At 71.8% G+C, this 55,815-nt stretch carries 57 protein-coding genes, 1 tRNA gene and 1 pseudogene (2 of these 59 running past the window's edge); 28 read left to right on the plus strand and 31 right to left on the minus strand.

Translation table 11 applies throughout. The annotated features are described in order from the left end of the window. The 4 genes from sepH to ACFOX0_RS17380 all read left to right on the plus strand — a co-directional run. Positions 1-542, plus strand: partial view of a septation protein SepH gene (gene sepH, locus ACFOX0_RS17365; protein ID WP_377546936.1) — the 3' portion only. The gene continues 529 nt to the left of window position 1, outside the view; the window shows 542 of its 1,071 coding nt (coding positions 530-1,071); its start codon lies beyond the left edge, outside the window; the stop codon is at positions 540-542. Between the two features lie 810 nt (positions 543-1,352). Then, positions 1,353-1,607, plus strand: coding sequence for a hypothetical protein (locus ACFOX0_RS17370; RefSeq protein WP_377546938.1), 255 nt, complete (start codon positions 1,353-1,355; stop codon positions 1,605-1,607). Positions 1,608-2,047: 440 nt separating this feature from the next. Next, the gene (locus ACFOX0_RS17375) at positions 2,048-3,034 is read left to right on the plus strand and encodes an aldo/keto reductase (RefSeq protein ID WP_377546940.1); all 987 of its coding nucleotides are present in this window, start codon (positions 2,048-2,050) and stop codon (positions 3,032-3,034) included. Between the two features lie 146 nt (positions 3,035-3,180). Further along, entirely contained in the window at positions 3,181-4,296 is a 1,116-nt protein-coding gene (locus tag ACFOX0_RS17380; protein ID WP_377546943.1) for a lytic polysaccharide monooxygenase auxiliary activity family 9 protein, read from the plus strand. Positions 4,297-4,689: 393 nt separating this feature from the next. On the opposite strand, the gene ACFOX0_RS17385 is transcribed toward ACFOX0_RS17380, so the two are convergent. Then, entirely contained in the window at positions 4,690-4,914 is a 225-nt protein-coding gene (locus tag ACFOX0_RS17385; RefSeq protein ID WP_377546945.1) for a winged helix-turn-helix domain-containing protein, read from the minus strand. Positions 4,915-5,024: 110 nt separating this feature from the next. On the opposite strand from ACFOX0_RS17385, the gene ACFOX0_RS17390 reads away from it, so the two are divergent. After that, entirely contained in the window at positions 5,025-5,219 is a 195-nt protein-coding gene (locus tag ACFOX0_RS17390; protein ID WP_377546948.1) for a hypothetical protein, read from the plus strand. Positions 5,220-5,269: 50 nt separating this feature from the next. Here ACFOX0_RS17390 and thpR read toward each other — a convergent pair whose 3' ends face one another. Further along, on the minus strand, positions 5,270-5,845 hold the full coding sequence (gene thpR, locus ACFOX0_RS17395; protein ID WP_377546950.1) for an RNA 2',3'-cyclic phosphodiesterase: 576 nt from the start codon (positions 5,843-5,845) through the stop codon (positions 5,270-5,272). A gap of 262 nt (positions 5,846-6,107) precedes the next feature. On the opposite strand from thpR, the gene ACFOX0_RS17400 reads away from it, so the two are divergent. Together ACFOX0_RS17400 and ACFOX0_RS17405 are read left to right on the plus strand one after the other, a co-directional pair. Continuing rightward, the gene (locus tag ACFOX0_RS17400) at positions 6,108-6,467 is read left to right on the plus strand and encodes a hypothetical protein (protein WP_377546953.1); all 360 of its coding nucleotides are present in this window, start codon (positions 6,108-6,110) and stop codon (positions 6,465-6,467) included. A gap of 6 nt (positions 6,468-6,473) precedes the next feature. Beyond that, on the plus strand, positions 6,474-7,094 hold the full coding sequence (locus ACFOX0_RS17405) for a hypothetical protein (protein WP_377546955.1): 621 nt from the start codon (positions 6,474-6,476) through the stop codon (positions 7,092-7,094). A 2-nt stretch (positions 7,095-7,096) separates the two neighbouring features. On the opposite strand, the gene ACFOX0_RS17410 is transcribed toward ACFOX0_RS17405, so the two are convergent. The 8 genes from ACFOX0_RS17410 to ACFOX0_RS17445 form a co-directional block, all read right to left on the minus strand. Further along, positions 7,097-8,251, minus strand: coding sequence for a hypothetical protein (locus ACFOX0_RS17410; protein ID WP_377546957.1), 1,155 nt, complete (start codon positions 8,249-8,251; stop codon positions 7,097-7,099). After that, positions 8,248-9,342: an ImmA/IrrE family metallo-endopeptidase gene (locus ACFOX0_RS17415; RefSeq protein WP_377546959.1), complete on the minus strand. Its 1,095-nt coding sequence runs from the start codon at positions 9,340-9,342 to the stop codon at positions 8,248-8,250. The genes ACFOX0_RS17410 and ACFOX0_RS17415 overlap by 4 nt, the downstream gene beginning before the upstream one ends. Before the next feature lie 386 nt (positions 9,343-9,728). Further along, positions 9,729-9,802, minus strand: a tRNA-Pro gene (locus tag ACFOX0_RS17420). A 53-nt stretch (positions 9,803-9,855) separates the two neighbouring features. Then, positions 9,856-10,356 (minus strand): hypothetical protein, encoded by a 501-nt coding sequence (locus ACFOX0_RS17425; protein WP_377547375.1) that lies wholly within the window; start codon positions 10,354-10,356, stop codon positions 9,856-9,858. A gap of 78 nt (positions 10,357-10,434) precedes the next feature. After that, positions 10,435-11,190, minus strand: coding sequence for a maleylpyruvate isomerase family mycothiol-dependent enzyme (locus ACFOX0_RS17430; protein WP_377546961.1), 756 nt, complete (start codon positions 11,188-11,190; stop codon positions 10,435-10,437). Between the two features lie 190 nt (positions 11,191-11,380). Further along, positions 11,381-12,673: an MFS transporter gene (locus tag ACFOX0_RS17435; protein WP_377546964.1), complete on the minus strand. Its 1,293-nt coding sequence runs from the start codon at positions 12,671-12,673 to the stop codon at positions 11,381-11,383. An 88-nt stretch (positions 12,674-12,761) separates the two neighbouring features. Then, positions 12,762-13,211 (minus strand): MarR family transcriptional regulator, encoded by a 450-nt coding sequence (locus ACFOX0_RS17440; protein WP_377546966.1) that lies wholly within the window; start codon positions 13,209-13,211, stop codon positions 12,762-12,764. Positions 13,212-13,300: 89 nt separating this feature from the next. Then, positions 13,301-14,779, minus strand: a complete 1,479-nt coding sequence (locus ACFOX0_RS17445) for an NCS2 family permease (protein ID WP_377546968.1) — start codon at positions 14,777-14,779, stop codon at positions 13,301-13,303. A gap of 137 nt (positions 14,780-14,916) precedes the next feature. Here ACFOX0_RS17445 and ACFOX0_RS17450 point away from each other — a divergent pair, with 137 nt between their 5' ends. Then, complete coding sequence (locus ACFOX0_RS17450; RefSeq protein WP_377547377.1) at positions 14,917-15,117, plus strand: DUF2530 domain-containing protein; 201 nt, start codon at positions 14,917-14,919, stop codon at positions 15,115-15,117. 47 nt (positions 15,118-15,164) lie between these two features. Here the strand turns inward: ACFOX0_RS17450 and ACFOX0_RS17455 are convergent, their stop codons facing one another. Then, positions 15,165-16,004: a DUF3027 domain-containing protein gene (locus ACFOX0_RS17455; RefSeq protein WP_377547379.1), complete on the minus strand. Its 840-nt coding sequence runs from the start codon at positions 16,002-16,004 to the stop codon at positions 15,165-15,167. Positions 16,005-16,091: 87 nt separating this feature from the next. Between ACFOX0_RS17455 and ACFOX0_RS17460 the strand changes: the two genes are divergently transcribed. Genes ACFOX0_RS17460 through ACFOX0_RS17470 form a run of 3 tightly spaced genes read left to right on the plus strand, consistent with a single transcriptional unit; the run spans position 16,092 to position 19,229 of the window. After that, the gene (locus ACFOX0_RS17460; protein WP_377546970.1) at positions 16,092-17,732 is read left to right on the plus strand and encodes an MFS transporter; all 1,641 of its coding nucleotides are present in this window, start codon (positions 16,092-16,094) and stop codon (positions 17,730-17,732) included. Further along, on the plus strand, positions 17,729-18,370 hold the full coding sequence (locus ACFOX0_RS17465) for a futalosine hydrolase (RefSeq protein WP_377546972.1): 642 nt from the start codon (positions 17,729-17,731) through the stop codon (positions 18,368-18,370). Before ACFOX0_RS17460 ends, ACFOX0_RS17465 begins: the two co-directional genes overlap by 4 nt. A gap of 28 nt (positions 18,371-18,398) precedes the next feature. Further along, complete coding sequence (locus ACFOX0_RS17470; RefSeq protein ID WP_377546974.1) at positions 18,399-19,229, plus strand: 1,4-dihydroxy-6-naphthoate synthase; 831 nt, start codon at positions 18,399-18,401, stop codon at positions 19,227-19,229. Here the strand turns inward: ACFOX0_RS17470 and ACFOX0_RS17475 are convergent. Both ACFOX0_RS17475 and ACFOX0_RS17480 read right to left on the minus strand, forming a co-directional pair. Next, positions 19,190-19,576 (minus strand): cold-shock protein, encoded by a 387-nt coding sequence (locus ACFOX0_RS17475; RefSeq protein WP_377546977.1) that lies wholly within the window; start codon positions 19,574-19,576, stop codon positions 19,190-19,192. The genes ACFOX0_RS17470 and ACFOX0_RS17475 overlap by 40 nt on opposite strands. 47 nt (positions 19,577-19,623) lie before the next feature. Further along, entirely contained in the window at positions 19,624-20,259 is a 636-nt protein-coding gene (locus tag ACFOX0_RS17480) for an HAD family hydrolase (protein WP_377546979.1), read from the minus strand. A gap of 145 nt (positions 20,260-20,404) precedes the next feature. Between ACFOX0_RS17480 and ACFOX0_RS17485 the strand changes: the two genes are divergently transcribed. Beyond that, positions 20,405-22,921 carry a helicase-associated domain-containing protein gene (locus tag ACFOX0_RS17485; RefSeq protein WP_377546981.1) on the plus strand — a complete coding sequence of 839 codons (2,517 nt, stop codon included), beginning with the start codon at positions 20,405-20,407 and terminating at the stop codon, positions 22,919-22,921. A gap of 14 nt (positions 22,922-22,935) precedes the next feature. Here the strand turns inward: ACFOX0_RS17485 and ACFOX0_RS17490 are convergent, their stop codons facing one another. Continuing rightward, entirely contained in the window at positions 22,936-23,151 is a 216-nt protein-coding gene (locus ACFOX0_RS17490; RefSeq protein WP_377546984.1) for a hypothetical protein, read from the minus strand. 72 nt (positions 23,152-23,223) lie between these two features. Then, complete coding sequence (locus ACFOX0_RS17495) at positions 23,224-24,099, minus strand: L,D-transpeptidase family protein (RefSeq protein ID WP_377546986.1); 876 nt, start codon at positions 24,097-24,099, stop codon at positions 23,224-23,226. 155 nt (positions 24,100-24,254) lie between these two features. Between ACFOX0_RS17495 and ACFOX0_RS17500 the strand changes: the two genes are divergently transcribed. Next, complete coding sequence (locus ACFOX0_RS17500; RefSeq protein WP_377546989.1) at positions 24,255-25,964, plus strand: DNA repair helicase XPB; 1,710 nt, start codon at positions 24,255-24,257, stop codon at positions 25,962-25,964. Positions 25,965-25,984: 20 nt separating this feature from the next. After that, a complete protein-coding gene (locus ACFOX0_RS17505; protein WP_377546992.1) occupies positions 25,985-26,731 on the plus strand; it encodes a PIG-L deacetylase family protein in 747 nt (248 codons plus the stop codon). Here ACFOX0_RS17505 and ACFOX0_RS17510 read toward each other — a convergent pair. The 3 genes from ACFOX0_RS17510 to ligD (ACFOX0_RS17520) all read right to left on the minus strand — a co-directional run bounded on the left by ACFOX0_RS17510 (position 26,724) and on the right by ligD (ACFOX0_RS17520) (position 29,431). Continuing rightward, positions 26,724-27,263: a helix-turn-helix domain-containing protein gene (locus ACFOX0_RS17510; protein WP_377546995.1), complete on the minus strand. Its 540-nt coding sequence runs from the start codon at positions 27,261-27,263 to the stop codon at positions 26,724-26,726. The genes ACFOX0_RS17505 and ACFOX0_RS17510 overlap by 8 nt on opposite strands. 325 nt (positions 27,264-27,588) lie before the next feature. Next, the gene (gene ligD, locus ACFOX0_RS17515; protein WP_377546997.1) at positions 27,589-28,497 is read right to left on the minus strand and encodes a non-homologous end-joining DNA ligase; all 909 of its coding nucleotides are present in this window, start codon (positions 28,495-28,497) and stop codon (positions 27,589-27,591) included. After that, positions 28,490-29,431, minus strand: coding sequence for a non-homologous end-joining DNA ligase (gene ligD / locus ACFOX0_RS17520; protein ID WP_377546999.1), 942 nt, complete (start codon positions 29,429-29,431; stop codon positions 28,490-28,492). Before ligD (ACFOX0_RS17520) ends, ligD (ACFOX0_RS17515) begins: the two co-directional genes overlap by 8 nt. A 113-nt stretch (positions 29,432-29,544) precedes the next feature. Between ligD (ACFOX0_RS17520) and ku the strand changes: the two genes are divergently transcribed. Both ku and ACFOX0_RS17530 read left to right on the plus strand, forming a co-directional pair. Then, the gene (ku, locus tag ACFOX0_RS17525; RefSeq protein ID WP_377547001.1) at positions 29,545-30,543 is read left to right on the plus strand and encodes a non-homologous end joining protein Ku; all 999 of its coding nucleotides are present in this window, start codon (positions 29,545-29,547) and stop codon (positions 30,541-30,543) included. A 55-nt stretch (positions 30,544-30,598) separates the two neighbouring features. Then, on the plus strand, positions 30,599-31,279 hold the full coding sequence (locus ACFOX0_RS17530; RefSeq protein ID WP_377547003.1) for an FKBP-type peptidyl-prolyl cis-trans isomerase: 681 nt from the start codon (positions 30,599-30,601) through the stop codon (positions 31,277-31,279). A 45-nt stretch (positions 31,280-31,324) separates the two neighbouring features. On the opposite strand, the gene ACFOX0_RS17535 is transcribed toward ACFOX0_RS17530, so the two are convergent. After that, positions 31,325-31,573: an SCO4848 family membrane protein gene (locus ACFOX0_RS17535; protein WP_377547005.1), complete on the minus strand. Its 249-nt coding sequence runs from the start codon at positions 31,571-31,573 to the stop codon at positions 31,325-31,327. A gap of 253 nt (positions 31,574-31,826) precedes the next feature. On the opposite strand from ACFOX0_RS17535, the gene ACFOX0_RS17540 reads away from it, so the two are divergent. Genes ACFOX0_RS17540 through ACFOX0_RS17550 form a run of 3 tightly spaced genes read left to right on the plus strand, consistent with a single transcriptional unit; the run spans position 31,827 to position 33,931 of the window. Beyond that, positions 31,827-32,375, plus strand: coding sequence for an SRPBCC domain-containing protein (locus ACFOX0_RS17540; protein ID WP_377547008.1), 549 nt, complete (start codon positions 31,827-31,829; stop codon positions 32,373-32,375). A 59-nt stretch (positions 32,376-32,434) separates the two neighbouring features. Further along, on the plus strand, positions 32,435-33,088 hold the full coding sequence (locus tag ACFOX0_RS17545) for an HAD family hydrolase (protein ID WP_377547010.1): 654 nt from the start codon (positions 32,435-32,437) through the stop codon (positions 33,086-33,088). A 51-nt stretch (positions 33,089-33,139) separates the two neighbouring features. After that, complete coding sequence (locus tag ACFOX0_RS17550) at positions 33,140-33,931, plus strand: isocitrate lyase/PEP mutase family protein (RefSeq protein WP_377547013.1); 792 nt, start codon at positions 33,140-33,142, stop codon at positions 33,929-33,931. 84 nt (positions 33,932-34,015) lie between these two features. Here the strand turns inward: ACFOX0_RS17550 and ACFOX0_RS17555 are convergent, their stop codons facing one another. Next, positions 34,016-35,278, minus strand: coding sequence for an acyltransferase family protein (locus tag ACFOX0_RS17555; protein WP_377547015.1), 1,263 nt, complete (start codon positions 35,276-35,278; stop codon positions 34,016-34,018). Positions 35,279-35,501: 223 nt separating this feature from the next. Between ACFOX0_RS17555 and ACFOX0_RS17560 the strand changes: the two genes are divergently transcribed. From ACFOX0_RS17560 to ACFOX0_RS17570, 3 genes and pseudogenes are all read left to right on the plus strand, one after another. Then, positions 35,502-35,861 carry a hypothetical protein gene (locus ACFOX0_RS17560; RefSeq protein WP_377547018.1) on the plus strand — a complete coding sequence of 120 codons (360 nt, stop codon included), beginning with the start codon at positions 35,502-35,504 and terminating at the stop codon, positions 35,859-35,861. Between the two features lie 175 nt (positions 35,862-36,036). Beyond that, a pseudogene (locus tag ACFOX0_RS17565) lies at positions 36,037-36,432 on the plus strand (T3SS (YopN, CesT) and YbjN peptide-binding chaperone 1); the annotation flags it as partial. A gap of 556 nt (positions 36,433-36,988) precedes the next feature. Next, positions 36,989-38,014, plus strand: coding sequence for an NADPH:quinone reductase (locus tag ACFOX0_RS17570; RefSeq protein ID WP_377547382.1), 1,026 nt, complete (start codon positions 36,989-36,991; stop codon positions 38,012-38,014). 77 nt (positions 38,015-38,091) lie between these two features. Here ACFOX0_RS17570 and ACFOX0_RS17575 read toward each other — a convergent pair whose 3' ends face one another. After that, positions 38,092-38,577 carry a hypothetical protein gene (locus ACFOX0_RS17575; protein ID WP_377547020.1) on the minus strand — a complete coding sequence of 162 codons (486 nt, stop codon included), beginning with the start codon at positions 38,575-38,577 and terminating at the stop codon, positions 38,092-38,094. Between the two features lie 83 nt (positions 38,578-38,660). Next, the gene (locus ACFOX0_RS17580; RefSeq protein ID WP_377547023.1) at positions 38,661-40,304 is read right to left on the minus strand and encodes a fatty acid--CoA ligase; all 1,644 of its coding nucleotides are present in this window, start codon (positions 40,302-40,304) and stop codon (positions 38,661-38,663) included. A gap of 52 nt (positions 40,305-40,356) precedes the next feature. Here ACFOX0_RS17580 and ACFOX0_RS17585 point away from each other — a divergent pair, with 52 nt between their 5' ends. Then, complete coding sequence (locus ACFOX0_RS17585) at positions 40,357-40,848, plus strand: NUDIX domain-containing protein (RefSeq protein ID WP_377547025.1); 492 nt, start codon at positions 40,357-40,359, stop codon at positions 40,846-40,848. Positions 40,849-40,930: 82 nt separating this feature from the next. Here ACFOX0_RS17585 and ACFOX0_RS17590 read toward each other — a convergent pair whose 3' ends face one another. The 3 genes from ACFOX0_RS17590 to ACFOX0_RS17600 form a co-directional block, all read right to left on the minus strand. Continuing rightward, complete coding sequence (locus ACFOX0_RS17590) at positions 40,931-42,382, minus strand: S1 family peptidase (protein ID WP_377547027.1); 1,452 nt, start codon at positions 42,380-42,382, stop codon at positions 40,931-40,933. Between the two features lie 312 nt (positions 42,383-42,694). After that, positions 42,695-44,338 carry an MDR family MFS transporter gene (locus ACFOX0_RS17595; protein ID WP_377547029.1) on the minus strand — a complete coding sequence of 548 codons (1,644 nt, stop codon included), beginning with the start codon at positions 44,336-44,338 and terminating at the stop codon, positions 42,695-42,697. A gap of 125 nt (positions 44,339-44,463) precedes the next feature. Next, positions 44,464-45,012 carry a type 1 glutamine amidotransferase domain-containing protein gene (locus tag ACFOX0_RS17600; protein ID WP_377547032.1) on the minus strand — a complete coding sequence of 183 codons (549 nt, stop codon included), beginning with the start codon at positions 45,010-45,012 and terminating at the stop codon, positions 44,464-44,466. 170 nt (positions 45,013-45,182) lie between these two features. Here ACFOX0_RS17600 and rfaE2 point away from each other — a divergent pair, with 170 nt between their 5' ends. Then, the gene (gene rfaE2, locus ACFOX0_RS17605) at positions 45,183-46,985 is read left to right on the plus strand and encodes a D-glycero-beta-D-manno-heptose 1-phosphate adenylyltransferase (RefSeq protein WP_377547035.1); all 1,803 of its coding nucleotides are present in this window, start codon (positions 45,183-45,185) and stop codon (positions 46,983-46,985) included. After that, positions 46,982-47,887 carry a glycosyltransferase gene (locus tag ACFOX0_RS17610; RefSeq protein WP_377547038.1) on the plus strand — a complete coding sequence of 302 codons (906 nt, stop codon included), beginning with the start codon at positions 46,982-46,984 and terminating at the stop codon, positions 47,885-47,887. The genes rfaE2 and ACFOX0_RS17610 overlap by 4 nt, the downstream gene beginning before the upstream one ends. A gap of 43 nt (positions 47,888-47,930) precedes the next feature. Here the strand turns inward: ACFOX0_RS17610 and ACFOX0_RS17615 are convergent, their stop codons facing one another. From ACFOX0_RS17615 to ACFOX0_RS17625, 3 genes are read right to left on the minus strand one after another with little or no spacing between them, the layout of a single operon-like run. Beyond that, complete coding sequence (locus tag ACFOX0_RS17615) at positions 47,931-49,043, minus strand: glycosyltransferase family 9 protein (RefSeq protein WP_377547040.1); 1,113 nt, start codon at positions 49,041-49,043, stop codon at positions 47,931-47,933. A 29-nt stretch (positions 49,044-49,072) separates the two neighbouring features. Further along, a complete protein-coding gene (locus ACFOX0_RS17620; RefSeq protein ID WP_377547043.1) occupies positions 49,073-49,561 on the minus strand; it encodes an Hsp20/alpha crystallin family protein in 489 nt (162 codons plus the stop codon). After that, complete coding sequence (locus ACFOX0_RS17625) at positions 49,558-50,079, minus strand: DUF2231 domain-containing protein (protein ID WP_377547046.1); 522 nt, start codon at positions 50,077-50,079, stop codon at positions 49,558-49,560. The genes ACFOX0_RS17620 and ACFOX0_RS17625 overlap by 4 nt, the downstream gene beginning before the upstream one ends. Positions 50,080-50,277: 198 nt before the next feature. Between ACFOX0_RS17625 and ACFOX0_RS17630 the strand changes: the two genes are divergently transcribed. After that, positions 50,278-50,445 (plus strand): hypothetical protein, encoded by a 168-nt coding sequence (locus tag ACFOX0_RS17630; protein WP_377547049.1) that lies wholly within the window; start codon positions 50,278-50,280, stop codon positions 50,443-50,445. A 105-nt stretch (positions 50,446-50,550) separates the two neighbouring features. On the opposite strand, the gene ACFOX0_RS17635 is transcribed toward ACFOX0_RS17630, so the two are convergent. Beyond that, positions 50,551-50,952: a RidA family protein gene (locus ACFOX0_RS17635; RefSeq protein WP_449288860.1), complete on the minus strand. Its 402-nt coding sequence runs from the start codon at positions 50,950-50,952 to the stop codon at positions 50,551-50,553. 110 nt (positions 50,953-51,062) lie between these two features. Between ACFOX0_RS17635 and ACFOX0_RS17640 the strand changes: the two genes are divergently transcribed. Beyond that, positions 51,063-52,034, plus strand: a complete 972-nt coding sequence (locus ACFOX0_RS17640) for a helix-turn-helix transcriptional regulator (protein ID WP_377547052.1) — start codon at positions 51,063-51,065, stop codon at positions 52,032-52,034. Between the two features lie 62 nt (positions 52,035-52,096). Here ACFOX0_RS17640 and ACFOX0_RS17645 read toward each other — a convergent pair whose 3' ends face one another. Together ACFOX0_RS17645 and ACFOX0_RS17650 are read right to left on the minus strand one after the other, a co-directional pair. Then, complete coding sequence (locus tag ACFOX0_RS17645; protein ID WP_377547387.1) at positions 52,097-52,201, minus strand: TraR/DksA family transcriptional regulator; 105 nt, start codon at positions 52,199-52,201, stop codon at positions 52,097-52,099. A 158-nt stretch (positions 52,202-52,359) separates the two neighbouring features. Further along, positions 52,360-53,286 carry a class I SAM-dependent methyltransferase gene (locus ACFOX0_RS17650; RefSeq protein ID WP_377547055.1) on the minus strand — a complete coding sequence of 309 codons (927 nt, stop codon included), beginning with the start codon at positions 53,284-53,286 and terminating at the stop codon, positions 52,360-52,362. 181 nt (positions 53,287-53,467) lie between these two features. On the opposite strand from ACFOX0_RS17650, the gene ACFOX0_RS17655 reads away from it, so the two are divergent. Next, positions 53,468-55,815, plus strand: the 5' portion of a protein-coding gene (locus ACFOX0_RS17655; RefSeq protein WP_377547057.1) for a glycoside hydrolase family 65 protein. 85 nt of this gene lie beyond the right edge of the window; only the first 2,348 of its 2,433 coding nucleotides appear in the window; its start codon is at positions 53,468-53,470; its stop codon lies beyond the right edge, outside the window.

Genomic DNA, 55,815 nt, shown 5'->3' on the forward strand with positions numbered 1-55,815 from the left:
CCGTCTCCCCGCACGACGACATGGCGCAGTACCTCTGCGCCGAGCGGCCCACGCCGATCCTCGGGCAGGAGCCGCCGCCGGAGCGCAGCGGGCACGCGCTGCCCGGTCCGTCCCGCGGTGAACCCGGCCGCGGTGGACACGGCCTGCCCGCGGCGGTCGGCGAGGCCGGGCGCACCGGTCGGGACCCGATCCGGGCCGGCCGGGACGCGCTGCTCGCCTCGCTGGACCGTCCGCTCGGCTCGAACGCCGGCCGCGGCCTCGACCCGGCGGCGATGGGTCCGTCGGAGACGCCCCGGCAGCGGCCGGTCGGCGGCGGCGCCGCGGCACTGCTCGGCGGCGGCCAGGGTTCCGCCTTCGACGACGACGCCGACGCACCCAAGGAGGTCCCGGCGGTGCCGTCGCTGGCGGTGCTGCGACCCCGGCGTACGGCCGGGCCGGCCGCCGGCGAGCCGACGGACGCCACCGGCAAGCCCCGCAAGCGGCTGCCGAGCTGGGACGACGTGCTGTTCGGCAGCGGACCGGCGGCCCGCGAGTCGTCCTGACGCCGCTGCGGCGTTCGCGGTGGCCTGCCGCGTGATGTCCGCGGTGGTTTACTGCGCGGCGTTCGCGGTGGGGGTTGGCCGTTGCGCTGATCTCGCTGCTCATCCCGGGGTACGCCGGCGGCGGACTTTGGTCACGATGGGCCAGGTACTCGACCGGCCGGTCGGCGCGCTCGTCGTAGACTTCGAGCACCACGATGTGGCGGCCGGCGCGGGGCTTGTGGTCGTCGCCGCGGCGGGTGATCGGCAGTTCCAGCCACAGCCGCGTCTGGACAGGTGCCCCAACCGGGGTGGCTGAGTAGGGCGCCGAGCAGTGAATGCCCTCGATGGCACAGATAGCGGCCCGGGTGCACCAGTCGGGGTGCTCCGGCTGGCTCGCCGTCTCGAACTCGTACGACTGACCGCACGTGCGGGCACCGATGGGTGGGTGGGGCATGTGCAGTGGCGTGAGGTTCGCCCGGATGATGGCAGCCGCCACGTCGACCAGGTGCTCCCGGCAGGCGTAGCCGTGGCCGGCCAGCGAGTGGTAGGCGTCAACCTCGGAGTGCTCGTAGATCTCGAAGTACTGATCGGCGGGACGGCCACAGCCCGGCAGCGTGGCGGGAACGATAATGGTCATGGGCCGCCTCCCTGGGGCGATCAAGGCCCTCGGTGAGCGCTACCACGCAAACCGGCGGCCGCCTTGCGCAGTGCCAACCACTCTAGCTTCAGTAGGCATCAAATATAAGAGTTAGTAGGCACTTTCTGTAATTCGAAAGTGGCCACTCTGAATAGGTATCAGTTTGCATCAATCGGGCATGACACCATGGCCACATGCTCGATGACCTTGAGGCCGCAACGCGCGCCTACCACGACGCGCAGGCTGCGGTCGTCGAGGCTGAGCGAGCGCTGGCGAAAACCAAGGCCAACGTGCCGACGGCACGTGATCGGTTACGTGACGCCATCGTGCGGGCCGCCAAGGCCGGCGTGCGACAGACCGAGATCGTCCGCGTGACCGGCTACACCCGCGAATCCGTGCGCCGGATCTGCCGGGCCGCTGGCGTCGAGCCGCCCAGCACCGACGAATAAGGCCCTCACACCATCCCGCCAGGGACAACGCGAAGGCCCGATGATTCGCTGGATCCGGATCTGGGCGACTTGGACGCGTACCTGTCCATCGCTCATGAGTTCGGTGCACGCACCGTCCTGGACGTCGGTTGCGGCACCGGGACCTTCGCATGCCTGCTCGCGACTCGCGGTCGGGAGGCGGCTCGGCGGTCGGGCCAACGAAGCGGGGGTCGGACGGGGCCAGGCTGGGCCGGGTGGAGGCTGGGCAACATCACTGAAGGTGATGTCGGCCGAGACCGCCACCCTTTTTGGGCCTACATCGAATTCGTAGTAGCTACTACGAATTCGATGTAGGCCCAAAAGTATGTGGCCGTGCCGAGGGTCGTGAAGCCTGGCGGTGGCGGCGTCGGGGCGAGCGGGGATTGTGGGCACTCGAAGTCGGGGCGTGGCACGGTGTGGTGATGGATTACATCAACCTGGGGCGTACCGGGCTGTCGGTGAGCCGGCTCTGTCTGGGCACGATGAACTTCGGACCGTTCACCAGCGAGCCGGACAGCTTCACGATCATGGACCGGGCGCTGGAACACGGCATCAACTTCTTCGACACGGCGAACATCTACGGGCGGAAGATCGCCGTGGGCGCCACCGAGGAGATCATCGGCCGGTGGTTCGCGCAGGGTGACGGGCGGCGGGACAAGGTGGTGCTGGCCACCAAGGTCTACGGCCCGATGGGCGACTGGCCGAACGAGCGTGGCCTGTCGGCCCGGCACATCATCCGGTCCTGTGAGGACTCGCTGCGCCGGCTGCGGACCGACACCATCGACCTGTTCCAGATGCACCACGTCTCCCGGGCCACGCCCTGGGAGGAGATCTGGCAGGCCATGGAGACCCTGGTCGCCCAGGGCAAGGTCGTCTACGTCGGGTCGTCCAACTTCGCCGGCTGGCACCTCGCCGCCGCCCAGGAGTCGGCCCACCGACGCAACTTCCTCGGCCTGGTCTCCGAGCAGTGTCACTACAACCTGCTGACCCGACACGTCGAACTCGAACTGCTGCCGGCCGCCCAGCACTACGGCATCGGCGTCATCCCCTGGTCGCCGCTGCGCGGCGGACTGCTCGGCGGGGTGCTTCGCAAGCAGGCCGAGGGGACCGCAGCCCGGACCAATATGGACCACATGACCGGCGAGCTGGCCGAGCGTCGCGGCGCGATCGAGGCGTACGAGAAGTTGTGCGCCGACCTCGGCCACGATCCGGCGGATGTGGCGCTGGGGTGGTTGCTGTCCCGGCCCGGCGTGACCGCGCCGATCATCGGACCGCGTACGGTCGAGCAGCTCGACGCGTCGCTGGGTGGGCTGACGGTCGAGCTGACCGAGGACGTGCTGGCCCGGCTGGACGAGCTGTTCCCCCCGGTCGGCAAGGGCGGCCCCGGTCCGGAGGCCTGGGCCTGGTGACCGGGTCACCCATTAATTGAGGTTCGCGAATAAATGTGGCACCCTGGCCGGTGTAGCCGTCGCGAGGAGCCACGCAGTCGGCCGGGGTGTGGGCAACGCTCCGGCGGTCCGGGCGCACCACCCGTTCTCTCATCCCGGAGGGCTCCATGTCCGTGGCACTTCGTGCCCGTGCCGTACCCCGCGTCGCCTGGTTGGCCGCGCTGGGTGCGGCGCTCGTCGTACTCTTCGCCGCCGTGCTGGCCACGGTGGCACCGCCGTCGGCGTCCGCGCACGGCTCGGTGGTCGACCCCGCGACCCGCAACTACGGTTGCTGGCAGCGTTGGGGCAGCGACTTCCAGAACCCGGCGATGGCCACCCAGGACCCGATGTGCTGGCAGGCCTGGCAGGCCGACCCGCAGGCCATGTGGAACTGGAACGGTCTCTACCGCAACGGCGTCGGTGGCAACCCGCAGGCCGTCATCCCGGACGGTCAGCTCTGCAGCGGCGGCCACACCGAGGGCGGACGCTACAACGCGCTGGACGCGGTGGGCGCCTGGAAGACCACCCCGATCGCCAACAACTTCCAGGTCAAGCTCTACGACCAGGCCAGCCACGGCGCCGACTGGATCAAGGTGTACGTCACGAAGCAGGGCTTCAACTCGACGACCCAGCCGCTGGGCTGGGGCAACCTGGAACTGGTCGGCCAGATCGGCAACAAGCCGGCCTCGCAGTGGACGCCCGAGTCGGGCGGGGTCTCGACCCTGATCCCGGGTTCGGCGCCGGGCCGGACCGGCCGGCACATCGTGTTTACCATCTGGCAGGCCAGCCACCAGGACCAGTCGTACTACCTGTGCAGCGACGTCGAGTTCGGCGGTGGCGGGACGCCGACCACGCCGCCGACCACCACCCCGCCGACCACGCGTCCGCCGACCACCCCGCCGGTCACCACCCCGCCCACCACGCCGCCGATCTCGCCCGGCGCCGGGTGCTCCGCGACGTACAAGGTCACCGGGTCGTGGTCCGGTGGTTTCCAGGGTGAGGTCCAGGTGACCGCCAGCGGCGCGGCCATCAAGGGCTGGACGGTTCGGTGGACGCTGGCCTCCGGCCAGACGATCAGCCAGTCCTGGGGCGCCACGCTGACCACGAGCGGTTCCTCGGTGAGCGCGACGAACGTGAGCTACAACGGCGCGCTCAGCCCCGGCGGCAGCACCACGTTCGGCTTCCTGGGCTCGTCCAGCGGCAGCAACCCCGTACCGGCGGTGACCTGCACCGCGACCACCTGAGCGGGACGTCCTTCAGCTCGCCCTCCGGCCGGTCCGGCCGGGAGCCGGTGACGACCCGCTCCCGGTGACCGGCACCGGCGGCCGGGTCCACACCTCGTGGACCCGGCCGCCGGCTTTGGCGGTCCCGGCCCGCGGCCCGCGGGCGGCGGGCGATGGGCGGCGGGCGGCGGGCGGCGGGCGGCGGGCGGCGGGCGGCGGTGCCACATTCGGGCCCACATCAAAAATCGTGTAACTACATCATCTTTCGTGTGGAGCTGATTTCGGAGGCGCACTCCACAGGGGCGAGCGCGACGGCGGGCGGTCGGTGGCGGTGGCAGTGGCGGCCGGCCTTCGCGAACCGGCCGTGCCGACCTCCGCCGGACCGGACCCGGACAGTGCTCACCGGGCAGAGGACTACTCCGCGACGTAGACGCCCGACCCCGGTACGCCCACCACGGTGCCGCGCGCTTTGAGCGCGTCCATGGCGCGGGCGACCGTCCGGCGGGCCGACCCGTACTCCTCGGCCAGCCGGTCATATGTAGGCAGACGCGAGCCACGCGGGAATTCCCCGGCGGCGATGCGCCGGGTCAGGTCGTCCTCGATCTCTCGGGCCGTGTGCGGGATGACCACGGGGCTCATGGTCCTGCCTACCCAGACAGAGACCACTTGCACCTCTGGCACTGCTTGCCTTATTGACACTACTGGCACTAGATTGCGAAGGGTTAGGCGCGTCCGTTTCTCGTACGGAGGTGGCGCTGGTGCTGTCGGAGGAAAAGCCGATGCTCGTACCCGTCAGTGTCGACGGATGGCGGTGGCCGATCCGGTCCGACCGGATCGAGTGCGGCGAATGCGGCGACCGTCTGGAAGCCGAGCGGCTCACGGCGATCTCCGAGCTGGCCGAGGTGCTGGCGGCGCACACATCTCGCTGTCGCGTCTTCTCCTGAGACGACCGAACCGCCGAGCAATCCTGCTGCGACGACGGAACGACCCGGGGTCACAGCCCCCAGTCGGCTTCCCGGCGGTAGCGGGGGCGACGGTCGGTGTGACTGCTCATCAGCGCCATCCGGTTCAGCGTCCAGGGCGGTCCGGCGTACCGGTCGAGGGTGGCTCGGTCGGCGGCGAGCGCGCCGGGTGCCGGCTCGGCACGGACCCGGGCCAGGGTCAGGTGCGGCCGGAACGGCCGCGGGTCGCAGGGCAGCCCCGCGGCTGCCAGCTCCCGGCGGACGGTGTCGGCGAGCCGCCGCAGGGCGGCCGCGTCGCCGGTCACGCCGCACCAGAGCACAGTTGACCGGGCCCCGACGAACGTTCCCTCGCCGCCGAGACGCAACCGCGCCGGCTCCGCGCCGCAGTCGGCAGGCCGCCAGGTCCGCGCGGCGGTGTCCAGCGCCATCTGTACGTCCGGCAGCCGGCCGTCCTCGACGTCGCCGAGAAACGCCAGCGTGACGTGCATGTCGTCGGGCACCGCCAGCCGTACGTCCGCGCCGGGCACCGCCACCCGCAGGTCGGCGAGTCGGCGGGCGAGGTGATCGATCGCCCCGACCGGCGGGTAGACGGCCACGAATAGGCGCAATTCCGATCCTCCGCTCACGGTCCTCGACCATCGCGACCTGACCTGTCATCGACTGTCAGGGAGCTTAAGGAAACAACGGCCAGGCTGGGACCAGTGACGTCAGGCAGAGTGCGGGCGGCCATCCGTAGTTCTCCTCGCAACCGGTTTCGGAACGAAGACGGGTACATGCGGGCATTTGGGGTGCGCCCGCCGTCACCTGGCCCCGGTGCCGCTTGGCTTACTTGCTCTGGATTATTTAATGCATAATCTATACGGTGATCCTATGCGGCAGCTCAGGCCACGCAACGAGCGTTGGTTGTCGGCGTGCCTGTTCGGGCATCAGCACAAGCTTGAACTGCTTGAGGCCCTGGCCAGCTCGCCGGACGGGCGGATCAACCTCACCGAGGTCGCGAGGGATCGCGGGGTCACGCCAGCGGTGTACTACGCGCCGGTCCGCGACCTGATGGGTCTTGAGTTAGTTGACCGGGTCGAGAGGGTTCCCGGGGACCGCCGGCAGTGGTACCAACGGGGCGGCAGCGATCAGGTATGGGCCGCGATCGGTTCACTCGTTCATAGTTTGCGGGAGTTTGCCCCGGCAACATCACAATCGGGGAGCCCAGCGGCTTCCATGTCAACGACGTGAGGCAGGGTGGAGATCATGATCGGCACAGCGGAGGCTCTGGCAGATGCAGTCAAGGCTGCTTCAATCGGGGAGCCGAGGCCAGACCTTTGCCGTAAGTTCGTGCCGATCCTCCGGACGCACGCCCTGCTCGTGTATCGCCTTGACCAGCAGGAAGTCGACAGGCGAGCGGCGCACCAGTTGGGCGCCATCTCGTCGCCCGATGTGCTGGATCTGTTGCTGGACCTGCCGCTGCGCATGCCGGTGCCGATTAACTCCTTGACCCGCTGGGAACGGTCAGCCCTACGGTGTGCGCCACGGGGAACGGTCTCGACCATCGACGGGGCAGTTACGCGAGAGGCCATGCCTCCGGTGTCGGTGGATCTTGCCTTTGTCCCCGCTCGCACGTGGCGGGGTGGGTTAGAGATCGCTGGCAGGTTCGCACCGTTTTGTGCTCGCGTCATGGTGTTGCACCGGCGACCCAGAGAGCTTGACGAAGTGCGTTTACAGGCCCGCTTTTACGGCATCGGTGTCGTGGTGGTGGATCAAGCTGGGACAGAGGTTCTCGTGGAGCCGGCGCCGTTCCGCCGCCAGCGGTTCACCGCTGCCGGGTGGCAGTTCCTAGAGAGGGCTTACCAGCAGGTGATCTGACTTCACTCACCGTTGGCGGAAACCTCGGACGCCAGCGGCAACTCGGCCATCTTGGTGAGGGGCTTCGACGGCGTGAAAGCCCCCGGTTGCTCGATGCGGCGGCTCTCGTCTTTCTGCGCTTTGACCGCGGCCTTGCAGTATCCCTTCCACCAGATCTGACGGTCAGCGGCAGTCGCGTGGTCGAAGAGATCATCGAGCATGGTGGTCCACGCGACAGCGTTGTGGGCCTGAGCGGCAACTCGCACCTCACCACGCCGGCTGTTGAACGAATCCAAGCCACGATCCCCGCACGCCGCGCAGCGGCAACGGGGAGCCCTGGAGTTCGCGTACTTCTCGGCGATGTACTCGCCCACGCTGTACCGCAACATGTTCGGGATGAACACGGACGGGGTGTGGTTGTAAGGTCGCCTCGCTTCCGGGTCCTCGGACGGCGGAACGACATGCCGAAGGGAACCACCCGCGCCGATCACCGCGAAGGCGGCCCCGTGCGCCATGCAGTCGAACGCGGTGGGTTGGTCTCCCAGCCACAACCCGAGATTCGGCACCTCACCCATAACGGTCCGAAGGTTCTCGGTCGCCTTCGCGAAGCTCGCCATTGGGTTGCCCTGTCCGCCGAGCGCGATGGCCTTGACGCCCTGGATTCGCCGCAACCCGGCGGTGAGCTTGCCGAGGAATTCGGGACGCAGCCAGGCGGCATCCACCGGCACCGGGATGATCACATCATTGCGTTCGATCGCCTGCGCGGCCTTCACCAGGCCATTGAAGGCGCTCATGTCCCCTGCGTGGACGAATCGCGACGGTACGACGGGAACGGTGGCGCCTCGGGTAAGTTGATCCTGCAGCACGGTGTCGAGGTCGCCGCCGAACAGGCGGTCGGTCGGCAGATCGAACGGTTCCTCTTCAGTCGCCGCCTGAGTGCGGTAGGCGCCCGGGTCGGCGAGCAACAACCCTTCGTACCCACCCTTGCGAACCTCAGCGGCGACCTCGCCAGCCTTGGGGCCACAGATCCCGTACCCGCTGCGAGACGGGTGCAGGTACGGGGGAGCGGTCCCGCCGTAGCGCGGCGTCGCAAACAACAGGACGCGACCGTAGATGGCTTGGGCGGCAGTATTCGTCTGGATACGCGTTGGGGAGGACCAGACGGGATGTTCGGTCATCGGTTCACCTCAAGATATGTACCGGCGTCGCTCGCCTGGTACAGGGCCTCGAACTCGCTCGGTAACAGTCCGACGAGATCCGCGATCTTCTCGACGCTGTGGCCGTTGTCCTTCCGGAGGCGGGCGACGAGGTTGGACACCATGCGCGGGTACTCCCGTTCGACATCCCCTGGTTCCTGTGTGCGGTACCCGAGCGCGGACATCTCCACCATGACGTTGCGGTACTGCCACTCGGTGATCACACCCAGCGCGGTGGCGCGACGCGCGATGGCCGCCATCGAGACACCCCACCGGTTCTTCAACTCGACCAACCGGTTTAGGTCCAAGCGGCCCTTCAACTCAGCCCGTACGTTGACCGCCGGAAGCAGGAACTCGCTCGCGAACTCGTCGGCCTGGCGCTCCTGGAGAGTCGTAGCGCCCGGCTGGTCGTGTAGGAACACGTGACCCAACTCGTGAGCCAAGCTCCACCTGAATCGGTCAGCGGGCGCCTGCGCGTTGAACAGGAACAGCGGCGCCTCGGAGTCGGTCCACTGGGTCACCGCGTCCAACTCACGGGTCCCGAGATCACGAACAAGCACCAGCCCGCCCGCGTCCTCGATCAAGTCAACGAGCCGGGCCAGCGGTCCACCTGGGATTCCCCACTCCTTGCGGACCGTGATCGCCGCATCGGCCGGGGTGTTGAAGTCGTCCAGCTCGACGCGCCGGAACCGGTGCTGGTGACTCTTATCCGTCTCGCGCAACAGCGCGCGGACCTGCATACGCGACAAGGCAAGCTCCGCGTGAACGCGCCTCAGTGTCGGGGCACCGAGCGAGGCGCGCTTCCGGTGGTGAACCAGACCAACCCCCACACCATGCACATCGGGGTCTGCGCACAAGACGCCAACCGGATACCGGACCGCCTGTGCGTACAGCTCCAGCCGCTGACCAGTCACCGCCAGTCGACCAGCCTCAGCCTTGCTGACGTACCCCTGCGACACCGGCATCCCGTCGGCCATGCCTGCCATCCGGCCCGCAACATCGGCCTGTGTCATGCCGCGCGACTCCCGGGTCAGCACGAGCATGGTCGGATGAGCAACTGCCTCCCCGTCCATCCGCCACCTCCTCCAGCCTCCCGACCCTGGAGGCACGTTAGCACGCCACGCTTCGGCGGCGCAGCTCGGAACCAGAACCTAGACCACAAATTTTGTCCTGGAGATATTCCGGCTAGCTCGTGGGGTATGGAGTCGGCTGCTCGACCCCCTTGAATCGGTTGGACCGCAAATTGCGGCCAGCTTTGACACGCCGTGTGACCGACTGTCCGATGGAGACGCACCTGGCCAAGTCTCGACGCTGGCTATCGGACAGGCATCATGGAGGGTGCAGGCGCAATCCGACAACGTCAGACTGCGTCCGCTGGGATCGCGTTCAGTGCAGGTCGTAAGATGCTTCAACTGATAGTTGTCGATCAACTACGCTACGCGTTTGCAGTTCTGTGAGGTGCCCCGGCAGGATTCGAACCTGCGATACACGGTTCCCGACCCATTGCCGGCCACTCCCAACTCTGACCGGGCCTTTCGAATGTCCGCAGCGTCCCGGGGTACTGCGCGGCTACGCGTCGGGGACGGTCACCGTTGCCGGTGCCGGCGCCCGGTGGTGGCGGCCGGCAGGGACAGTCCGGCGGCCTGCAACTGACCCTCGATGCGGACCCGCTCGATGTCCCGGTCGACCCCGTCCAGATCGGTCAGGTGTTCCGCGATGCCGAGACAACGGCAGGCCCGCCGGAGCCGATCGTCGTACGCCTCGCGGACCGCACTCTGCCAGACGGCGGACCGGCTCACCACTCCGAGCCGCTGGCCGCCCAGCCGGCGCAGGTCGGCGGCGAGTTGTTCGATCGACGGGCCGGCCAGCCGGTCGAACTCGGTGAGGTCGACGGCGGCGGCCGGTGGGTCGAGCGCCAGCGCCCGGTTGAGGCGCGCGATCGTCCGCCGTCGCCGCCACCGGTCCCGCCAGTCGCCCCAGGCACAGGCGAACCGGTCGATCAGTTCGTCGGCGCAGAGGACGGCGGCCACGACGGCGGGAAGGCACGCCATCCCGAGGAGTGCCAGCACAAGCGCGACGCCGTGCATGCCCGCCACGTCTTCTGACGCTAGGCCGACCGACCGGGTCGCGCCACCGCTTTGGGCCACGACCCCGACGGTGCGGAGTTACTCGGTGGCCAGCTTGAGCGCCGCGCGGAACCGGTCCACCGCGCCGGGATCACCGGCCAGCCGTGGGGCCGGGGCACCGGGCCGGCCCCACAGCCACCGCAGCAGGTCCGGTGCCGGGCCGCTGACCGTGGCGTCCGGCTCGCCGCTCCCGCCAGTCCCGACCGGCTCGACCGTCACACCGTCCTCGTCGAACCGCGCCAGCCACGCCCGCCCCGGCACCTCGATCAGCACCCGCTGTCCCGGATCGGGCACCAGGTGCCGGAACTCCTCCGGCCACGTCCGGGCGAGATGGTGCAGCATCACGATCAGCACCTCGTCCATCCCGTCCGCGGCCAGGTCGTCCGGCACGCTCACCGGCTCGGCGCCGGCCGCGAGTTCGGCGTCGATGCGGTGCACGACGGTTTCCTGGGCCATCCGCCGGACCCAGAAGCCGACCCGCTGCTCCGGCGGGTACCAGGTCGGCGACGGCGTGTCGTCGTCCCGCGTGTCGAACTCGGTGACCAGAGCGCGGTAGGCCCGGTCGAACAGCGCCAGCGGCTCCTCGGCGGTCAGGTCCGGCGGCCAGTCCCGCGGCTCGACGCCCGACCGCATGCACTCCGTCTTGTGCAGGTAGACCTGGGCGACGTGCCGGACCAGGTCGGTCATGGTCCAGCCCGGACAGCTCGGCACCTCGGCGGCCAGGTCGGTCGCCGCCACCGTCCGGAGCCGGGCGGCGTCGGCGGCCAGGCACTCCAGATAACGTTTCCGATCCATGCCGGCAGTCTGGCCGGTGGGTCCGACAGCCTCCACCGGGTTTTGCCGCCGACCGCCCGGCTGGGGACCGGGCGGGCGGCGGGGCCGGTGTCCGGACGCCGATCGCCGCGCGGAGCGGGCGCCGTACGGCCGGACGGTTTGTCCCGGGCGGACCCGCCGGTGACCGGCGGGCGCGATCCCGGTCGACGGATCAGAGTTCGGCGGACGGGGACGGGACCACGTAGAAGCGGGGCAGCGGGAGCATCCGGATCCGCAGCCGGGCGCCGCTGCGGCGTAGCTGCCAGATCAGCGCCGCGGTCGCGGCGGCCAGCGAGATCAGTCCGCCGCCCCAGATGCTGGTGCTGGCGCCGAAGTGTTCGGCGACCCAGCCGATGACCGGGGCGCCGACCGGGTTGGTGCCGAGGAAGATCAGCACCCAGAGCGCCATCACCCGGCCCCGGAAGGCCGCGTCCACGCCGAGCTGCACCCGCTGGTTGGCCGCCTGCGCGAAGAACACCATGAAGAAACCGGTCGGCAGCAGCAGGACCGCCACCAGCCAGTACGACGACGCGAACCCGACCAGGGTGCCGAACACCGCGCAGCCGAACGAGGCACCGATCACCACCCAGACCGACGGTCGGCTGCGCCGCCCGCTACCGGCGAACGCCCCGCCCAGCGCGCCCACCGCCAACATCGTGGTGAACAGGCCGAAGGTCGCCGCGCCGGTGTGGAACACGGTCTTGGCCAGCGCCGCGAGGGTGAGCTGGAAGTTGAACAGGGTCATCGCGACCACCGACATCAGCGCCATCGGCAGCATCAGGTCCGACCGCCGGGCGACGTACCGCAGCCCGTCGATCACCCGGGCCGAGCCGCGGTCCTCGCGGGACGGCAGGCCGTCCCGGTGCAGTTCGGCGGCGCGCATCCGGATCACGCAGATCACCGGCGCGATCGAGCTGACCGCGGTGATCATGAAGACCGGGCCCACGCCCAGCAGGGCGATGGCCACACCGGCTATCGCCGGGCCGATGATCCGGGCGGAGTTGAAGGTGGCCGCGTTCAGCGACAGCGCGTTGGGCAGCAGCGACATCCCGACCAGTTCGGAGACGAACGCCTGGCGGACCGGCGTCTCCACCGCGTTACCGACGCCGAGCAGCGCGGCGAACACGAAGACGTGCCACAGCTGGACCAGGCCGGTGAGGACCAGCAGGCTCATCGCCGTGGCCAGCACGGTCCAGTAGGCGTTGGCGATGAACAGCAGGACCCGTTTGTCGTACCGGTCGGCCAGCCGGCCGGAGAACAGGGTGAGCAGCAGCACCGGGGTGAACTGCAGGGCGGTGACCACGCCGAGGGCCGTCGCCGAGTTGTGCGACAGCCCGAGGACCAGCCAATCCTGGGCGATGAACATCATCCAGACGCCGATCAGTTTGATCAGCTGGCCGATCGTGAAGAGTCGGTAGTTGCGAACGTGCAGGGATTGGAACGTGGTGGTCAGCTTGGCCCGCACTCGGGGTGCGCCTCCTCGGGTCGTACGCGTCATCCGTCGGTGCCGCAACGAGCGGCGGGCGACGGAGCGGACCCGATGCCGGCGCCGGTCAGGCGCGCGCCACCTGTTGCAGGATCTGCGCGGCGCGCACCAGCGTGTCGCGTTCCTCCTGGGTCAGCTCGGCCAGCCGGTCGGCCAGCCACTCGTTGCGGGCCCGCTCGAACCGGGCGAGCACCGCACGACCGGCCTCGGTCGCCGAGAGGATGACCTGCCGGCCGTCGGTCGGGTGGGGGGCACGCTGCACGAGGCCGCGATCCTCCAGCTTCGCAACGATCTTGGTCATCGTCGGCGGCCGGACCCGCTCGATGTCGGCCAGCTCCCGCGGGCTCAGCGCTCCGGCCAGCTCCAGGCTGGTCAGGGCGGAGAGCTGGGTAGCCGTGAGGTCACCGACCGGACGGGTCTGCCGGACCCGTCGGTTGAGCCGGGTGATCGCGTCGCGCAGTTGTGTCGCCAACTGCACCGGCGCCACGAGCTTCGCCATCACCGTCCGCTCCGTCACGGTCGTTAGCCTAACTAATAAGCCAGGCTAACGACCACTGATATGACCACCGTCACCACCGAGCCGGAAAACAGACTCCCAGCTCAGACCTACCCGACCAGGTCGCCGACCGGGCCCCGCAGGAAGTACAGGACGAACAGCACAGCCACCCCGTACAGCATGGGGTGGATCTCCCGCGCCTTGCCCCGGGCGAGCTTGAGCACCACGTACGTGATGATGCCGGCGCCGATCCCGTTGGAGATCGAGTACGTGAACGGCATCAGCACGATGGTCAGGAACGCCGGGATGCCGATCTCGTAGTCCGACCAGTCGATCGACCGGACCGCGGTCATCATCAGGAACCCGACCACCACCAGCGCGGTCGACGCCGCCTCGAACGGCACCACGTCCACCAGCGGCGTGAAGAACATGGCCAACAGGAACAGCGCCCCGGTGACCAGGTTCGCCACCCCGGTACGGGCACCCTCCGCCACCCCGGAGGCGCTCTCGATGTACGAGGTGTTGCTGGACACGCTGGCCGCCCCACCGGCCGCCGCGGCCACCGAGTCGACCAGCAGGATCTGCTGGGTACGCGGCGGCATGCCCTCGGCGTCCAGCAGGCCACCCTCCTGGCCGATCGCCACCATGGTGCCCATGGTGTCGAAGAAGTCCGTGATCAACAGCGAGAAGACCAACATCAGGACGATCAGCCAGCCGGCCCGGCTCCACGAGTTCAGCACGTTGAAGTGCCCCAGCAGGGACAGGTCCGGCAGGTCGACCACCCGGTCCGGCAGCGCCGGCACGTTCAGCGCCCAGCCGTTCGGCGCCGGCTTGCCGTCGACGAACGACGGGCCGACATGGGCCACCGCCTCGACGATCACGGCCAGCACGGTGGAACCGAGGATGCCGATCAGGATCGCCCCGCGTACCCGGCGCACCACCAGCACCAGGGTCACCAGCAGCCCGACCACGAACACCAGGGCCGGCCAGGACACCAGCTTGCCGCCGACGCCCAACCCGACCGGCACCGTCGTGTTGGCCGCGTCCGGGATCCGCCGGACGAACCCGGCGTCGACCAGGCCGATCAGCGTCAGGAACAGCCCGATGCCGACCCCGATGGCGTTCTTGAGCTGCGTCGGCACCGACCGGAACACCGCCGTACGCAGGCCGGTGAGCACCAGGAGGAAGATCAGCACGCCCTCGATGACCACCAGGCCCATCGCGTCGGCCCAGGTCATCTGCGGCGCGATCTCGTAGGCCACCAGCGCGTTGACGCCCAGCCCGGCGGCCAGCGCGATCGGGAACCGGGCCCACACGCCCATCAGGATGGTCATCGCACCGGCGACCAGGGCGGTGGCCGCGGCGATCGCCGGGATCGCCAGCTTCCGGCCGTCCCCGTCGGCCGCGTTGCCGAGGATCAGCGGGTTGAGGACCACGATGTAGGCCATCGTGAAGAAGGTCGCCAGCCCGCCCCGGACCTCGCGGCCGAGCGTCGAACCCCGGGCGGAGACCTCGAAGAACCGGTCGAAGCCGCTGGTCGGCCGCGGCGGCGTTGTCGTCGGAACGGTCTCTGTCGGAACGTTGTCCATCGGATCCTCGCGGGCTGAGCGTCGGTTGACAGGCGCATCGTTCCAGATCAGGCGACGGCGAGAAAACTTCGTCCCGTATTCTCTCGGACGTGCCGCAGGAGCAGACGCCGAAGCCAGCAGGTTCGCTGGACCCGCCGATGGTGCCGTTCGCCGTCGCCGGAATGGCGATCTGGGCCGCCGCCGGCCTGATCCTGCTGGTCTTCTTCCAGGACTGGCTGACCGCGCACGGGCACCGCGACTGGTTGTGGATCTGCCTGGCCGGCTTCCTGGTCGGACTGCCCGGCCTGGCCGTGATGATCCGGCACGACGCCAACAGGCGCCGCCGCGCCGACGACTGAGGACCGCTGCGCCGCGCGCGACGGAGGAGGGCCGGCCCGCCAGCCGCTCAGCCGTGGCCGTACGGCTCGGCCGGCTCGCCGGCCGCCACCGAACCGGCCGCCCGGCTCACCGGCACCGACTCCACCGCGCCGTCGTCGTAGACGGTGGGCATCTCGTCGACCGGGGTCTCGGCCGAGTCGACGAGCGTCTCCGAGTGCGCTCCGCAGCCGTGGTCGGCGCTGACCGCCCGACCGTCGTCCGGTGCGAAGTAGTTGCCGCAAACCCCGAACGACTGGCGCAGCGCGCCGGCGAGCGGCAGGTAGAACCCGCAGGTGCCGCAGCGGGCGGCGGGCGGGGCGGCGGCCGAGATCGGGGCGGCCGGACCGTGATCTCCGTCATACCACCGCTGGGCGGTGTCCTGCCGACCCTCGCGGGACATCACCCGGGTCCGGCCCAGGCCGATTTCCCAGGCGGTCTCCTCGACGGCCGGGTCGTCCGAGAGCAGGTAGCCGGGGACCAGCCGCTCGTCGTCGGCCGGGGTCGGCAGGAGATCGCCCACCCCGAGGTCACCGGGTTGCAGCCGCTCCTGCCAGGGCAGCCAACTGGGGGCGAGCATCGCGTCCGGGCCGGGCAGCAGGACGGTCTCGCAGATCGTGACGTGCCGGCTGCGCGGCGCCCGGGTGACCGTCACCGCCCAGCGCCAGCCCCGGTAACCGGCGAGCCGGCACTCGAAGAAGTGGCTGACCAGCCGGTCGCCCTCGGCGACCGCCGCCAGGTGGTCACCGACGTCCGCCGGGTCGATCTCGTCCAGGCCGGCTCTGGCCACCTCGACGGCGCTGGCGCAAACCTGGTCGAGACGGGCGGCGCGGGTGCTGGCGGTCCTGGTCACGTGCTCATTCTTACCTATCCGACCGGTCCGGCCGCAGGCACTCCCCACCGACCGGCTCCGGCCGACCCCGGACAGACGTCGTCGGGATGGGCGAGGATAGGCCACATGCCGCTGTTCACCCGATCGGACCGTCGCCGACGCCGCTCGCTCCTCGGCCGCGTCGTCGGTACGGGGATCCGGGGGATCCGGCTGCTCGGCCACGGCGGTCGGCTGCTGAGCCGGGGGGCGGGCCGGGTCCGGGCCCGGGGGGCCGGTGGCGAGGCCGGCATGGTCCGGCTGTTCGACCTGCACGCCGCCTCCTGCGCCGGCGACACGTTGATCGCGATCGGCCTGGCCGGGACCATCTTCTTCAACGTGCCGCTCGGCGAGGCGCGCAGCAAGGTGGCGCTCTACCTGCTGGTCACGATGGTGCCGTTCGCGTTGCTCGCCCCGGTGGTCGGGCCGCTGCTGGACCACTTCCGGCACGGCCGGCGGTACGCGATGGCGGTCACCATGCTCGGTCGGGCCTTCCTGGCCTGGCTGATCTCGGACTACATCCACGGCTTCGGCCTCTACCCGGCCGCGTTCGGGGTCCTCGCGCTGTCCCGCGCGTACGGCGTGGCCCGGTCGGCGGCGGTGCCCCGGCTGCTGCCCGAGGGCCTGGGCCTGTCCCAGATCGGCGCCCGGGCCAGCGTCTACGGCACGGTGGCGGGCGCGCTGGTCGCCCCGATCGGCCTCGCCGCGTTCTGGTTCGGCCCGCAGTGGCCGCTGCGGGTCGCCTCGGTGATCTTCCTGGTCGGGATGGTGATCGCGTTGCGGCTGCCGCCGCGGGCGGACTCCAGCCCACCGGAGACGGTCCCCCGGCCGTTCGGCGTGATCGGCTTCCGGCGGGCCGGCGGTGAACGCGCGTTGCGCGGCCCGCTGGTGCTCGCCGCCCTGGCCGGCAGCGCCGTACTGCGCGCCGTCTACGGCTTCCTGCTGCTCTTCCTCGCCTTCGCGATCAAGGGCGGCGACCTGACCACCGAGCTGCTCGGCCGACAACTCAGCGCCGAGGCGGCGCTCGGACTGGTCGGCGGTGCGCTGGCGGTGGGCACCTTCCTGGCCACCGCGCTGGGCACCCGGCTGCGGATCCACAACCCGCCGCTGCTGCTGGTCACCGGCATGCTCGTCGTGGCCGGCACCGCCGTCGCCGGCACCGTGCTGTTCGCGCTGCCACTGATCGCCCTGCTCTGCCTGGTCACCGCCGTGGTCAGCGGGATCGTCAAGCTCGCCCTGGACGCCGCGATCCAGGAACGGGTCGCCGAGCGGCTGCGCTCCAGCGCCTTCGCCCACTCCGAGACGGCGCTGATGCTGGCGTTCGTGGCCGGCGGCGCGGCCGGACTGATCCCGCTCGCCGGCCGGCTGGGGATCGGCGCCGCCGCCGGGCTGACCACGCTGGCCACCGGCTGGGCGCTCTGGTCGGTCCGCCGGCTGCGCGGCGAGAAACTGCACGGCCGGGCCGCCGAGGAGGCCGGGGAGCCGACCGGGTCGCCGAGCCCCGCCGGGCCGACGGGCCCCGCCACGACGGTGGTACGGCCGGCCGGTCCGGCGCCCAGCCAGGTCGGTCCGACGCCGGCCGAGCCGACCGGCGACCGGGACACCGCCGGCGCCGACGAGCCGACGGTCGCCCCGCCGGGCTACCACATCTACCGGCCGTCGTCGGCGGTGTCCGGACCCGGCTCCGGGGACGACGGGGCCCGGCACGAGTCCCGCGGGCCGACCGGGTGACCGCCGCCGAACTGCTGATCGCCGTCGCGGTCCCGGCCGAGGCCGAGGCGGTACGCGCCGGACTCGCCCCCGGTGCGCCGGTGCGGGTCGAGCCGGTCGGCGTGGGTCCGGCCGCGGCGGCCGCCGGCACGGCCCGGTTGCTCGTCCTCGCCGAGGCGGCCGGCCGGGCGTACCGGGGGGTGATCAGCGCCGGGATCGGCGGTGGCTTCCCCGACCGGGCGGCGATCGGGACGTTGGTGCTGGCCAGCCGCAGCGTCGCGGCGGACCTCGGCGCCGAGTCGCCGGACGGCTTCCGCACCCTCGACGAGCTGGGCTTCGGCCAGGTCGCCCGGCCCGCGGACCCGGAGCTGCTGCGGCGGCTCCGGACCGCGCTGCCCGGCGCCACCGTCGGCACCGTGCTCACCCTCAGCACCGTGACCGGCAGCGCGGCGACCCTCGGCGCGCTGACCACCCGCTACCCGGACGCCGCCGCCGAGGGCATGGAGGGGTACGGGGTGGCCGTCGCCGCCCACCAGGCGGGCCTGCCGTTCGCCGAACTGCGGGCGATCTCCAACCCGGTCGGCCCCCGGGACCGGGACGCCTGGCGGATCGCCGACGCCCTGGCCGCCCTCACCGCCGCGGCGACCGCCCTGAGCTGAGCCGCCGCGGCCGGACTACCGTGGACGGGTGGCCCTCTCCCTGGCGATCTCCCCCTGCCCCAACGACACCTTCGTCTTCCACGCGCTGGTGCACGGCCTGGTGCCGGACGCCCCGCCGGTGGAGGTGCGCTACGCCGACGTCGACGTCACCAACACCGCCGCCGAGCGCGGCGCGTACGACCTGGTGAAGGTGAGTTACGCCGCGCTGCCCTGGCTGCTGGCCGACTACCACCTGCTGCCCTGCGGCGGGGCGTTGGGGCGCGGCTGCGGCCCGCTGGTGCTCACCACGGGGGACCGGACCGACCTGACCGGCGCCACGGTCGCGGTGCCCGGCGACCGGACCACGGCGTACCTGCTGTTCCGGCTCTGGTCGGCGGACCGGCCACCGGCCCGGATCGAGGTGGTGCCGTTCCACGAGATCATGCCCGGCGTCGCCGCCGGCCGGTACGATGCCGGCCTGGTCATCCACGAGGCCCGGTTCACCTACCCCCGGCACGGCCTGACCGCTTTGGTCGACCTCGGCCAGTGGTGGGAGGACGACACCGGCCTGCCCATCCCGCTCGGCGCGATCCTGGCCCGCAAGGGCACGGTCGACCCGGTCGCCGCCGCCGGCTGGGTACGCGAGTCGGTCCGCCGGGCCTGGGCCGACCCGGCCGCCACCCGTGACTACGTGCTCGCGCACGCCCAGGAGATGGAGCCGGACGTGGTGGACCGGCACATCGCGCTCTACGTGAACGAGTTCACCGAGGAGCTGGGCGAGGCCGGCCACGCCGCGGTCGACGCGCTGTTGCGGCGGGCCGCGGCGGCCGGCCTCGTGCCTCAGACCTCCAGCTCGCGGGCCACCGCGTGGACCAGCTGAGCCACCTGCTGCGCGGTCCGGCGGTCCGGGAACCGGCCCTGGCTGAGGCTCGGCTGGACCTTGGCCTCCAGCACCTTGATCATATCTTCCACCATGCCGTGCAGTTCCTCGGCCGGCCGGCGGCGCAGCTCCGCCATGGACGGCGGGGCGTCCAGCAACTTCACGCCGAGCGCCTGGGCGCCCCGGCGGCTGTCCACGACCCCGAACTCGATCCGCTGACCACCCTTGAGGTCGGTGACGCCAGCCGGCAACGCGCCCTTCGGCAGGAACACGTCGCCACCCTCGTCACTGGTGACAAAGCCGTATCCCTTGGCCGCGTCGTACCACTTCACTCGACCCGTCGGCACCTGTTGACCTCTGCTTCGCTCGAATTGCTGGGCTGACCCGGACACGGTCAGCTGGACGTGCTGTCCTCCAAGGCTAACCGGACCGACCGGTCGAGCGCCGCCGGGAATCCGGTCAGATCCGTCAACACCACCGCCGCCCCGGCGGCCCGCAGCTCGTCCGCCGAACACGGACCGGTGATCACGCCGAATCCGGGCACCCCGGCGGCCCGGGCCGCCGCCATGTCCGCGACGTGGTCACCCACGTAGAGCCCCACCCCGTGCGCGACCAGCGCGGTCGCCTTCTCCTCGGCGAACAGGTCGCCGGCCAGTTCGTCCACGGCCAGGCCGAGATGCTCCAGGTGCAGCCGGGCCAGCCGGCCGAGCTTGGATGTGACAACGACCACTCGACCGCCGCCGGCCCGGACCGCGTCGAGGGCGGCGGCCGCGCCGGGCAGCGCCACCGAGGGCCCGATCGCGTACGACGGGTAGAGCCCCCGGTACGTCTCGACCGCCTCCTCGACCGCCTCGGGCGGAAACCAGCGGCCCAGTTCCTGACGCAGCGGCGGACCGAGCCGGCTCACGGCGGCGTCCGCGTCGACGTACACGCCGGTCCGGGCGGTCAGCTCCCGGTAGGCGGCCGCGATGCCGGGGCGGGAGTCGATCAGGGTCATGTCGAGGTCGAATCCGACTGTCAGCGGGGGCACGCCGCCCATCGTCGCACGGCCGTACCGGGTCGTCCGGTGGCGTCCCGGCGCCCGGGGCGCCAGTCGCCGGCCGCGTCCCAGCGGCCGGTCCGGGCGGCCGGCTGACGCGCCGCGACGGCGTCCGGCCCAGTAGCGTGGAGAGACGATGAGCTCCTCACTCGCCGATCACCTGCGGGCGCTGCCGGACGACGCGCTGGCCGCGCTGTTGCAGCTGCGCCCCGATCTCGTGGTGCCGGTGCCGGCCGACCTGTCCGCGCTCGCCGTCCGGGCCCAGTCCCGGGTGTCGGTCGCCCGGGCGCTGGACGGACTGGACCAGTTCACCCTCCAGGTGCTCGACGGTGCCCGACTGACCCGGGCCGACGACGACGGGCTGACCTCCGCCGACGCCGTACTGGCGCTGGCCACCTCCGGTGCCGCCGGCGGGCCGGACCGGACCGCCGTCCGGGCGGCGTTGGACCGGCTGCGCGCGCTGTTCCTGCTGTACGGCCCGGAGCACGCCCTGCGGGTGGTGCCGACGGTGGACGAGGTCTGCTCGCCGTACCCGGCGGGGCTGGGCCGGCCGGCCGCGGAACTCGACCCGGCCGCCGGTGAGCTGGTCGCCGATCCGGCCCGGCTGCGGCGGACCCTGCTCGCCGCCGCGCCACCGGCCCGGGCGGTGCTGGACCGGCTCGCCGCGGGACCGCCGGTGGGCACCCTGCCAGCCGGCGCGCTGCGATCCGCCGCGCCGTCCGCCGCCGGCCCCGGGACCGGTTCACCGACGGACGGCGCGGCGCCGGACGGCGCGGCGATCTCTCCGGTGCGGTGGCTGGTGGACAACGCCCTGTTGGTGCCGATCCCCGACCCGGGTTCCTCGCCCGGGGACACGGCCGTCGAGCTGCCCCGCGAGATCGCCCTGCTGCTGCGCCGGGACACCGGCCCGCTCGGCCCGGTCCGGCCCACCCCGCCGGGCCTTGCCGCCGCCGAGCGCGATCCGAAGGCCGTCGACTCGGCGGGCGCCGGGCAGGCGATGGAGGTGGTCCGGCACGCCGAGGACCTGTTGGAGAGCCTCGGCGCCGAGCCGGCGCCGGTGCTGCGGTCCGGCGGCGTCGGCGTCCGCGACCTGCGCCGGTTGGCCCGGGCGACCGGACTGGACGAGTCGACGGCCGCGCTGCTGCTGGAGGTCGGCTACGCGGCCGGGCTGGCCGGCGAGGTCGACCTGCCCGGCGCCGCCACCACCCGCGCCGGCGCCGATCAGCAGGTGCTGCCCACCGCCGGGTACGAGGCGTGGCGCGGTGGTTCGCTGGCCCAACGCTGGGAGCACCTCGCCCGGGCCTGGCTGACCATGACCCGCCAGGCCGGACTGATCGGCCGGCGCGACGACCGGGACCGGCCGATCGCGCCGCTGTCCAACGAGGCGGAACGCGCGGCGGCGCCGTCCGCGCGCCGGGCCGTCCTCGGCGTCCTCGCCGACCTCGCCCCGGGTGCCGCGCCCAGCCCCGACGAACTGATCGAACTGGTCGCCTGGCACGCACCCCGGCGCAGCCGGGGCCGGGAGGCGGCGCACCGGGACGTGCTGACCGAGGCGGCCCGGTTGGGCGTCACCGGACTCGGCGCGCTCACCTCGTACGGCCGGTTGCTGCTGACCGACGCCGCCGCGGCCGAGGCCCGGTTCGCGGCGAGCACGGAGGACCCGCTCGGCCTGCGCCCGGACGCGGGCGACCTGCCCGGCGAGGCCTCGGCCACGGTACGGGCCCTGGACGCACTGCTGCCGTCCCCGGTCGACCACTTCCTGGTGCAGGCCGACCTGACCGTGGTGGTGCCCGGACCGCCCGAGCCGACGCTGGCCGCCGAGCTGGAGGTGGTGGCCGAGCACGAGTCGGCCGGCGGCGCCAGCGTGTACCGGGTCACCGGCGGCAGCCTGCGCCGCGCCCTGGACGTCGGGTACGCGGCCGACGACCTGCACGGGCTGTTCGCCCGGCGGTCCCGTACCCCGATCCCGCAGTCGCTGAGCTACCTGATCGACGACGTGGCGCGCAAGCACGGCGGGCTGCGGACCGGTTCGGCCGGGGCGTACCTGCGCAGCGACGACGAGGCGCTGCTCACCGAGGTGCTCGCCGACCGCCGGTTGTCCGCGCTGTCGCTGCGCCGGCTGGCGCCCACCGTGCTGGTCACGCCGTACCAGATGGGTCGGTTGCTGCCGGCGCTGCGCGAGGCCGGTCACGCCCCGGTGCCGGAGGACGCCAGCGGCGCCGCGGTGCTCAGCCGGCCGAAGACGCGCCGCGCCCCGGCCCGGGTCTCGGTGGCAAACCGGATCACCGACCCGCTGGCCGCGCCGCGGCTGAGCCAGCCCCGGCTGCTCGGCGTCGTGGAGCAGATCCGGCGCGGCGACGCGGCGGCCCGGGCCGCCCGTCGGGCCCCGGCCACGGTACGGGCCAACGGTCGCACCGACGGCCCGGATGTGCCCGGGCACGGGCACACCCAGGCGCTCGCCGTGCTGCAACAGGCGGTCCGCGACCGGGCCAAGGTCTGGGTCGGGTACGTCGACGCGCACGGCGCGACCGCGTCCCGGCTGGTCCGCCCGGTGTCGATGGGCGCTGGTTACCTGCGCGCCGAGGACGAGCGCACCGAGATGCTGCACACCTTCGCCCTGCACCGCATCACCGCCGCCGTCCTCGACGGGTAGCCGCGCGGACGGGGTCAGCGGCGGCTGCGGCGCAGCGTGCCGATGATCGAGACGACGAGCAGCAGGGCGAAGCCGGCGCCCAGCGCCTCGCCGACGGAGTCGACGAAACCCTGCTGGAGCACCAGCCAGCCCCAGAAGAACCAGCCGAGCAGGCTGACGGCCAGCAGCCCGTACCAGAAGACTGTGACGCGGGACACCTCGGCGGGCGGTTCGGGCGGGGGCTGTACCACCTCTCTACATTGGCACCCGGGCAGCGGAACCGACAGGTGACACGACCCGGGGACGGGTCGGGGTTCTCCCTGTCAGGTGCCCGGGCGGCGGCCGAACACGTGTACCCGGGTGCCGATCGCGCCGAGACTCCAGAACCGCCGGGCGTCGGCCGGCAGCAGGTTGACGCAGCCGTGTGAGCCGATCGACTTGTCGTGCAGGTACGTGGTGGTCTCGTGGAAGCCCATCCCCTGGGTGAAGTGCTGCCAGTACGGCAACCAGACCTCGTACGGGTTGGACCATTCCTTCACGTTGCGGGCGTTGACCGAGTACCAGCCGGTCGCGGTGGCGTAGCCGGCCATCCCGGTCCGGGTGACGGTGGGCGCCTGCAGCACCGTCCCGCCGCGCATCGCCCAGACCGTCTGCAGGGTCAGGTTCACGCAGAACGTGACGCCGCTGCCGGCCCCGCAACTGGCCGTATCGGTGCTGGCCAGCCGGCGGGCCACGTCGGCGGTGGTCGGCCCGGCCCGGCCGTCGGCCGGCCGGATGCCGTACCGCAGTTGGAACTTCTTGATCGCGGCGCAGTCGGCGGCCGACTGCCGGCCGTCGACGGTGACCGCGCCGAACCCGCCCAACCTGGCCAGCCAGGTCTCCACGTCGCGCTGCCGGTCGCCCAGTGGGCAGCCGGCCGGTGGCTTGGCGGTGCGGGTCGGTGTGGCCGTCGCCTTCGGTGCCGGCGTGCTCGGCCGCGGCCGAGCCGGTGCCGGTGCCGTGCTGCTCGGGGCCGGTCCGGACGCCTGGCCCGGTCCGGCCGGCGCGCTCGCCCCCGTTGCTCCACCCGCCGCACCGGCCAGGTCGGGCCGGGTCGGGCCCACCTGCTCCGGTCGCGGGTCGAACGCGCACGCGCCGGCCCCGAACAGCGTGACCGCTGCCACGATCACCAGGCGCGTCACCAGGCGCGGACGGATCATCGTTCCTCCCGAGGGCAGCTGTCGAAGGCTAGACGCACGAGAGTGCCAGGTTGGTTGCAGCAGACGAAGAATTTCTCCGGCCAGTTTTCCGGCGTGCAACACTGGATGGTCGCCCGGAGAACGTCCGGGCGGCGGATGGAAGGTGAGGTGCCGGCGTGAGCGGTGGTCCACTGATCGTGCAGTCGGACAAGACCCTCCTCCTGGAGGTCGACCACCCGGACGCCCAGGCCTGCCGAATGGCGATCGCCCCGTTCGCCGAGCTGGAACGCTCACCGGAGCACGTGCACACCTACCGGCTGACCCCGCTCGGCCTGTGGAACGCCCGGGCCGCCGGACACGACGCCGAGGGGGTGGTCGACGCGCTGCTGAAGTACTCCCGCTACCCGGTGCCGCACGCCCTGCTGGTGGACGTCGCCGAGACCATGGACCGGTACGGCCGGCTGCAACTGGCCAACGACCCGGTGCACGGGCTGGTGCTGCGGGGCCTGGACCGGCTGGTGCTGATCGAGGTCGCCAAGAGCAAGAAGCTCGCCGGCATGCTCGGCGCGAAGATCGACGACGACACGATCCTGGTGCACCCGTCCGAGCGGGGACGGCTCAAGCAGGCCCTGCTCAAGCTGGGCTGGCCGGCCGAGGACCTGGCCGGCTACGTCGACGGCGAGGCGCACCCGATCGAGCTGGCGCAGGACGGCAAGGACGTGCCCGCCGACAAGACGCACCCGGCCCGCCACCAGCCGGCCTGGACGCTGCGGTCGTACCAGCGGGAGGCGGTGGAGCACTTCTGGGCCGGCGGGTCGGGCGTGGTGGTGCTGCCCTGCGGTGCCGGCAAGACGCTGGTCGGCGCGGCGGCGATGGCCGAGGCGAAGGCGACCACGCTGATCCTGGTCACCAACACGGTGGCCGGCCGGCAGTGGAAGCGCGAGCTGATCGCGCGCACCTCGCTGACCGAGGAGGAGATCGGCGAGTACAGCGGCGAGCGCAAGGAGATCCGGCCGGTCACCATCGCCACGTACCAGGTGCTCACCTCGCGCCGCAAGGGCGCGTTCACCCACCTGGACCTGTTCGGTGCCCGGGACTGGGGGCTGGTCATCTACGACGAGGTGCACCTGCTGCCGGCGCCGATCTTCCGGTTCACCGCGGACCTGCAGGCCCGCCGCCGGCTCGGCCTGACCGCGACCCTGGTCCGCGAGGACGGCCGGGAGGGCGACGTGTTCAGCCTGATCGGCCCCAAGCGGTACGACGCGCCGTGGAAGGACATCGAGGCGCAGGGCTGGATCGCCCCGGCGGACTGCACCGAGGTACGGGTCACCCTCACCGACGCCGAGCGGATGGCGTACGCGACCGCGGAGGCCGAGGAACGCTACCGGATGGCGGCGACCGCCCGGACCAAGCTGCCGGTGGTGAAGGCGCTGGTCGACCGGCACGCCGACGACCAGGTGCTGGTGATCGGCGGTTACATCGACCAGTTGCACCAACTCGGCGAGTTCCTGGGCGCGCCGATCGTGCAGGGTTCGACGACGAACAAGGAGCGGGAGCGACTGTTCGACGCGTTCCGCAACGGTGAGCTGTCCACCCTGGTCATCTCCAAGGTGGGCAACTTCTCCATCGACCTGCCCGAGGCGGCGGTGGCGATCCAGGTGTCCGGCACGTTCGGCTCCCGGCAGGAGGAGGCGCAACGCCTCGGCCGGGTGCTGCGGCCGAAGGCCGACGGTCGGCAGGCACACTTCTACACGGTGGTGTCCCGGGACACCATCGACACCGAGTACGCCGCACACCGGCAGCGTTTCCTGGCCGAGCAGGGGTACGCGTACACCATCGTGGACGCGGACGACGTGGTCGGACCGACGCTGCCCACCGTCGACTGACCGGAACGCAGGAGGTCGAGATGTCGGAGACCGTCGCCCCGGCGCCGCTGGAGCCCGTGTCGGAGGACTGGCAGCGCGCGCTGGCGATCGTGGCTCACCCGGACGACCTGGAGTTCGGTGCCGCCGCCGCGATCGCCCGCTGGACCCGGCAGGGCAAACAGGTGGTCTACTGCCTGGTCACCAGCGGTGAGGCGGGCATCGACGGACTGCCGCCGGAGGAGACCCGCCCGCTTCGCGAGAACGAGCAGCGCGCCTCGGCCGCGGTGGTCGGCGTGGACGAGGTCGTCTTCCTCGGCCAACCCGACGGGATCCTGGAGTACGGCGTACCGCTGCGCCGCGACCTGGCCCGGGTCATCCGGCACTACCGGCCCGACATCGTCATCACCAACAACTTCCGGGCGACCTGGGACGGCGCCGTCGTGCTGAACCAGGCCGACCACATCGCCACCGGCCGGGCCACCCTGGACGCGGTCCGCGACGCGGGCAACCGCTGGGTGTTCCCGGAGCAGCTCCGCGACGACCTGCTGCCCTGGACCGGGGTCAAGCAGGTCTGGGCGGCCAGTTCCCCCGACTCGCGGCACGGCGTGGACACCACCGACACGTTCGACCTCGGGTTGGCGTCACTGCGCGCGCACGACGCGTACCTGCGCGGGCTGGGCTCCGGCGACTTCGACGCCGAGGAGTTCCTGGAGGGCATCAGCCGACCGGTGGGCAGCCGGCTGGGCACCCGGTACGGCACGTCGTTCGAGGTCTTCCAGATCAACTAGCTCTGACCCTGTCGAGCAGCCGGGCGAGCTGCGGATCGTTGTAACGCATGCAGCCGGGAATCGAGCAGATCCAGTCCGCGACCCGGTCGCGATCGCCGTCCGCGAACGCCAGTTCGATGCGGCCGGGCCGGATCGGTACGCCGTGGAGCGCGGCGGCCAACTCGCCGTCGACCAGGTATGCCAGCTCGGGCACCTGGCGCAGCAGGTATCGCATGTCGTGCACCCTGGTCTCCACCCAGCTGGCGTTCGCCGTCGCCGCCCTGGCGATCTCCTCGTCCAGGTCGGCGTCCAGCGGCTCCAGGTCGATCCGCACCTGCTGCCCGAGCGCGGCGAACAGCCGGTCGACGAGCATGGTGGTCGGCGCGCTGACCCCCGTCTCGAACCGCGAGACGCACTGCTGCGACGCCCCGGCACGATAGGCCAGCGCTCCCTGGGACAGGCCGGCCCGCTCCCGCTCGTCCCGGAGCAGGCGTCCGATCCGGCGGGCAAGGCTGGGCTCCTCCGAGCCGCTCACTCGGCTGACGGCATTCACCCGTCGATCGTGCTGCTTGTCCCGGACGATCGCCACCACGAGAGCAAGCCTGTGGAAAACCCGCACCCGCCTGTGGAAAACCCACGAAGCGACGTTCGCACACCACGACGCGCTCAGCGCGGCCTGTCCGGAGCGGCGACATCTTTTTGGGCCTACATCGAATTCGTAGTAGCTACTACGAATTCGATGTAGGCCCAAAAGAGGCACCGGTCTCGACCGAGGTCACCACCAGTAATGGCCGCGCGGTCTGTGCCCGGCTCTGTCGACCCCGCCGGCCGCCACACGGCCAAACCGTGGCTGCGGCCTGATGGCGCTGGCCCGCGCTTCAGGTGGGCAGTCCGGGGCCGCCGTCGAGCAGGGCGGTCATCAGGTCGCCGTACTCGTCGATCCGGTCCAGGACCTGGGCGGTGGTGAACGGACGGACGGCAGCCTGCCGACCCCCGGTGGCCGCCTCCACCTCGTCCCAGGTCAACGGGGTCGACACGGTCGGTAGCGGCTCGGCGCGCAGCGAGTAGGGCGACACGGTCGTCTTCGCCGCGTTGTTCTGGCTCCAGTCGATGAAGATCTTTCCGCGGCGCAGTTGCTTGGCCATCTTCGACGTGATCTTTTTCGGATCGGCCTGTTCCAGCTCCGCGGCGATCCGTTTGGCGTACGCCGACACCAGGTCGGCGGGCTGCCGGCCGGAGATGGGGCAGCACAGTTGCATCCCCTTCTTGCCGGAGGTCTTCGGAAAGCTGGCCACGCCGTCCTCGGCGAGTCGGTCGCGCATCCGGACCGCGACGGCGCAGCATTCCTTCAGCGCCGCCGGCGCGCCCGGGTCCAGGTCGACCACCAGCATGTCCGGGTCGGAGCCGATCTTCCACTGCGGGGTGTGCAGCTCCAGCGCGGCGAGGTTGGCCAGCCAGACCAGGGTGGGCAGGTCGTCGGCCACGACGTAGTCGATCGTCTCCCGCCCCTTGGTCGAACCCGGCGCGGGCAGGGTCTCGACCCGCACCCAGTCGGGGGTGCTGGCCGGCGTGTTCTTCTCGAAGAACGACTTCTGGTCGACGCCGTTGGGGAACCGGATCCGGGTCAACGGCCGGTCCCGCAGGTGCGGCAGCAGCACCGGGGCGACCCGGGTGTAATAGTCGATCACCTCAGCCTTGGTGAACCCGGCCGCCGGATAGAGCACCTTGTCCAGGTTGGACAGCTCCAGCTGCCGGCCGTCCACCTCGACCCTGGTCCGGTCAGACATCCTCGACATCCTCCACGGTCTTGTCCGGACGCAACCGCAGCAGCCGGGGGAAGCGCAGCCGCCCGTCCGGGGTGCGCTGGCCGTACTTCACCTCGACCACCACCTCCGGTCTTACCCAGACGGCACCCCGGGCATCCTCCCGCGGCACCGGGTCGGCGAACGGTGGTCGGTCGGTCCGCAACGGCTCCAGCACCGTCAGCAGGGCCCGTTCGGCGGCCGTCCCGATACCGCCGCCCACCCGACCCCGGAACAGCAGCCGCCCGTCGGCCGTCGGCACGCCGACCAGCAGGCCGCCGATCCGGCGTACGCCGGGTCGCCAGCCGCCGACCACGAAGTCGGCGGTCACCTCCAGCTTGACCTTCACCCAGTCCGGCGAGCGCACCCCCGGCCGGTAGACCGAGTGGAGTTGTTTGGCCACCACCCCCTCCAGCCCGTGCTCGCCGGCCGCCTGCCAGGTCGCCGCGCCGTCCGGGAAGACCGGCGGCACGGTCCAGCCCGGCCCGCCGAGGCCGAGCGAGTCGAGGGCCCGGCGACGTTCGACGTACGACCACCGGGCCAGGTCCGCGCCGCGCAGCCGGAGCAGGTCGAAGATCATGTACGTCGCCGGCATGCTGGCCGCGAGCCGGGCCGCCCGGCCCTTTTCGCGTACGTGCATCCGCTCGGCCAGGGCGGTGAACGACGGCACCCCGTCCTCACCCAACACCACCATCTCCCCGTCCAGCAGGACGTCGTCCACCTGGCGGGCCAATCCGGCGACCTCCGGATAGGCCGCGGTGATCTCGGCGCCGGACCGGGCGAACATCCGCAGCCCGGCGCCACCGCCGACCTCCGCGAGGGCGCGTACGCCGTCCCACTTGAACTCGTAGCCCCAGCCGGGGCCGGTGGGCAGCTCCCCGGTGACTGCGAGCATCGGCTTCAACGGAGCGCCGGCCACCTGACCAGCCTAGATCCGCCGCGATTTCCTCGCGGCCGGTTGGATCGGATGCGATCCTGGTCAATGCTGGTGACACTGGAGGCGGAGGACCGCCGAGGCGAGGAGTGCGGAGGATGCGGGCTATCTGGAAGGGCGCCGTGTCGTTCGGTCTGGTCTCCATCGGCGTGCGGGTGTTCTCCGCGACCGAGGAGAAGGACATCCGGTTCCACCAGGTGCACCGCGAGGACGGCGGGCGGATCCGCTACAAGCGGACCTGCTCGGTCTGCGGCGAGGAGGTCAGCTACGACGACATCGCCAAGGGGTACGACCTCGGCGGCGGGGAGATGGTCATCCTCACCGACGAGGATTTCGCCGAACTTCCGCTGTCCACCTCCCGCGCGATCGACGTACTCGAATTCGTCCCGGCCGAACAGGTCGATCCGATCCTCTACAACAAGGCGTACTTCCTCGAACCGGAGGGCACGGCCACCAAGCCGTACGTGCTGTTGCGGGACGCGCTGCTGGATTCGGAGCGGGTGGCCATCGTCAAGGTGGCGCTGCGCCAGCGCGAGCAACTCGCCACGCTCCGGGTCCGCGAGGGCGTGCTGCTGCTCAACACGATGTTGTGGCCGGACGAGATCCGCACGGCCGCCTTCGGCTTCCTGGACGAGGACATCAAGGTCCGGCCGCCGGAGCTGGCGATGGCCAGTTCCCTGATCGACTCGATGACCGGGGAGTTCCAGCCGGACGCCTTCACCGACGACTACCGTACGGCGTTGCAGGAGGTCATCGACGCGAAGGTGGAGGGCCGCGAGGTGGTCGTGCCGGAGGAAGAGGAGGCGGCGCCGGCGGCGGCGGTGGACCTGATGGCCGCCCTGAAGGCGTCGGTGGAGCGGGCCCGGACCGCCCGCGGCGAGCCGACCGGCGGCGGTGCGACCAGGCCCACCCCGATCTCCGCGGCCAAGTCCGCCAAGAAGGCGCAGCAGAAGAAGGCCGCGCCGGCGAAGAAGGCGACCCCGGAGAAGAAGGCGGCGAAGAAGACCACCGCGAAGAAGGCCACCGGTACGAAGAAGGCGGCCTCCGGCGCCGCGAAGAAGACCACGGCGAAGAAGGCCACTCGCAAGTCCGCCTGATCCCAGGTCGTCGCGGGACTGCCATGGACGGCCGTCGACCGGTAGCGTGTCGGCGGTGAGCGGACAGGTGGGTAGCCGGCGGAACACGGGTGAGCCGGACTGGCAGCAGATGACCAAGCCGGAACGACGGGCCGCGGCGAAGGCCGAACGGGCCCGGGCCGCCGCCGCTCGGCGTCGCCGGCAGACGATCCTCGGCGCGCTCGCCGGCGTGGCCGTGGTCGGGGTGATCATCGCGACCTTCGTGATCTTCGGTGGCTCCGACAAACCGGCCGACAAGCCCACCGCCGACGCCGGGTCGTCCGCCGGTGCGTCCGGCGCGCCGTCGGCGACCGCCGGGGCCTTCCCGCAACTGCCGGCCGGTGCCGACCCGGCGCTGGGCAGCAAGCCGACCGTCACCGCCGGCACCGGCGCGCTGACCAAACTGGTCGCCAAGCCGCTCATCGAGGGCACCGGCCCGGCCGCCCAGGCGGGTCAGCAGATCACGGTCAACTACGTCGGGGTCAGCTACCAGAGCGGCAAGGAGTTCGACGCGTCCTGGAACCGGTCCGAGCCGTTCAGCTTCCAGCTCGGCGGCGGGAACGTGATCAAGGGCTGGGACCAGGGCCTGGTCGGCGCCAAGGTCGGCAGCCGGGTGCAGCTCGACATCCCGTCCGACCTGGCGTACGGCGACAACCCCAGCGGTGGCCGGCCGGCTGGCCCGCTGCGCTTCGTCGTCGACGTGCTGGGCGTGCAGTGATCCCACCCCCGCCGCTCGGCTGAGCGGCCGGGTCGCGGGTCGCCGTCAGCGGGACCGGCGAGCGGCCAGCCAGCCGCGGACGCCGAGCACGCCGGCCGTCGTGCCGATCACCAGCGAGGCGGCGATGAGCAGGGCGTGCACCCACAGGAAGCCGGTCGCCGGACCGGCACCGACCCGTCCGGTCGACCAGGCGCGGGGATCGTTCCAGATCGCCAGGGCGAACCTCGGCCAGATCACCCAGGTCCACACACCCACCCCGACCAGGAAGGCCGACCAACCGCGCGACAACACCATGGCTGGCGAGTATGCCAGCCGACCCCCGCCCGGCGCGGGCCCTCGCCCGGCACGGGCAGCGCGGGCCCTCGCCCGGCACGGGCAGAGCGCGGCCGAGGCGGGCGCAGTGGCAGAGCGGGCCACCGGGGTGCCCGTTCTGCCGCCCGACACACGTCGGGACGCGGGTGAACTCCGCCGCCAACCGGGAACGAGCGGGACGGTGCCGACCGCGTCCACGGGAACGGTACCGCGAGCGACGAGGGGGAGAGCACGCATGGCTGAGGCGGCATTCGTCCACGAAATCGACATCACGACCTCGCCGCAGCGGCTGTGGACCGCGCTGACCGCCGGCACTCTCACCCGGTTCTACTGGTTCGACCTGCGGATCGAGTCGGACTGGCGGGTCGGCTCCCCGGTCGCCCTGTACGACGGCGCGTCGGACGTGCTGGTCGCCGAGGGCCCGATCGAGGAGAGCACCCCGGTCCGGCGGTTGTGCTACGGCCTGCGCCAGCACCCGGCCGACGGCGGGCCGGCCGAGCAGCCGTACGGGCGGGTCGCCTTCGACCTGGCACCGCGGGACGATGGCCGGGTACGGCTGCGGCTGACGCACGACCGGTTCGCCGGGCCCGACGAAGAGGCGGCCTGGGCCGCGCGGTGGACCGCGGTGCTGGCCAACCTGCGGGCCTTCCTGGAGGGCGAGCGGCTGCCGGTCACCGAGCCGCCGGCCGGCCTGCGGCCGGTTCCCGTCGTGCCGGCCACCGTTTCCGCGATCACCTCGACCGCCCCGCCCGCCCGGGTGCGGGCTGCCGTTCCGCAGCCCTGATCACCACGGCCGGCCGGGACGGCGTGCCGGCACCGGACCGGTCGGGCAGGATGGGCGACGTGGTGGACGCGGTGATTTTCGACCTCGACGGCGTACTGGTGGATTCTGAACCGGTCTGGGAGCAGGTGCGCCGGGGATACGTCGCCGCGCACGGCGGGCGGTGGCAGCCGGACACCCAGCGCCGGCTGATGGGCATGAGCACCGGCGAGTGGGCCGCGTACCTCAGCGGCGAACTGGGGGTGGACCGGTCGGCGGAGCGGGTGGCCACCGAGGTGGTCGACGAGATGGCCGGGCGCTACCGCGAGCACGTACCGCTGATCCCCGGCGCGGACCGGGTGGTCCGCGCGCTGGCCGCCGACTGGCCGCTCGGCCTGGCCAGCTCGTCGCCGCCGCGGCTGATCGACGTGGCACTGGCCGCGGCCGGGCTGACCGACGCGTTCCGGGTCACCCTCTCCACCGAGCGGGTCGCCCGCGGGAAGCCGGCCCCGGACGTCTACCGCACGGTCGCCGAGCGGCTGGGTGTCGCCCCCGCCCGCTGCGTCGCGGTGGAGGACTCCTCGAACGGGGTACGGTCGGCCGCGGCCGCCGGGATGCGGGTGGTGGCCGTCCCGCACGGGTCCTACCCGCTCGACCCGGACGCCGAGCGCCAGGCCCACCTGGTGATCGGTTCGATCGACGAGCTGACCGGGCCGGCGGTTCGCGCGCTCGGCTGACCCGTACGCGTTTCGGCGCCGGCCGAAGCGCCCGGGCCGTACGGTCGGCCGGTGAACCGTTTCGCCGCCTTCCGCGAACTGCACCACGCCGACCGTCCGCTGTTCCTGCCGAACGCCTGGGACTACGCCTCGGCCGCCGCCCTGACCCGGGACGGGCACCCGGCCGTCGGCACCACCAGCCTCGGCGTCGCGGCCGCCGCCGGCAAACCGGACGCGGTGGCGGCGGCCCGGGCCGAGACGCTCGCGCTGGCCCGCGCCCTCGGCCGGCTGCCGAGCCTGATCACGGTGGACATCGAGGCCGGCTTCAGCGACGACCCGTACGACGTCGCCGACCTGGCCGCCGAACTGGCCGACGCCGGCGCGGTGGGGGTGAACCTGGAGGACGGCGCCCCGGGCGGCGGCCTGGTCGACCCGACGCTGCACGGCGCGAAGATCACCGCCGTCAAGGACCGGGTGCCGGAGTTGTTCGTCAACGCCCGGACCGACCCGTTCTGGCTGTCCACCGAGGCACCGCTGGACGAGGCGCTGCGCCGGGCCGCCGGGTACGTCGACGCCGGCGCGGACGGGATCTTCGTCCCGGGCGTCGCCGACGACGACGCCATCCGCACGCTGGTCGACGAGATCGCGGCGCCGCTGAACGTGCTCTACCTGTCGGACCGGCACACCCTGTCCGGGCTGGCCCGACTGCGGGTGGCCCGGGTGAGCACCGGTTCGCTGCTGTTCCGGACCGCGCTGGGCGCCGCCGTACGGACCGCCGCCACCATCCGCAACGGCGGGGACCGTACCGAACCGCATCCGCCCAGCTATTCGGAGGTCCAGGCGCTGACCGGCCAGCTCGGATAACGACGGTCCGGTGCGCCGAGGGCCGCTCCGGCGAATCCGGAGGGGAACGAGTTCTGCGTGCTCTGACCTGGCCGCCGTCGTCCGTCACCCACGATCCGACGCGAGTTCGCCGACCCGGCCCGGGCTGCCGTCCCGGGCGTCCTCGGCGGGCCCGGTCCGCGGCCGGGGCACCGCGACCGGCGCCGGCACGGCCCCGGGCGGTGACGCCTCGGCCGCAACCGTCGGGTTCCGCGCCGCCGCGGGCGCCCGTCGGGCCGGCTTGAGCAGGCGCACCATCGGCGTTTCCACGAACCGGAACATCAGCCAGGCCAGCAGCAGGTTGAGCAGCAGGAACCCGACCGCGCCGAGGGGTCCCCACCAGCCGGGCAGGCCGTGCGGGTAGCCGGTCTCCCGCAACACCGTCAACACCACGAACACGTGCACCAGGTAGAAGGCGAAGGACACCTCGCCGAGCCACACCATCGGTCGGGCCCGCCACGGCGACCGGGTGCCGCGTACGTCGGCCCGGGCGGCGGCGGTGATCACCAGGAGGTAGACGACGGACAGCACCGTGGTCCAGTAGCCGGCCGGGATCCAGTGGGCCGAGGCGACCACCCAGGTCCCCAGGAAGATCACGCTGGCCGTAGCCAGGCCGGGGCCGCGCCACCGGCCGCGCAGCATCAACTCGGCGGCGGCGACACCGAGCCAGAACTCCAGCGAGCGGGCCACCGGGAAGACCTGGGTGAACCACCACCGGTCCGACTCGGGCACCAGGTGCTGCACCGGCCCGAGCGACAGGATCAACAGTGGCATGGCCACGATCACGGCCCAGAGCATCCACGGCCGCATCCGGCGGATCAGTGGCAGCACCAACGGCAGGCAGAGGTAGAAGAACATCTCGCAGGACAGCGACCAGCTGACCGTGTTGACGCTGTAGAAGTAGCCCTGCGTCGGCGTCCACGCCTGGACCAGGAAGAGGTTGGCCAGCAGCACCTTGGGGTTCTGCTGGAACCCCAGGTAGAAGAGGTAACCGACGACGACGGCCCACATGACGAGGTGGCTCGGATAGATCTTCGCGAACCGGCGCCGCCAGAACGACAGCACCGGGTCGCCCGGTCGGGCCGACCAGACCAGCACGAACCCGCTGAGGATGAAGAAGAACTGCACCCCGGACAGGCCCAGGCCGAAGGTCCAGCTCAGTACGCTCGCGTAGTCACGGTCGGCGATGACGTGCATCGTCCCGACGTGGAATCCGAAGACCAGCATCGCGCCGACCCACCGCAGTCCGGTCAGCGACGGCAGCCGGGGCGGGGTGATCCGGGTCGATTGGACGGCGGGCCCGGAGACGGTGGCGACCGCGGTCACCACAGGGGCCCGACGGTCAGACGGTAGCGGCACACCGGGCGGACCCTACCGGGTCCCGCGACCGACGACGACCGGGCCGACCACGGTGGTGACCTCTGGCCACCGCGTCGTGACCGGGTCCGGGTTGCCCGGCCGAGCTATCGTCCAGACATGACCGCAGGTTTGGGCGCGGTGCCCCGAGGTTCCCGCGATCAGCCACTGTGCACGGTATCGATAGAGTAGGGACGTGCCTCTATGGATAGCCGCGACCTGGGGACTGATCGGCAGCTGCGTCGCCGAGGCGCTCAACCTCTACGGGATGATGCGTCCGACGACCGAGTCGAAGGGTCGCTGGCAGTGGCCGTGGCGAACCAGGGCCGACCTGCCCATCGTCATCTTCGCCGTGATCCTGCGGGCACTTGCCGGCACCGGACTCGCCGCGGCGGCGGGCGCCGGTGGGGTGGCGACCACCGAGTTCGCCACGTTCATCTTCGGAGTGACGGCCCCACTGGTCATCGCGAAGATGTTCGACCAGATCCGAGTGTTGGATCAGAGTTCCGACGAGCAACGTCGAACGGGCGGGGGCGGCAGGGATGGCAACGTCTGACAGGTTCGGCGATCGGCTGCTGAACGCGCTCGCGGCCCGACCGTCCACCACCACCGCGTCGGCGCCGCTACCGGCGCGTACCCGGTTGGCGGCCGCGCTCGCGGCCCGGCCGATAGCCCGGACGACGCGCGCGGCGAGCGACCCCGTCTACGGGGAGCACTTCGCCGGCTCGAAGCTGGCCGAGCAGGTCAAGATGGTGGTCGCCGAGCTGCTGGGCAGCACCGCCGATCAGTTGCGGGTGGACTCGGACGGGGACATCGGCATCCGGGCCGGTTCCGCCATGATCTTCGTACGGGTCCAGGAGAACCCGCCGCTGATCGACGTCTTCTCTCCGCTGTTGTCCGGGATACAGCCCACCGAGACGCTCTACCGGCGGCTGTCCGACCTGACCAACGGCATGGTCATCGGCCGGATCTACTGCACCGGCGACACGGTCTGGGCGTCCATCCCGGTCTTCGGTCACGAGTTCCAGCCGACCCACCTGCTGATCGCCCTGCGGGCGATGATCGAGTTGGCCGACGACCTGGACGACCAGTTGCGTCAGGAGTTCGGCGGCAGCCGGTTCTTCGGCGCGGAGTCCGACGGGCTCAGCTCGGTCCCGGATCCGACCGGCTACCTGCGCGACCTGGCCGAGGCCGGCGAGGCCGGCGCCGGCAGCGTGCTGGTCGACCTGCTGGCCGACCGGGGTCGGACGGACGAGTTGCGGACCCTGGCCGAGAGCGGCGACTGGCACGCCGCGTCCCGGTTGGCCGGACTGCTGCGCGACCAGGGGCGGGACGCCGAGGCCGAGCAGTTCTGGCGGCTGGCCGCGGACCGGGGCGAGTCGACCGCGCGTACCGCGCTGGCCTCGCTGTTCGTCGCCCAGGGGCGGGTCACCGAGGCGATCGACCTGCTCCGCGAGGGGCTCGACGAGAACGACTGGGCCTCGGTCGGCCTGCTCACCCAGTTGCTGGTCGACCAGGGCCGCGCCGTCGAGGTGGTCGAGCTGCTGCGCAACCGCGCCGGCACCGACCGCCGGTAGGCCGCGCCCGCCCGGGTTGGACGCCGAAATCCGGGTACGCCTACCGCTGGCCGAGCAGGATGGTGGGCGGGTCGGGCCGAGGGCCGACCGGTGAGGAGAACGCGTGATGAAGGCGATCGTCTACGACCGTACCGGTGATTCTTCGGTGCTGGAGCTGGTCGACCGGCCGGTGCCGGAGCCCGGGCCCGGCGAGGTGCTGGTCCGGGTGGCGGTCTCCGGGGTCAACCCGACCGACTGGAAGACCCGGCAGGGCGACGGTTCCGGCGCGGCCCCGCCGTACGGCTGGCAGGTGCCGGGCCAAGACGGCGCGGGAGTGGTCGAACGGGTCGGCACCGGCGTGGACGCGGACCTGGTCGGCGAGCGGGTGTGGATCTGGGAGGCCGCCTGGCGGCGGCCCTGGGGCACCGCCGCGGAGTACACCACCGTCCCGGTCGGCCAGGCGGTTCGCCTCGGTGACGCCTCGTTCGACCTGGGTGCCGGCCTCGGCATCCCGTTCCTGACCGCGCACCGCTGCCTCACGGTCGGCGAGACGATGCCGCGGCACCTGCAAGCCGGTGCGTTGACCGACCGGACGGTGCTGGTCCAGGGTGGTGCCGGCGCGGTCGGCAACGCCGCCGTCCAGCTGGCCCGCTGGGCGGACGCCACCGTGATCGCCACGGTCAGCAGCCCGAAGAAAGCGCAGCTCGCGATGGCCGCCGGGGCCTCCCACGTGATCGACTACCGGCGGCAGGACGTGGTCGCCGAGGTACGGAAGATCGCCGCGCACGGCGTGGACGCCGTGGTCGAGGTCTCCCCCTCGCGCAACGCGGCGATCGACGCCCAGGTGCTCGCCCCGCACGCGGCGGTGGCGATGTACGCCGACGACGGTGGCGGCGAGGTCACCCTGCCGGTCCGGCCGATGATGGCGCCGAACGCCCGGTGGCAGTTCGTGCTGGTCTACACCGTGCCCGCGGTGGCCAAGAAGCAGACCGTCGACGACGTGGCGGAGGCCGCGGCCGAGGGGGCGGTCCGGGTCGGCGACGACGCCGGGCTGCCGCTGCACTACTTCCCGCTGGAGCGGACGGCGGCGGCGCACGAGGCGGTGCGGAACGCGACGGTGGGCAAGGTGCTGATCACCCCTACCGAGGGCTGACCGCTCGGCGGTGTCACATCGGCGGGGCGGGTTCCTCGGGCGGTCCGCCCCGGGCCCGTGCCTCCCGGCGGGGGCGCTCAGGGCAGGTCCATCACCTGGTCACGCTCGATCTCGGTGAGCGCGGCGGTCAGCGTGTCGGCGAACGGCACCCCGGCCGCGGCGACCAGGTCCACCACCAGCAGCGGGGCGTGCCGGGCGACCTCGACCGGCTGCGGCGGGCCGGCCTGTTCCTCCGGTGGGTGGACGCCCAACGCGCCGGTGAGCAGCCGTACCAGCACGTCCACGTCGACGTCCGGCTGCCACCCGGCCGCCGACCGGACGCACCGGGTCAGCACCAGTTGCGCGTCCTCGCCGGTGAGGCCGTCCGGGTGGGACGCCTCCAACAGCAGCCGGACCACGCCACTCAGCACCAGCCCGACCCGCTCCGGGTCGAGCGCGGCGAGCGCCTCCACCGCCTCGTCGTACCGGGCGGCGTCGCGGTCGCCGGCCGCCTCGACGGCGGCCACCGCGGTCACCGCCACGGCCCGGGCCTGCGGGGGCAGGTGACGCCAGGTTCGGACCATGTGAAGCCGGCCTCCCGATCGGTACGACTGGACTGGCTACCCGGCCAGGATGGCAGGCCGACGACCGGGCGCCGGAACCGGGCTCACTCGAACCGGCTCACCTCCAGCACGCCCTCGGCGTACCGGGACCGGACCTGCTTCTTGTCGAACTTGCCGACCGAGGTCTTCGGCACGGCCTCGATGAACGACCACCGCTCCGGCACCTGCCAGTGGGCCACCCGACCGCCGAGGAATTCGCGCAGCTCCTCGGCGCTGGCGGCAGCACCGTCCCGCAGCACGACGGTGGCCAGGGGACGCTCGTCCCACCGGTCGTCCGGCACCCCGACGACGCAGGCCTCCAGCACGGCCGGATGTGCCATCAGGGCGTTCTCCAGGTCGACCGAGGAGATCCACTCCCCACCCGATTTGATCACGTCCTTGGCGCGGTCGGTCAGCGTCAGGTAACCGTCCGGGGAGAGCGTCCCCACGTCGCCGGTGCGCAACCACCCGTCCCGGAACTTGTCCGGGTCGGGTGTGTCGTCGCCGAGGTACCGGGCGGTGACCCACGGACCGCGTACCTCGATCTCCCCCACGGACTCGCCGTCGGCGGGCAACGGTCGCCCGTCCGGCCCGATGATCCGGGCGGCCACCCCGGCGGGGATCCGCCCCTGGCTGTACCGGTAGCGCCAGGCCTCGTCGCCGGTGGCTCCCGCCGGTGGCCGGGCGACCGAACCGAGCGGCGACATCTCGGTCATCCCCCAGGAGTGCACCACGTCGACGCCGTGCCGTTCGGCGAAGGCGTGCATCAACGCCGGCGGGCAGGCCGACCCGCCGACGATCACCTCGGTCAGTGACGACGTGTCCACCTCGTTGGCGTCCAGGTGGGCGAGCAGGTCGGTCCAGATGGTCGGCACCGCGCCGGCCAGGGTGGGCCGCTCGGCGGCGATCATCTGCGCGATCGGGGCACCCTGGAGGAACCGGTCCGGCATGATCAGCGACGCGCCGGAGATGAACGCGGCGTACGGGATGCCCCAGGACATGGCATGGAACATCGGGACGATGGCCAACTCCCGGGCGGTCGGCCCCAGACCGAAGCCCTCCGGCATGCAGACCTGCAGGGAGTGCAACCAGATCGACCGGTGCGAGTAGGCGACCCCCTTGGGGTTGCCGGTGGTGCCGGAGGTGTAGCAGAGCGCGGCCGCGTCCCGCTCGTCGAGTTCCGGCCAGTCGTACCGGTCGGGCTTGTCGCGCAGCAGGTCCGCCCAGTGGTGTACGGCCACCCGCCCGCCGGCCACCTCGACCAGCGGTGCCGGGTCGCCGGCGCCGACCACCACCACGTGCTCGACGGTCGACAGTTGGGCCAGCACCTTCGCCAGCAGCGGGATCAGCGTGCCGTCGACAAGCACCACCCGGTCCTGCGCGTGGGTGGCGATGTAGGCGACCTGTTCCGGGAAGAGCCGGATGTTGAGCGTGTGCAGCACCGCCCCCATCGCCGGGACCGCGAAGTAGGCCACCAGGTGCTCGTTGTTGTTCCACATGAAGGTGGCCACCCGCTGGTCGCCGGTGACGCCGAGGTCGTCCCGCAGCGCGTGGGCCAGCCGCGCCGCCGTGGCGCCCACCTCGGCGTACGTCATCCGGCGCGGCTCGGCGCCGGTCCAGGTGACCACCTCGGACCGGCCGTGCACGGTGCTGCCGTGTTCGAGGATGCGGGAGACCAGCAGGGGGGCGTCCATCATCGTGCTACGCATGGGTAGAACGTAGTGGCGCAGCTCACATGGCGAAACCCTCTACATTAACGGGATGAGCATTTCCTGGGCCGAGTCGTACCTCGGGCAACTGCGGGCACTGGACGAGGAGCGCACGCTGATGTTCGTCGGCGCCAAGGCGGTGCTGACCGACGACGCCGGCCGGGTGCTGATGATCCGGCGCTCGGACAACGGCCACTGGGCGCTGCCGGCCGGCGCGATGGAACTCGGTGAGTCGATCACCGACTGCGCGGGCCGCGAGGTCTGGGAGGAGACCGGGCTGCGGGCCACCGCGCTCACCCCGTTCGCCATGTACACCGGGCCGGACCGGACGTTCACCAACATGTACGGCCACACGTATCAGCTCTTCACCGTGGCGTTCCGGGTCGACGAGTGGTCGGGCGAGCTGCTGACCAGCACCGACGAGACCACCGACGCCGGCTTCTACGGCCCGGACGAACTGCCCACGCCGATGGGGCACGCGGTGCTGGAGACCCTCACCGACCTGGCCCGGTACGAGCAGTCCGGCCGGATGATCCTCAAATAAGCCTCAGGGCGTCCCGGCCGGGTACGGCGCGGGACGCCCCGAGGCGTCGGCTACCGGTGGCGGTGCCTACCGGTGGCGTCGGCTACCGGTGGCCGCGGTTGGCCGTCCCCGGCTGGGTGACCGCACCGGCGCTCCCGGCACCCGGGTCGGCCGAACCCGCGCCCGCGTCACCGGCCCCCGCGCCCGCGTCCCCACCGCCGGAGGTCAGCAGGGTCAGCTTGAGGGTCTGCAGGGCCGCGTTCACCGGCTGGAAGAAGGTGGTCCCGCCCACCGTGCAGTCACCGTTCCCACCGGAGACGGTGCCCTGCGCCTGGTCGCCGGCGAGGAACGGGCCACCGGAGTCGCCGCCCTCGGCACACGCGTCGGTCTGGGTGAGCCCGTTGACGGTGACCGTTCCGGCCCCGCCCGCCGGGTCGGCGAACTGCACGGTGGCGTTCAGCGCCTGGACCGTGCCGCAGCTCGCCCCGGTGGTGGAGCCGAACTTGCAGACCGCGGTGCCCACCGGCGCCTCGGTCGAGCCGGCCACTGGCAGCGGCTGGCCGCCCTCGACCGGTCGGGTCTGCCCGTTGAAGCTCTCCACCTCGGCGACCGGGGTGAAGGCGGCCTCCGTCTTGACGAACGAGAAGTCGTTCTCCGGGAATGTCGACTCGACGAACACGCCCTGGTTCCGCAGCGCGCCGCCGCTCAGCGCGGCCGTGGTGTCACCCTGCTGGCCGCAGTGACCGGCGCTCAGGAACCCGCCCTCCACCGCGAAGCCCACCGAGCAGCGGGCCTGGCCGTTGATGATGTACGGCAGCCCACCCCGGACCGCCTGCCCGTTCCCGGCCTGCCCGTTACCGTTCCCGGCCTGACCGTTGCCGGCGTTCCCGGCCTGCCCCTTGTCAGCGGCCCCGCCGCGGCCGTCGTCGGCGGACTCGCCGGCACCGGCCGGGGCGGTCGGCCCGGCGAGCAGGCGGGGCTGACCCTTCGTCGCCACCACCCGGACCATGTCGGTGTCGACGCCCGCGGCCGTCATCAGCGCCCGGGCCGCCGGGGTGGATCGGCTGAGCACGACCACCTGGTTGCTGGCCGGATCGACGAACCAGCCGGTCACCGAGGACTTGGCCTGGGCGGCGCGGCTGTCCAGGGCCAGCTTGACCTTGTTGAGCTGGACCGCGGAGCGCTTGACCACCATCGGCCGGGCGCCCATCTTGGAGATCGTGTCGGTCTTCCGCGCGTCGGTGACCGCCACGTTCAGCGTCTTGCCTGTCTTGTCCACCCAGGCCCCGGCCCAGGCGGCGCCGACCTGACTCTTCAGCGTCTGGGCGGTACGGATGAACTGCGCGTCCTGCCGCAGGCGCTGCTGGGCCTGCTCGGGGGTGAGGTGCAGGTCGCGCGCGAGTGCGTTGAGCATCAACGGCGAGACCTTCGGGCCGCTCGTCTGCGCCGGTGGTCTGTCCTTCTGGGTTCCGGCGAACGAGGGCAACGTCAACGCCGCGGCACCACCCACGGTCGCCACCACGGCCGCCGTCAGAATGACCCGTCGTTTGTCCATCCGTGTTCCTTCCGCGTGCTTCCGGGACCGGGTTCGGAATGCCGGTCCACCTGCTCCGGCGCCGCCCTCCCTGCTCTATGTCTGCCGGAACTCGTCCGCTGTGAGTTCCGTCTCGGCCACGGGTACGGGCGGATCACCCGAAACGGATGGATCACCAATCGTGATGGATTCCACAAAGAAACCGGTCGCCGATTTGAACCGGCCGCCGGTTGCCCTTCGTGAGCTGGTTGTTCGTCCGGGAGACAGCGCTCTCCGGTGGCGCGGCCCGGGGTGCGGAAACCTTCCGTTCGACCACTCCGCGTCAGCGTCCGGTCACAGCATGGTCTGGCTGCGGGCCTCCATGTCGGTGGCCGCCTCGCCCATCGACTCGCGCCGCAGCTTCTCCCCGTCCACCACCCGCGGGCCGGCCCCGCCGCGCAACTCGCGGTCCGGCAGGGCCAGGGTCACCGCGACCGCGATGATCGCGATCAGGCCGGCGACCAGGAACACCGTGTGCAGCGAGCCGACGAACGCCTGCTGGACGGCCGCCCGGATGGGCGCCGGCAGAGCGAGGATCCGGGCCGGCTCGTTGATCGAGATCGTGCCGCCGGCGGCCTGCTGCGCCACCTGCGCCCGCTGCGCCGGCGGGAGCTGGGCGATCGCGCCCGGCAACCGCTCCGCCAGCCCGCTGCTCAGCCGGTTGGTCAGCACCGCGCCGAGGATCGCCACGCCGAACGAACCACCCAACGACCGGAAGAACGTGGCGGCCGACGTACCGGCACCCAGGTCGCGCGTCTCGACCGCGTTCTGCACGGCGAGGACCAGCGACTGCATGCACAGTCCGAGCCCCACCCCGATCACCGTCAGGTAGATGAACGCCTCCCACAGCGGGCTGTCCACCTGAAGCCGGGTGAACAGCAGCATCCCGGCCAGCAGCACCACCGAGCCGGCCACCGGGAACCACTTGTACCGGCCGATCCGGCTCATCGCCCAGCCGGACAGCACCGAGGTGACGATGATGCCGGCCATCATCGGCAGCATCAGCAGACCGCTGCGGGTCGGCGAGGCGCCCTTGACGATCTGCAGGTAGAGCGGGATGAAGATGATCGACCCGAACATCACCAGGCCGAGCACGAAGCCGGCGGCATTGGCCAGCGCGAACGTGGGCCGGCGGAACAGGCCCAGCGGCAGGATCGGCTCGGCGACCCGCCCCTCCTGACGGAGGAAGAGCGCGGCGAGCACGGCACCGGCCACGAACAGCCCGATGATCGTCCCGGAACCCCAGGCGTACTGGCTGCCGCCCCAGCTCAGCGCCAGCAGCACGCAGCTCACCCCGGCCACCAGCAGGCCGGCACCGATCCAGTCGACGGTGTGCTCCCGGCGGGTGAACGGGATCAACCGCAGCACGCGGTAGCAGACCACGATGGCGACCACCGCCAGCGGCACGTTGAGATAGAAGATCCACCGCCAGTTGTGCTCGGCGAAGTAGCCACCCACCAGCGGACCGGCCACCGACGACAGGCCGAACACCGCGCCGAACAGGCCCTGGTAGCGACCGCGTTCGCGGGGCGACACCACGTCCGAGATGATGGTGAACGCCAGCGTCATCAGGCCACCGGCGCCGAGCCCCTGGACGCCCCGGGTGACCACCAGTTGCACCATGTTCTGCGACATCCCGGCCAGCAGCGAGCCGAGCAGGAACGTCCCGATCGAGAACAGGAAGACCGGCCGGCGGCCGTACAGGTCGGCCATCTTGCCGTACAGCGGGGTGGACGCGGTCGAGGCCAGCAGGTACGCCGTCACCACCCACGAGTAGTGGTTGATCCCGCCCAACTCGCCGACGATGGTCGGCAGGGCGGTGCCGACGATGGTCTGGTCCAAGGCGGCGAGCAGCATGCCGGTCATCAGGCCGGACATCAACAGCAGGATCTGCCGGTGGCTCAGTCTCGACCCGGCGGTGTGGTGAGCGGTGGTCATTCCCCCTCCTCCCCCACCCGCGCCGAAACATGCCGCCGGACCGCACCGACGCCGGTCCGATTCGCCGCGCATCGCTCGGCCGGGCCGCCATAAGGTGCGTGGCGGCCCGGCCGGAACGGCTCGGATCAGTGCTTCCCCTCGGCGAACTCCTCGACGATCTTGCTGCAGAAGGCCGGCAGGTCGTCCGGCTTACGGCTGGTGACCAGGCCGTTGTCGACGAAGACCTGCTCGTCGACCCAGGTGGCACCGGCGTTGGCCAGGTCGGTACGCAGGCTCGGCCAGGAGGTCAGCGTCCGCCCCTCGACCACCCCGGCGTCGATCATGGTCCACGGGCCGTGGCAGATCGCCCCGACCGGCTTGCCCGCGTCGAAGAACGCCCGGACGAACCGCAGCACGTCCGGATCGGTCCGCAGAAAGTCCGGGTTCGCCACCCCGCCGGGCAGCACCAACCCGTCGTACGCGCCGGGGTCCGCCTCGGCCGCGGTCACGTCCACGTCGTACGTCTTCGACTTGTCCAGGTGGTTGAACGACTGGATCGACCCGGACTCGAGGGACACCAGGTCGACCTGCGCCCCGGCGGACTCGACCGCCTCGCGTGGCTTGGTGTACTCGACCTCCTCCACGCCGTCGGTGGCCAGGAACGCGATGCGCTTGCCCTGCAGTGCGGTAGCCATGCTGATGGTCTCCTTCCGGGGGAGGTGGCTGCGGTGGGCGACCGGTCGGTCCGCCTTGTCGCCCTCCGCACAATCACCTTCCCGGGCCGCCCGGGACCAAACACACCGTGGCGGACGCCATCACGGCCGGTCCAGGTTTGCCGCCACCGTCCCCGGGGATCCGCGACGACATGGTGACGGGGGCAGCTGAGCAACGCAGACTCGCCGCCGTGGTGACCGGCTGGACCGGACGCGGCGTGCTGGTGGTCGGGGACGCGATGCTGGACGAGTGGCGGTTCGCCGAGTCGGACCGGCTCTGCCGGGAGGCGCCCGCCCCGGTGTTGACCCTCCGCAAGCGCCTGGTGGCGGCCGGCGGCGCGGCCAACACCGCGGTCAACCTGGCCGCCCTGGGCGGGCAGGCGGCCCTGGTGGCGCCGGTCGGCGCGGACGTCGCCGGCGACGAGGTGCACGACTGCCTGGACCGGGCCGGGGTCTGGGACCGGACGGTGTCGCAGCCCGGCCGGCCGACGCCGGTCAAGCGGCGCCTGCTGGCCGGCAACCAGATCCTGGTACGGGAGGACGAGGGCGACGCCGACGAGACGCTCCACGACGAGACGACCCGCGAACTGCTGGTCTCGCTCGCCCGGGCGACCGAGGAGCTGCGTACCGGGACGGCGACCGACCCGGCCCTGGTGGTCTGCGACTACGGCCTGGGCGCGCTGCCCGGGCCGGTCCGGGCCTGGCTGGTCGAACACCGCCGGCTGTACTCGACCGTGGCGTTGGACGCGCACGACCTGACCGACTGGCGCGGGCTCGCCCCGACCGTGGTGACACCGAGCTTCGCCGAGGCGGCCCGCCTGCTGACCGGCTACGGCGGCGGCCGACGGGCTCCCCGCCGACCCGCCGGCGCCGGCCCGGTCGCCCGGGCGCACGGCGAGATCGGGCTCGGGATCACCGTCACCGGGGACGAACTCGCGCTGGCCGGCGGCAACCTGGTGACGGCCGGCGGGAGCCTGCTCGACGACGGCCAGGATCGGGCCGAGGTGGCCCGGTCCCGGCTCGCCGAGCTGCGCGAGCGGACCGGCGCCGACGTGGTCGCGGTGACCCTGGACACCGACGGGGCGGTGGTCGGCGGCGCCGACGGTGAGCCCCGGCGCAGCCACGCGACCCCCGTCCCGGCCAGCCACACGGTCGGCGCCGGTGACGCGTACCTCGCGGCCATGACGCTGGCCCTGGCCGCCGAGGCGCCGTTGCACGTCGCCGCCCAGCTCGCCCAGCTGGCCGCGACGGTCACCGTCGCCGGCACCGGTACCTGCATCTGCCACCGGGACGATCTGCTCGCCGCGCTCGGCGTTCAGACCCCGCAGTACGCCGGGCCGAACGTCGTCGAGCCGGGCGGGCTCGGCGCGGTGGTGGAGCGGCACCGGCGGGCCGGTCACTCGATCGTGTTCACCAACGGCTGTTTCGACGTCCTGCACCGGGGTCACGTCCGGTACCTGGAGCAGGCCCGCGGCTTGGGCGACCTGTTGCTGGTGGCGGTCAACTCGGACGACAGCGTGCGCCGACTGAAGGGACCGGACCGGCCGGTGAACCCGGTCGAGGACCGGGTGGCGGTGCTCGCGGCGCTGTCCTGCGTGGACTACGTGGTGGTGTTCGAGGAGGACTCGCCGACCGCGTTGATCGAGACGGTCCGGCCGGAGGTGTACGTCAAGGGCGGCGACTACCCGCCGGAACTGGTGCCCGAGGCACCACTGGTGCACGAACTCGGCGGCGAGGTGCACACCCTCGGCTACGTACCGGACCGGTCCACCTCGGCGATCATCGACCGGATCCGCTCCCAGGCCACCGGCACCGGCACCAGCACCGGCACCGGCACCGGCCCGCCCGCCGGCCGGCCGACCACGGCCGGCCCGTCAACGCCGGCCGGCCAGCCGACCGCCACCGGCCCGTCGACGGCGGAAGAAGGTTCCTTCGTCACCGGCGAACGGCGGTGAACCGGCCGCTGGACCCGGGTTCACCCGACCTGTTCCGCCGGGACCGGCTGCTGGACGTCCTGATCCCGACCCGCGACCGGCCCGCCGAACTGGCGGTCACCCTGGCCGGGCTGGCCGCCCAGGATCGGCCGGCGGAGTTCGGCGTGGTGGTCAGCGACCAGTCCGACGGGCAGCCGTCCTGGGCGGCGCCGGCGGCCGCCACGCTGGTCCGGGCGCTGCGCCACCGGGGCCGGCCGGTGCTGCTGACCCGACGGCTGCCGAGGCGCGGGCTGGCCGAGCACCGCGCGTTCCTGCTGGACCGGTCGGCCGCCCGGTACGTGCTCTGCCTCGACGACGACGTCTGGCTCGAACCGGGCACCGTCGACCGGCTGCTCGCCGCCATCGAGGAACTGGGCTGCGGCTTCGTCGGCAACGGCCTGCACGGGCTGTCCTATCTGGACGACGTACGACCGGAGACGCACCGGCTCTACGAGCCCTGGCCGGGCCGGCCGACGCCGGAGCGGGTCCGACCGGACACCCCGGCCTGGGACCGGGCCCGGATCCACTCCGCGGCCAACCTGTTGCACGTCACCGCGGAACTGGGCCTGACGGACGGGCGATGGCAGGCGTACAAGGTGTCCTGGATCGGTGGTTGCGTGCTCTTCGACCGGGCCAAGCTGTTGGCCAGCGGCGGTTTCGACTTCTGGCCCCGGCTGGACGAACGGCACCAGGGTGAGGACGTCGCGGTCCAGCTCGCGGTGCTGGAACGGTACGGCGGCGCCGGCGTCCTGCCCAGCGGCGCGTACCACCTGGAGTCGCCGACCACGGTGACCGAGCGGGACGTGGAGGCCTGGGAGGTGTTGCTGGACCTCGGCGCGGACGGCAGGTCCGTCCGCCCGGCGAACCGGACGGACGGATCGTGAACCCCGGCGGGCGCGGTGGCGGAAGCTGCCGGCACCGCCGCCGCTACCGGTCCCGGGTGCCGGCCAGGTCCGCGACCGCCGCCAGGACCTCCACCACCGGTACGTCGGTGACGTACGACTCCCGGTGGTCGCAACTGCCGGTGCTCGGCCGGTCCGGGTAGACGTCCCCGCCACCGTCGACGCCGCAGACCGGGCAGTTCACCGTCCACGAGCCGATCGGCCGGTGCCGGGCCCGCAACGGTGTCGCGCAGTTGATCAGATTGCCCACCCAGAAGATGCCCACGGTGGGCGTACCGACCGCCGCCGCGACGTGCACCGGTCCGGTGTCGTTGGAGACCAGCACCGCGCAGCCGGCCAGGAACCCGACCAGCCCGCTCAGGGACAGCTCACCGGCGAGCGAGCGGACCGGCAACCGGGCCGCCTCGACCACCCGATCGGCCAACGGCCGTTCGTCCGGCGCGCCGGTGACGTAGACGTCGTACCCGTCGGCGACCAGCCGGTCCGCGACCTCGGCGAAGCGTTCGGCGGGCCACCGGCGGCGCGGATCACTGGCCCCCGGATGCAGCGCGGCCCGCGGCCGGCCCGGCGGGCCGACCACGGCGGCGGCCTCGGCCCGGTCCGCCCCGGTCACCGCGAGCCGCGGCACCAGGCCCACCGGCGGGGCGCCGACCAGGCCGGCCACCTCCAGGTAGCGGACCACCTCCGGCTGGTAGTAGACGTACCGCAGCCAGCGGTCCAGCGGCGGCGCGTCCGGCGCCCGCAGCCCGGCGGTGAGCCGGGCGCCGAGCGCGGACACCAGCGGGTTCGAGTTCGCCCCGCCGCCGTGCATCTGCACCGCCAGGTCGAACCGCTCCCGCCGGGCCGCGGCCAGGAACTCCGCCATCGCCGCCGCCGGGTCCGCGGTCTCGTCCGACCCGGCGGTACGGATACCGGGCGCCGGCGGCACCACGAGCACCCGGTCGACCGGGCCGGGCCGGTCCCGCAGCAGCCCGACGTGCCAGGGCGCGCCGAGCAGGACCAGTTCGGCGTCCGGATAGGCGGCCTTCAGTGCGTCCAGGGCCGGCAACGTGAAGATGAAGTCCCCGAGCGCGTTGGCCCGCAGCACGGCGATCCGGCGTACGTCCGGCACCAGCCCCCGGTCATCGTCAACGTTCATCGGTCGCGGTTCTCGGTCGTGGTCGTCGGTCATCCCGGCGGTTGCCGCACGGCCGTGGCGCCGAGGTCGGGCCGGGGCGTCGCCGGGTCCCGGTGCACGCGGGATCCCTGGCCGGCCTGCTCCCGGCCGGCCGCCGGGGCGCCCGGATGCGCCGCCGGACCGGCGCCGGGGAGCCGGTCGTACAGCCGGCTGCCGACGGTGATGCTGCGCCGCCGACGCGGAACGGACCGGGGCAGGAACACGGTGAGCAGGCCGTGGTCCATCACCGCATCGATCCGGTCGGCGTCCGCCGCGTCCGGCAGCCTCACCCGGTGTGCGAAGGACCGGTGCCGGGCGCCCGCGCGGGGCAGGCCCTGGTCGGCGTTGACCTCCTCCTCGGAGCGGGCCCGGATGCACAGCTCACGGTCGTCGAGTTCGACGGCCACCTCCTCGGGCGCCACGCCCGGCAACCGGGCCACCACGGTCCAGCCGTCGCCGATGTCGGTCAGCTCGACGTCCGGCGGGCCGCCGCCGGTCAACGGGACTCCCGTTGCATCTGGGTGAGCTTGCTGTTGACCGGTCCGCGGGGCCGCAGCGAACTGCTGGCGTTCAGGTCGGCATCCAGGTCCACCCCCACGCCGAGCCGGTCCACCAGTTCACCACCGAACCAAGCCCCGGCCGCCACGCCGGCCAGGGCGACCACCTCGATGGCCAGCACCCCGCCACCGGCGCTGTGCCCGATCGCCGAACCGCGAACGGTCCAGACGCCGGCGAAAAGCAGGATCACCCCGGTATTGATCAACGCGTGCAGCACGCCGATCCGTTTGGCCCGGGTTCCGGCCGGGATGGCCAGCAGGTCGAAGACGCCGGCCAGCGCGGCCAGCACGCCACCGATCAGGCCGGCCAGGATGTTGTAGTACGCCAACTGACCGAACAGCGGCGGGCCGCCGAACAGGTCGACCAGGTCGAAGATCACCCCGGCCACGAAGAGCGCCACCGGAAACATCACCAGCATCGGGTGCACCGGGTGCCCCAACACCTTGATTCGGCTCTCCATGGTCGCCTCCAGGCCGGGATTCGCGCAGCCCCACCAGTGTGCTGGGCCAATTCCGCCCAGGTGACCGGTTTGGCCATATCCCGCCGACCGAGTGGGCCCGCTCCGGCCGGAATTCGCTCCTCCTGCTGCCGCCCCCGTCGTTTGCCGCCCGCCGCAGGCGGGGATGCGGCGGCAACGCGGGGGACGGGGGGGACGGTCATGCCGGTCACGGTCAAGAAGATCTTCGCCTGGTTGGGCGTGGGATTCCTGTTCTTCTTCATGGCCTTCCGGCCGGACGGGGCGGCCCAGATCTTCAAGGCGATCGGCGGCGTCCTGATGGCGGTCGCCCAGGGGCTCGGTGACTTTCTCACCAGCCTGATGACCTGACGCCAACCATCCCCGACAATCCCCCCGCCCAATACCCGAGACAGTTCTCGCCCTGCCGCTCGGGCCGGGTTCCACCGGCACGAGCAGCAGAGCGGCGAGGTCACATCAAGCGACAGCAGTCCCTTCGAGCTCGATCATCTGGCCGGGGATCGCCAGTCGGCTGACGCCGAGCATCGTGGTGGTCGGCGCCACCCCGGCGGCCCCCAGACGCGACGCGAGCAAGCCGTAGTGCGGAAACAGCCCGTCGACGTCCGTGGTGTAGACGTTGAGCCGGACGAGGTTCGCCAGGGACATGTCGGCCGCGGCGAGGACGCCCTCCAGGTTGTCGATGCTCAGCGACAACTGTGCGGCCATGTCACCTTCGTGCTGCGGCTTACCGTCCTCGCTCATCGCGGTCTGCCCGGAGCAGTAGAGGGTTCGGGTGTGACCCGAGATGACCTCACCCTGGTTGAACCCCATCTCCACCGACCACGTCCACGGGTTGACCGCCGCGCGTTCCACTGCCACGTCTGCTCCATTCGGTTCATTGACGGTGCGCACGTCATCACTGACGCCGCGTCGAGGAGCCTGCCAACAAAACACGACATCTCTTGTCGTGTTTTCGATAAAATTCCTGAATGCGCGCCGAACGATTGATGTCGATGGTCCTGCTGCTGCGCCAGCGCGGCCGGCTGACCGCGGACGCCCTGGCCCGAGAGCTCGAGGTGTCCACCCGCACCGTCCTGCGCGACATCGAGGCGCTCTCCGCGTCCGGCATTCCCGTCTACGCCGAACGGGGTCGGCACGGCGGTTTCGCGTTGCTGCCCGGCTTCCGCACCGAACTCACCGGCCTGAACCACGACGAGGTCCTCGCCCTGCTGACCGCCGGGCCGGGGCGCGGAGAGCAGGTGTTCGGCCTCGGGCCGGCGCTCGCCTCGGCCATGCGCAAGGTGGTCGACGCAATGCCTGAGAACCACCGGGCCACCGCAAGCGACGCGGCCCGGCGATTTCTCGTCGAACCGGAGACCGACCTGCTCTCACGCCGGCCGGTCATCGAGGACGTCCCGGAAACGACGATGATCGTCGTCCGGCGCGCGGTGCTCGCCGGACACCAACTACGCATTCACTACGCCGCCACAGGCCAACTCCCACGGTGGCGCACCGTGCATCCGATCGGCCTGGTCACCGTACGCGACCGGGCCTATCTGCTGGCCACGAGATGCGGCGAGGAACGCACCTACCGGCTGTCGCGGATGCTTGCCGCCGAGGAGCTCCCCGAACCCGCCGAACGACCGAGCGAGGTCGATCTCGACCGGGCCTGGCGGGAACGCTGCGCGCAGTTCCTGTCCGACGGCCACATCGCCGCGCTGGTGCGGGTGAGCCCCGCGCGGCGAGAAGACCTGCTGAGTGCCGCGGTGGCGGTCCGCGCCGAGGAGTCCGACGCAGACGGCTGGCTGCGACTGGAAGTGACCTTCCAGGATCTACGACATGCCGAGTGGGCGCTGTGGCAGCTCGGCATGGGCGCGGAAGCCCTGGCTCCGGACGAGTTGCGCGCCGCCCTGCACGACCGGGCCACCGCGTTCGCCGCCCGCTACGAGACGGTTCCCTGAACGTCTGTCGCCATCAGCGGACACCTGGCGCGCACCGGCCACCGCCCGCCCGTCCGGACGGTCTACGCGCACGAGACGCAGCAGCGAGCGAACGGTCGTACGGCGAGCCGCTCCTCGGCGATCGGCTGCCGGCACCGCTCACAGACGCCGTAGGTCGCCGCGTCCATTCGACGCAGCGCGTCGTCCAACTCGGCGATCCGCTCCCGCGTGGCGGCGCGGTCGCGGCTACACGTACTGCTGAACCGGTCGCCGTGGGCCGCCCAACGGGTGGCGGCCCACGACGGACCGCGTGCGACCCACTCGGACTGCCGGGACGCGTGCCCGGTCAGCCGGCCGCCACCGCGGTCGCGACGCGGTTCCAACCGTCGCGGTAGCGGGGGCCATCGGCGGTCGGGTAACGAGCGGCCAACTCGCCCAGGCCGACGTCGTCGTTGACGGTCAGCCCGTGCCGGGACAGTGTCGCGGCGATCGTGTCGGGCGTGAAGGCGCTGTGCAGGGGCTCCCCCCGCCGGGCGACCATCCGCTCGACCCGGCGGGCTCCCGAGTGGCCGGCCGCGCGGTCCAGCGCGTCGGCTTCGACATAGTCGAGCACCAGCGAACTGCCTCGCGCGGTGACCCCGCGCAACTCGGCGAGGGTGGTCTCTAACGCCTCCGGCGTCAGGTACGGCACCACCCCGAGCCACAGGAACAGCGCCGGTGCTCCCGGGTCGAAGTCGTGCTCCCGCAGTCGCGCGCCGACGTCGTCGACACCGAAGTTGCACGGAACGTACGTCGGCCCGCCGGCCTCGTCCACGATGGTCGACCCGTGCGGCCCGCCTGGCGTACGCCCCGACCCGGTCGGGCCTGCCGTCGCCCGGAGGCGGTCGCGTTTGGCCTGCTGCGTCGTCGGCACGTCCACCTCGAAGAACCGGGCGGCCCCGGGCAGGCGGTGCGCCGTGGTGTCGAAGCCGGCGCCCAGCAGCACCACCTGACGCACGCCGGCACGGGCCGTCGAGCGGATCGCGTCGTCGGCGTACCGCGCCCGCAGGACGACGTGCCCGTGCAGGCCGGGACACCAGCGGTCGAACAGGCTCACCGCCAGGCGGGCGGCGAACGCTGACCGGGCGGGCACCAGGTACGCGGGCCGCCGCACGAAGTGTCGAGCCATCGGATCGACCAGCAGTCGCCGGCCCTCCGGCAACAGCGACTCGGCGGCCCGCATGGTCGCGGTCGCCTCTGCCGTGTCACTGTGATTGTGCGTGAGCCGCGACATCTCGATCCTTCCCGCGCGATACCCGACGATGTCACCCTGCTGATCGAGCGCGGGCAGCGTACCGCGCGAAAGGGCCGGAATCAGGCACGGCCCCGAGGTCTTCCGAGCCGTGACACGCCGAGCAACGGCGGTCGCGCCGGTCGACGCCGGACTGCGCCCCGGCATGGTTATTGTTTCGCCCATGTTGAAACGTGGGTATGTCCTGCCGCCGGAGCACCTTTATCCGCCGGATGAGTGGCGCATCGTCGAGACACGCTACTCCGACGAGTACGTGTCCCGCGCTGAGACGGTCTTCGCCCTGGGCAACGGGTTCCTGGGGGTGCGCGGCACCTTCGAGGAGGGCCGCCCCGCCCGGTCGCCCGGCACCTACGTCAACGGCTTCCACGAGACATGGCCGATCGTCCATGCCGAGGAGGCGCACGGCCTCGCGCGGGTCGGTCAGACGATCATCAACGTGCCGGACAGCACGATCTTCAAGTTGTACGTCGACGACGAACCGTTGTTCCTCGCCACGGCGCGGATGCAGGACTACCGGCGGGTCCTGGACATGCAGGCCGGCACCCTGACGAGGGAGTTCGTCTGGGCGCTGGCCAGCGGCAAGCGCGTGCGGGTCCGCTCGTCCCGGCTCGTCTCGTTCGAGCACCGGCACCTAGTCGCGATGACCTACGAGGTCACCGTGCTCGACCACGGTGCGCCGGTGACGATCTCGTCGCAGGTGGTCAACCGCCAGGACAGCCGGCCCGTGGACGAGATTCCCGAGCAGCGGCCCAGCGACCCACGGCTGGCCAAGGTGCTGCCCGAACGGGTGCTCAACGCCCAGGTCATCGAGCAGGCGGACGGCCGAATCCTGCTCGGCTATCGCACCACCAACAGCAACATGACCCTGGCGGTAGGCGTGGATCACGTCGTCGACGCGGACTGCCCGTTCCAGGTCGAGGCCTCCGTCGATGATGACGGCGGGGAAATCCTGATCACCGCGGACGCGCCGCCGGGGGTACCGATCCGGATCACCAAATTCGCGACGTACCAGGGTTCCCGGTCCATCCCGGCGCGCGAGCTGGTCGACCGTAACCGCCGGACTCTCGACCGGGCCCTGCGGGTCGGGTTCGACGCCCTCGTGCGGCAGCAGCGCGAACAGCTCGACCAGTTCTGGGACCGGGCCGACGTCCGGGTGGAGAGCCGCAGCGACCAGGTGCGTCGCCAGCAGGCCATCCGCTGGAACCTGTTCCAGGTGGCGCAGGCGTCGTGGCGGGCCGAGAACGCCGGCATCTCCGCCAAGGGGCTGTCCGGCCACGCCTACGACGGGCACTACTTCTGGGACACCGAGATCTACGTGTTGCCGTTCCTGTCGTACACCCAGCCCAAGATCGCGGCCAACCTGTTGCGCCACCGGCACAGCATGCTGGACCGGGCCCGGGAGCGGGCGGCGGTGATGAGCCAGAAGGGCGCCCTGTTCCCGTGGCGCACCCTCACCGGCCAGGAGGCATCGGCCAACTTCCAGGCGGGCACGGCTCAGTACCACATCAACGCCGACATCGCGTACGCGCTACGGCGCTACAGCAACGTGCAGGGCGACCTTGACCTGATCGGCGAGGTCGGGGCGGAGATCCTGGTCGAGACCGCCCGGCTCTGGGAGGACCTCGGGTTCTACGGCGCGGATGGCAAGTTCCACATCCATGGGGTGACCGGACCGGACGAGTACACCACCGTGGTCAACGACAACACCTACACCAACCTGATGGCCAGGCTCAACCTCAGCTACGCCGCCAGCAGCGTGCGGCGTTTGCAGCAGGAGCAGCCCGACACCTACATCGCGCTCGCGCACGAGGTCGGGTTGGGCCCGGACGAGGTCGAGTCGTGGGAGCGGGCGGCGGCCGCGATGCACGTTCCCTACGACCCGGAGCGCGGCATCCACCCGCAGGACGACACGTTCCTCAAGCGCGAGGTCTGGGACCTGGAAAACACGCCGCGGGAGAAGTTCCCGCTGCTGCTGCACTTCCACCCATTGGTGATCTACCGGTACCAGGTGATCAAGCAGGCCGACATCGTGCTCGCCATGTTCCTGCTCGGCAACGAGTTCTCGCAGGAGCAGAAGCAGCGCAACTACGAGTACTACGACGCGCTGACCACGGGCGACTCGTCGCTGTCGGCGTGTGTGCAGAGCATCCTGGCCGCCGAGATCGGCAACGAGCGGCACGCCCTGAAGTACTTCAACTACGCGCTGCTGATGGACCTTGCCGACATCGCCGGGAACACCTCGGACGGGGTTCACATCGCGTCGTCCGCCGGCGTCTGGTCCTCGCTGGTCTTCGGCTTCGGTGGAGTACGCGACTTCGACGGGGATCTGTCCTTCGAACCCGCCCTCCCTCGCCTGTGGGACAGCCTGTCGTTCTCGCTGCGGTTCCGGCACCGGCAGGTCAGGGTCCAGCTCACCCGAGACGAGGAGCGTTATCTCATCGACGAGGGCGAACCGCTGGAGATCACCGTTCGGGGTAAGCAGCATCTGCTGAGCCCGGGGACCCCGTTGGT

The sequence above is a fragment of the Micromonospora zhanjiangensis genome, assembly GCF_042650605.1.
Taxonomy (GTDB): Bacteria; Actinomycetota; Actinomycetes; order Mycobacteriales; family Micromonosporaceae; genus Micromonospora_J; species Micromonospora_J zhanjiangensis.

Coding starts and splice junctions, on each gene's coding strand:
- ACFOX0_RS17445 (WP_377546968.1), bottom strand. CDS start 14,779: ATGGACAACGTTCCGACAGAGACCGTTCCGACGACAACGCCGCCGCGG.
- ACFOX0_RS17375 (WP_377546940.1), top strand. CDS start 2,048: ATGGATTACATCAACCTGGGGCGTACCGGGCTGTCGGTGAGCCGGCTC.
- ACFOX0_RS17600 (WP_377547032.1), bottom strand. CDS start 45,012: ATGGCTACCGCACTGCAGGGCAAGCGCATCGCGTTCCTGGCCACCGAC.
- ACFOX0_RS17450 (WP_377547377.1), top strand. CDS start 14,917: ATGGTGCCGTTCGCCGTCGCCGGAATGGCGATCTGGGCCGCCGCCGGC.
- ACFOX0_RS17625 (WP_377547046.1), bottom strand. CDS start 50,079: ATGGAGAGCCGAATCAAGGTGTTGGGGCACCCGGTGCACCCGATGCTG.
- ACFOX0_RS17630 (WP_377547049.1), top strand. CDS start 50,278: ATGCCGGTCACGGTCAAGAAGATCTTCGCCTGGTTGGGCGTGGGATTC.
- ACFOX0_RS17400 (WP_377546953.1), top strand. CDS start 6,108: ATGCGGCAGCTCAGGCCACGCAACGAGCGTTGGTTGTCGGCGTGCCTG.
- ACFOX0_RS17650 (WP_377547055.1), bottom strand. CDS start 53,286: ATGTCGCGGCTCACGCACAATCACAGTGACACGGCAGAGGCGACCGCG.
- ACFOX0_RS17570 (WP_377547382.1), top strand. CDS start 36,989: ATGAAGGCGATCGTCTACGACCGTACCGGTGATTCTTCGGTGCTGGAG.
- ACFOX0_RS17380 (WP_377546943.1), top strand. CDS start 3,181: ATGTCCGTGGCACTTCGTGCCCGTGCCGTACCCCGCGTCGCCTGGTTG.
- ACFOX0_RS17585 (WP_377547025.1), top strand. CDS start 40,357: ATGAGCATTTCCTGGGCCGAGTCGTACCTCGGGCAACTGCGGGCACTG.
- ACFOX0_RS17495 (WP_377546986.1), bottom strand. CDS start 24,099: ATGATCCGTCCGCGCCTGGTGACGCGCCTGGTGATCGTGGCAGCGGTC.
- ACFOX0_RS17425 (WP_377547375.1), bottom strand. CDS start 10,356: ATGCACGGCGTCGCGCTTGTGCTGGCACTCCTCGGGATGGCGTGCCTT.
- ACFOX0_RS17370 (WP_377546938.1), top strand. CDS start 1,353: ATGCTCGATGACCTTGAGGCCGCAACGCGCGCCTACCACGACGCGCAG.
- ACFOX0_RS17415 (WP_377546959.1), bottom strand. CDS start 9,342: ATGGACGGGGAGGCAGTTGCTCATCCGACCATGCTCGTGCTGACCCGG.
- ACFOX0_RS17640 (WP_377547052.1), top strand. CDS start 51,063: ATGCGCGCCGAACGATTGATGTCGATGGTCCTGCTGCTGCGCCAGCGC.
- ACFOX0_RS17460 (WP_377546970.1), top strand. CDS start 16,092: ATGCCGCTGTTCACCCGATCGGACCGTCGCCGACGCCGCTCGCTCCTC.
- ACFOX0_RS17580 (WP_377547023.1), bottom strand. CDS start 40,304: ATGCGTAGCACGATGATGGACGCCCCCCTGCTGGTCTCCCGCATCCTC.
- ACFOX0_RS17535 (WP_377547005.1), bottom strand. CDS start 31,573: ATGGTGTTGTCGCGCGGTTGGTCGGCCTTCCTGGTCGGGGTGGGTGTG.
- ACFOX0_RS17595 (WP_377547029.1), bottom strand. CDS start 44,338: ATGACCACCGCTCACCACACCGCCGGGTCGAGACTGAGCCACCGGCAG.
- ACFOX0_RS17430 (WP_377546961.1), bottom strand. CDS start 11,190: ATGGATCGGAAACGTTATCTGGAGTGCCTGGCCGCCGACGCCGCCCGG.
- ACFOX0_RS17385 (WP_377546945.1), bottom strand. CDS start 4,914: ATGAGCCCCGTGGTCATCCCGCACACGGCCCGAGAGATCGAGGACGAC.
- ACFOX0_RS17505 (WP_377546992.1), top strand. CDS start 25,985: ATGTCGGAGACCGTCGCCCCGGCGCCGCTGGAGCCCGTGTCGGAGGAC.
- ACFOX0_RS17410 (WP_377546957.1), bottom strand. CDS start 8,251: ATGACCGAACATCCCGTCTGGTCCTCCCCAACGCGTATCCAGACGAAT.
- ACFOX0_RS17590 (WP_377547027.1), bottom strand. CDS start 42,382: ATGGACAAACGACGGGTCATTCTGACGGCGGCCGTGGTGGCGACCGTG.
- rfaE2 (WP_377547035.1), top strand. CDS start 45,183: ATGGTGACGGGGGCAGCTGAGCAACGCAGACTCGCCGCCGTGGTGACC.
- ACFOX0_RS17645 (WP_377547387.1), bottom strand. CDS start 52,201: ATGGACGCGGCGACCTACGGCGTCTGTGAGCGGTGCCGGCAGCCGATC.
- ACFOX0_RS17485 (WP_377546981.1), top strand. CDS start 20,405: ATGAGCTCCTCACTCGCCGATCACCTGCGGGCGCTGCCGGACGACGCG.
- ku (WP_377547001.1), top strand. CDS start 29,545: ATGCGGGCTATCTGGAAGGGCGCCGTGTCGTTCGGTCTGGTCTCCATC.
- ACFOX0_RS17540 (WP_377547008.1), top strand. CDS start 31,827: ATGGCTGAGGCGGCATTCGTCCACGAAATCGACATCACGACCTCGCCG.
- ACFOX0_RS17615 (WP_377547040.1), bottom strand. CDS start 49,043: ATGAACGTTGACGATGACCGGGGGCTGGTGCCGGACGTACGCCGGATC.
- ACFOX0_RS17575 (WP_377547020.1), bottom strand. CDS start 38,577: ATGGTCCGAACCTGGCGTCACCTGCCCCCGCAGGCCCGGGCCGTGGCG.
- ligD (WP_377546997.1), bottom strand. CDS start 28,497: ATGTCTGACCGGACCAGGGTCGAGGTGGACGGCCGGCAGCTGGAGCTG.